Annotated in this window: 54 protein-coding genes, 1 pseudogene and 1 riboswitch (1 of these 56 running past the window's edge); of the genes and pseudogenes, 21 read left to right on the forward strand and 34 right to left on the reverse strand. The window is 72.6% G+C overall.

The window, feature by feature from the left end:
• Nucleotides 1-315: 315 nt before the first annotated feature.
• The 5 genes from ABZ478_RS32120 to ABZ478_RS32140 all read right to left on the reverse strand — a co-directional run bounded on the left by ABZ478_RS32120 (nt 316) and on the right by ABZ478_RS32140 (nt 5822).
• On the reverse strand, nt 316-456 hold the full coding sequence (locus ABZ478_RS32120; protein WP_359554929.1) for a hypothetical protein: 141 nt from the start codon (nt 454-456) through the stop codon (nt 316-318).
• A 618-nt stretch (nt 457-1074) separates the two neighbouring features.
• Nucleotides 1075-1422 carry a hypothetical protein gene (locus tag ABZ478_RS32125; RefSeq protein WP_359554931.1) on the reverse strand — a complete coding sequence of 116 codons (348 nt, stop codon included), beginning with the start codon at nt 1420-1422 and terminating at the stop codon, nt 1075-1077.
• A 178-nt stretch (nt 1423-1600) separates the two neighbouring features.
• A complete protein-coding gene (locus ABZ478_RS32130; RefSeq protein WP_359554934.1) occupies nt 1601-3034 on the reverse strand; it encodes a phage/plasmid primase, P4 family in 1434 nt (477 codons plus the stop codon).
• Entirely contained in the window at nt 3031-3363 is a 333-nt protein-coding gene (locus ABZ478_RS32135) for a hypothetical protein (protein ID WP_359554937.1), read from the reverse strand. The genes ABZ478_RS32130 and ABZ478_RS32135 overlap by 4 nt, the downstream gene beginning before the upstream one ends.
• Before the next feature lie 767 nt (nt 3364-4130).
• The gene (locus ABZ478_RS32140) at nt 4131-5822 is read right to left on the reverse strand and encodes a recombinase family protein (protein WP_359554939.1); all 1692 of its coding nucleotides are present in this window, start codon (nt 5820-5822) and stop codon (nt 4131-4133) included.
• 113 nt (nt 5823-5935) lie between these two features.
• Here ABZ478_RS32140 and ABZ478_RS32145 point away from each other — a divergent pair, with 113 nt between their 5' ends.
• On the forward strand, nt 5936-6643 hold the full coding sequence (locus tag ABZ478_RS32145; RefSeq protein ID WP_359554941.1) for a DsbA family oxidoreductase: 708 nt from the start codon (nt 5936-5938) through the stop codon (nt 6641-6643).
• Nucleotides 6644-6740: 97 nt separating this feature from the next.
• Entirely contained in the window at nt 6741-7802 is a 1062-nt protein-coding gene (locus ABZ478_RS32150; RefSeq protein ID WP_359554943.1) for an aminotransferase class V-fold PLP-dependent enzyme, read from the forward strand.
• A gap of 74 nt (nt 7803-7876) precedes the next feature.
• Here ABZ478_RS32150 and thpD read toward each other — a convergent pair whose 3' ends face one another.
• The 5 genes from thpD to ABZ478_RS32175 form a co-directional block, all read right to left on the reverse strand.
• Nucleotides 7877-8764: an ectoine hydroxylase gene (gene thpD / locus ABZ478_RS32155; RefSeq protein WP_359554946.1), complete on the reverse strand. Its 888-nt coding sequence runs from the start codon at nt 8762-8764 to the stop codon at nt 7877-7879.
• A 5-nt stretch (nt 8765-8769) separates the two neighbouring features.
• Nucleotides 8770-9174: an ectoine synthase gene (locus ABZ478_RS32160; protein ID WP_359554949.1), complete on the reverse strand. Its 405-nt coding sequence runs from the start codon at nt 9172-9174 to the stop codon at nt 8770-8772.
• A 66-nt stretch (nt 9175-9240) separates the two neighbouring features.
• Nucleotides 9241-10512 carry a diaminobutyrate--2-oxoglutarate transaminase gene (gene ectB / locus ABZ478_RS32165; protein WP_359554950.1) on the reverse strand — a complete coding sequence of 424 codons (1272 nt, stop codon included), beginning with the start codon at nt 10510-10512 and terminating at the stop codon, nt 9241-9243.
• Nucleotides 10513-10525: 13 nt separating this feature from the next.
• Nucleotides 10526-11044: a diaminobutyrate acetyltransferase gene (gene ectA / locus ABZ478_RS32170; RefSeq protein ID WP_359554952.1), complete on the reverse strand. Its 519-nt coding sequence runs from the start codon at nt 11042-11044 to the stop codon at nt 10526-10528.
• A 311-nt stretch (nt 11045-11355) separates the two neighbouring features.
• Nucleotides 11356-12456 (reverse strand): aminotransferase class V-fold PLP-dependent enzyme, encoded by a 1101-nt coding sequence (locus tag ABZ478_RS32175; protein ID WP_359554955.1) that lies wholly within the window; start codon nt 12454-12456, stop codon nt 11356-11358.
• 197 nt (nt 12457-12653) lie between these two features.
• On the opposite strand from ABZ478_RS32175, the gene ABZ478_RS32180 reads away from it, so the two are divergent.
• From ABZ478_RS32180 to ABZ478_RS32200, 5 genes are all read left to right on the forward strand, one after another.
• Nucleotides 12654-13496 (forward strand): transporter substrate-binding domain-containing protein, encoded by an 843-nt coding sequence (locus ABZ478_RS32180; protein WP_359554958.1) that lies wholly within the window; start codon nt 12654-12656, stop codon nt 13494-13496.
• Nucleotides 13493-14326, forward strand: a complete 834-nt coding sequence (locus tag ABZ478_RS32185) for an amino acid ABC transporter permease (RefSeq protein ID WP_359554959.1) — start codon at nt 13493-13495, stop codon at nt 14324-14326. Before ABZ478_RS32180 ends, ABZ478_RS32185 begins: the two co-directional genes overlap by 4 nt.
• The gene (locus ABZ478_RS32190) at nt 14323-15123 is read left to right on the forward strand and encodes an amino acid ABC transporter ATP-binding protein (RefSeq protein ID WP_359554961.1); all 801 of its coding nucleotides are present in this window, start codon (nt 14323-14325) and stop codon (nt 15121-15123) included. The genes ABZ478_RS32185 and ABZ478_RS32190 overlap by 4 nt, the downstream gene beginning before the upstream one ends.
• 43 nt (nt 15124-15166) lie before the next feature.
• Entirely contained in the window at nt 15167-16258 is a 1092-nt protein-coding gene (locus ABZ478_RS32195; RefSeq protein WP_359554963.1) for an amidohydrolase family protein, read from the forward strand.
• 188 nt (nt 16259-16446) lie between these two features.
• Nucleotides 16447-17355 (forward strand): SCO1860 family LAETG-anchored protein, encoded by a 909-nt coding sequence (locus tag ABZ478_RS32200; RefSeq protein WP_359554966.1) that lies wholly within the window; start codon nt 16447-16449, stop codon nt 17353-17355.
• A gap of 82 nt (nt 17356-17437) precedes the next feature.
• Here the strand turns inward: ABZ478_RS32200 and cobC are convergent, their stop codons facing one another.
• From cobC to cobM, 6 genes are read right to left on the reverse strand one after another with little or no spacing between them, the layout of a single operon-like run.
• Nucleotides 17438-18514, reverse strand: coding sequence for an Rv2231c family pyridoxal phosphate-dependent protein CobC (cobC, locus tag ABZ478_RS32205; RefSeq protein WP_359554968.1), 1077 nt, complete (start codon nt 18512-18514; stop codon nt 17438-17440).
• Nucleotides 18504-19430 (reverse strand): sirohydrochlorin chelatase, encoded by a 927-nt coding sequence (locus ABZ478_RS32210; RefSeq protein ID WP_359554970.1) that lies wholly within the window; start codon nt 19428-19430, stop codon nt 18504-18506. Before ABZ478_RS32210 ends, cobC begins: the two co-directional genes overlap by 11 nt.
• Nucleotides 19427-20014, reverse strand: a complete 588-nt coding sequence (locus ABZ478_RS32215) for a precorrin-8X methylmutase (protein WP_359554973.1) — start codon at nt 20012-20014, stop codon at nt 19427-19429. The genes ABZ478_RS32210 and ABZ478_RS32215 overlap by 4 nt, the downstream gene beginning before the upstream one ends.
• Complete coding sequence (cobJ, locus tag ABZ478_RS32220; protein WP_359554975.1) at nt 20011-21726, reverse strand: precorrin-3B C(17)-methyltransferase; 1716 nt, start codon at nt 21724-21726, stop codon at nt 20011-20013. The genes ABZ478_RS32215 and cobJ overlap by 4 nt, the downstream gene beginning before the upstream one ends.
• The gene (gene cbiE, locus ABZ478_RS32225) at nt 21723-22955 is read right to left on the reverse strand and encodes a precorrin-6y C5,15-methyltransferase (decarboxylating) subunit CbiE (protein WP_359554978.1); all 1233 of its coding nucleotides are present in this window, start codon (nt 22953-22955) and stop codon (nt 21723-21725) included. Before cbiE ends, cobJ begins: the two co-directional genes overlap by 4 nt.
• The gene (gene cobM / locus ABZ478_RS32230) at nt 22952-23770 is read right to left on the reverse strand and encodes a precorrin-4 C(11)-methyltransferase (RefSeq protein WP_359555108.1); all 819 of its coding nucleotides are present in this window, start codon (nt 23768-23770) and stop codon (nt 22952-22954) included. Before cobM ends, cbiE begins: the two co-directional genes overlap by 4 nt.
• A 126-nt stretch (nt 23771-23896) precedes the next feature.
• Here cobM and ABZ478_RS32235 point away from each other — a divergent pair, with 126 nt between their 5' ends.
• Entirely contained in the window at nt 23897-24628 is a 732-nt protein-coding gene (locus ABZ478_RS32235; protein WP_359554980.1) for a ZIP family metal transporter, read from the forward strand.
• A 14-nt stretch (nt 24629-24642) separates the two neighbouring features.
• Here the strand turns inward: ABZ478_RS32235 and cobI are convergent, their stop codons facing one another.
• The 10 genes and pseudogenes from cobI to ABZ478_RS32285 all read right to left on the reverse strand — a co-directional run bounded on the left by cobI (nt 24643) and on the right by ABZ478_RS32285 (nt 38358).
• Entirely contained in the window at nt 24643-25374 is a 732-nt protein-coding gene (cobI, locus tag ABZ478_RS32240) for a precorrin-2 C(20)-methyltransferase (RefSeq protein WP_359554982.1), read from the reverse strand.
• A complete protein-coding gene (locus ABZ478_RS32245; protein WP_359555109.1) occupies nt 25371-26741 on the reverse strand; it encodes a cobyrinate a,c-diamide synthase in 1371 nt (456 codons plus the stop codon). Before ABZ478_RS32245 ends, cobI begins: the two co-directional genes overlap by 4 nt.
• Nucleotides 26738-27337 carry a cob(I)yrinic acid a,c-diamide adenosyltransferase gene (gene cobO / locus ABZ478_RS32250; RefSeq protein ID WP_359554984.1) on the reverse strand — a complete coding sequence of 200 codons (600 nt, stop codon included), beginning with the start codon at nt 27335-27337 and terminating at the stop codon, nt 26738-26740. The genes ABZ478_RS32245 and cobO overlap by 4 nt, the downstream gene beginning before the upstream one ends.
• Complete coding sequence (locus tag ABZ478_RS32255; RefSeq protein ID WP_359554986.1) at nt 27337-29394, reverse strand: putative cobaltochelatase; 2058 nt, start codon at nt 29392-29394, stop codon at nt 27337-27339. The genes cobO and ABZ478_RS32255 overlap by 1 nt, the downstream gene beginning before the upstream one ends.
• Nucleotides 29391-33041: a cobaltochelatase subunit CobN gene (cobN, locus tag ABZ478_RS32260; RefSeq protein WP_359554988.1), complete on the reverse strand. Its 3651-nt coding sequence runs from the start codon at nt 33039-33041 to the stop codon at nt 29391-29393. The genes ABZ478_RS32255 and cobN overlap by 4 nt, the downstream gene beginning before the upstream one ends.
• Entirely contained in the window at nt 33038-34582 is a 1545-nt protein-coding gene (locus ABZ478_RS32265) for a cobyric acid synthase (RefSeq protein WP_359554990.1), read from the reverse strand. Before ABZ478_RS32265 ends, cobN begins: the two co-directional genes overlap by 4 nt.
• Nucleotides 34579-35523 carry a cobalamin biosynthesis protein gene (locus tag ABZ478_RS32270; RefSeq protein WP_359554992.1) on the reverse strand — a complete coding sequence of 315 codons (945 nt, stop codon included), beginning with the start codon at nt 35521-35523 and terminating at the stop codon, nt 34579-34581. The genes ABZ478_RS32265 and ABZ478_RS32270 overlap by 4 nt, the downstream gene beginning before the upstream one ends.
• Before the next feature lie 116 nt (nt 35524-35639).
• Nucleotides 35640-35781, reverse strand: a riboswitch (cobalamin riboswitch).
• Nucleotides 35782-35904: 123 nt separating this feature from the next.
• On the reverse strand, nt 35905-36132 hold the full coding sequence (locus ABZ478_RS32275; RefSeq protein ID WP_359554994.1) for a hypothetical protein: 228 nt from the start codon (nt 36130-36132) through the stop codon (nt 35905-35907).
• A gap of 147 nt (nt 36133-36279) precedes the next feature.
• Nucleotides 36280-37446: pseudogene (locus ABZ478_RS32280) on the reverse strand (inorganic phosphate transporter); the annotation flags it as partial.
• A 144-nt stretch (nt 37447-37590) separates the two neighbouring features.
• The gene (locus ABZ478_RS32285; RefSeq protein WP_359554996.1) at nt 37591-38358 is read right to left on the reverse strand and encodes a lysozyme; all 768 of its coding nucleotides are present in this window, start codon (nt 38356-38358) and stop codon (nt 37591-37593) included.
• 192 nt (nt 38359-38550) lie between these two features.
• Here ABZ478_RS32285 and ABZ478_RS32290 point away from each other — a divergent pair, with 192 nt between their 5' ends.
• From ABZ478_RS32290 to ABZ478_RS32300, 3 genes are all read left to right on the forward strand, one after another.
• Nucleotides 38551-39219 (forward strand): class II aldolase/adducin family protein, encoded by a 669-nt coding sequence (locus ABZ478_RS32290; protein ID WP_359554997.1) that lies wholly within the window; start codon nt 38551-38553, stop codon nt 39217-39219.
• Nucleotides 39220-39346: 127 nt separating this feature from the next.
• Nucleotides 39347-40474, forward strand: a complete 1128-nt coding sequence (locus ABZ478_RS32295) for an alpha/beta fold hydrolase (RefSeq protein ID WP_359554998.1) — start codon at nt 39347-39349, stop codon at nt 40472-40474.
• A 182-nt stretch (nt 40475-40656) separates the two neighbouring features.
• A complete protein-coding gene (locus ABZ478_RS32300; RefSeq protein WP_359555001.1) occupies nt 40657-42084 on the forward strand; it encodes a hypothetical protein in 1428 nt (475 codons plus the stop codon).
• 63 nt (nt 42085-42147) lie between these two features.
• On the opposite strand, the gene ABZ478_RS32305 is transcribed toward ABZ478_RS32300, so the two are convergent.
• Entirely contained in the window at nt 42148-42558 is a 411-nt protein-coding gene (locus ABZ478_RS32305) for a VOC family protein (protein ID WP_359555003.1), read from the reverse strand.
• 213 nt (nt 42559-42771) lie between these two features.
• Between ABZ478_RS32305 and abc-f the strand changes: the two genes are divergently transcribed.
• The 3 genes from abc-f (at nt 42772) to ABZ478_RS32320 (ending at nt 45859) form a co-directional block, all read left to right on the forward strand.
• Nucleotides 42772-44370, forward strand: a complete 1599-nt coding sequence (abc-f, locus tag ABZ478_RS32310) for a ribosomal protection-like ABC-F family protein (RefSeq protein ID WP_358931857.1) — start codon at nt 42772-42774, stop codon at nt 44368-44370.
• A 335-nt stretch (nt 44371-44705) separates the two neighbouring features.
• Nucleotides 44706-44927 carry a helix-turn-helix domain-containing protein gene (locus tag ABZ478_RS32315; RefSeq protein ID WP_010355597.1) on the forward strand — a complete coding sequence of 74 codons (222 nt, stop codon included), beginning with the start codon at nt 44706-44708 and terminating at the stop codon, nt 44925-44927.
• Nucleotides 44928-45055: 128 nt separating this feature from the next.
• Nucleotides 45056-45859 carry an enoyl-CoA hydratase/isomerase family protein gene (locus tag ABZ478_RS32320; RefSeq protein WP_359555005.1) on the forward strand — a complete coding sequence of 268 codons (804 nt, stop codon included), beginning with the start codon at nt 45056-45058 and terminating at the stop codon, nt 45857-45859.
• Between the two features lie 33 nt (nt 45860-45892).
• Here ABZ478_RS32320 and ABZ478_RS32325 read toward each other — a convergent pair whose 3' ends face one another.
• Nucleotides 45893-46618 (reverse strand): nucleopolyhedrovirus P10 family protein, encoded by a 726-nt coding sequence (locus tag ABZ478_RS32325; protein WP_359555007.1) that lies wholly within the window; start codon nt 46616-46618, stop codon nt 45893-45895.
• An 87-nt stretch (nt 46619-46705) separates the two neighbouring features.
• On the opposite strand from ABZ478_RS32325, the gene ABZ478_RS32330 reads away from it, so the two are divergent.
• The 5 genes from ABZ478_RS32330 (at nt 46706) to amaP (ending at nt 49072) form a co-directional block, all read left to right on the forward strand.
• A complete protein-coding gene (locus tag ABZ478_RS32330; RefSeq protein ID WP_359555008.1) occupies nt 46706-47179 on the forward strand; it encodes an Asp23/Gls24 family envelope stress response protein in 474 nt (157 codons plus the stop codon).
• Nucleotides 47180-47242: 63 nt separating this feature from the next.
• Complete coding sequence (locus ABZ478_RS32335; RefSeq protein ID WP_358931867.1) at nt 47243-47437, forward strand: hypothetical protein; 195 nt, start codon at nt 47243-47245, stop codon at nt 47435-47437.
• Nucleotides 47434-47853, forward strand: coding sequence for an Asp23/Gls24 family envelope stress response protein (locus ABZ478_RS32340; protein ID WP_359555111.1), 420 nt, complete (start codon nt 47434-47436; stop codon nt 47851-47853). Before ABZ478_RS32335 ends, ABZ478_RS32340 begins: the two co-directional genes overlap by 4 nt.
• Nucleotides 47850-48485: a DUF6286 domain-containing protein gene (locus tag ABZ478_RS32345; protein WP_359555011.1), complete on the forward strand. Its 636-nt coding sequence runs from the start codon at nt 47850-47852 to the stop codon at nt 48483-48485. Before ABZ478_RS32340 ends, ABZ478_RS32345 begins: the two co-directional genes overlap by 4 nt.
• A 5-nt stretch (nt 48486-48490) precedes the next feature.
• Nucleotides 48491-49072, forward strand: coding sequence for an alkaline shock response membrane anchor protein AmaP (amaP, locus tag ABZ478_RS32350; RefSeq protein WP_359555014.1), 582 nt, complete (start codon nt 48491-48493; stop codon nt 49070-49072).
• 19 nt (nt 49073-49091) lie between these two features.
• On the opposite strand, the gene ABZ478_RS32355 is transcribed toward amaP, so the two are convergent.
• From ABZ478_RS32355 to ABZ478_RS32375, 5 genes are all read right to left on the reverse strand, one after another.
• A complete protein-coding gene (locus ABZ478_RS32355) occupies nt 49092-49847 on the reverse strand; it encodes an SDR family oxidoreductase (protein ID WP_359555016.1) in 756 nt (251 codons plus the stop codon).
• Nucleotides 49848-49852: 5 nt separating this feature from the next.
• Nucleotides 49853-51637 carry a glycoside hydrolase family 15 protein gene (locus ABZ478_RS32360; RefSeq protein ID WP_359555018.1) on the reverse strand — a complete coding sequence of 595 codons (1785 nt, stop codon included), beginning with the start codon at nt 51635-51637 and terminating at the stop codon, nt 49853-49855.
• 82 nt (nt 51638-51719) lie between these two features.
• Nucleotides 51720-52532, reverse strand: a complete 813-nt coding sequence (locus tag ABZ478_RS32365; RefSeq protein WP_359555020.1) for an SURF1 family protein — start codon at nt 52530-52532, stop codon at nt 51720-51722.
• 34 nt (nt 52533-52566) lie between these two features.
• On the reverse strand, nt 52567-52800 hold the full coding sequence (locus ABZ478_RS32370; RefSeq protein WP_359555022.1) for a hypothetical protein: 234 nt from the start codon (nt 52798-52800) through the stop codon (nt 52567-52569).
• Between the two features lie 79 nt (nt 52801-52879).
• Nucleotides 52880-53866: a DEDDh family exonuclease gene (locus tag ABZ478_RS32375; RefSeq protein ID WP_359555025.1), complete on the reverse strand. Its 987-nt coding sequence runs from the start codon at nt 53864-53866 to the stop codon at nt 52880-52882.
• 240 nt (nt 53867-54106) lie between these two features.
• Between ABZ478_RS32375 and ABZ478_RS32380 the strand changes: the two genes are divergently transcribed.
• A complete protein-coding gene (locus ABZ478_RS32380; RefSeq protein WP_359555027.1) occupies nt 54107-54817 on the forward strand; it encodes a VIT family protein in 711 nt (236 codons plus the stop codon).
• 123 nt (nt 54818-54940) lie between these two features.
• Entirely contained in the window at nt 54941-55987 is a 1047-nt protein-coding gene (locus tag ABZ478_RS32385; protein ID WP_359555029.1) for a zinc-dependent alcohol dehydrogenase family protein, read from the forward strand.
• An 18-nt stretch (nt 55988-56005) separates the two neighbouring features.
• Here ABZ478_RS32385 and ABZ478_RS32390 read toward each other — a convergent pair whose 3' ends face one another.
• Nucleotides 56006-56093, reverse strand: partial view of a CopD family protein gene (locus ABZ478_RS32390; RefSeq protein WP_359555112.1) — the final stretch only. It continues 914 nt past the right edge of the window; the window shows 88 of its 1002 coding nt (coding positions 915-1002); its start codon lies off the right edge, out of view; it ends in the stop codon at nt 56006-56008.

The raw sequence follows: 56093 nt of genomic DNA on the forward strand, positions 1-56093 counted from the left end.
GCCCCGCCGCCCCCCCCCCCCCGCCCGCCCCCCCCCCCCCCCCCCGGTGTGCTTTCCTCGGCCCGCATCGCGCGGTAATGCCGTGGCACAGCGGAAGGCTTCGCGCCAAGTGCTGTGCCGTAGCAGTGGAAAACACGGAGGGGCCACTATTCGGGCTGCGGTCCCTCTACAGGGGGCGTCAAGTCAATGAGGTAATCCCACCGCTCAACGTAAGAGCGGTAGAACGATCGCCGCTTGACGCCTGTCGGCATGTACGTGCCCTCGCCGGGCTTGGGCCAGTACGGGTAATCGCCGTCCGGGCCGGGGTCGAATGCATCAACTGCCATTCGCGGCCTTGTCGTCCAGGTAATAGGCCAGCGCTAGACGTGCGTCCTGGTCGACCTTGGCGAATAGGGCCGGGTCGCCGGTACGCAGCGCGGCCAGACGCTCCATTACGGGGTCAATCTCGAAGTTCATTGATACCTCGCGGGGTTGAGTGGAAATGAAAAATGCCCCGAGCTAGTACGACCACACAGCGGCAACCTGTGATCGAACTAGTTCGGGGCGATACGGCCGAGCAGCACCTAGGAACGTTCCTAGGTGGTCGACCGGAGCATAAGAGCGCGTCTGGTTGCCATAGACGCTAGGGAATCGCGGAAGGGGAGGAGGTGCCCCGACGGTGACCAGCCGCCGGGGGCTTTCCTCCTAAGAAAGGTAGCCAAGGCTACTCACCTTCCCGCGAGGGAAGAATTTGGGAGGCACCTCGGAACGTTCTTAGGTGGTGATGAGGACCGGCCAGGGGAGGTTTCCTGCCCGGTCATCACCCGCCGCCCCGGAGAACGTGAGGCACCGCAGAAGCGGACAGCGTTTTGCCGTCCACTGTTTAGAGAGTGAGTTGGTAAAGCGCCGGGGACGGAAAAGAGCAATAACCCGACCGACGAGCTGAAACCGTTATACTTCTGTGACGTGAACCGTAATTCGCTGTCCACTCTCTACGAGGTGTGTGAGTTAAGTCTGAGGCCCGAAAAAGGGTCAGAAGCCGGCTTGGGGCCTCTACTTGTTATGAGGCCGATATGCGACCACCTAGGAACGTTCCTAGCTGGTCCAATCTCCGTCGTCTTCCAACTCGGAAAGCAGAACCGTAATAGGGCTTAGGTCGTCCTCTACCGGCAGGAAGTAGTCAGCGCCGTGGGCGAGCACTTGCATGAGTTCCACAGCGGCGTACGGCCGTTCCCCGGTATAGCTGGTGAGGGCCGACCAATACGCCTCCAGGGCCCCGTCACAAGCGCCGAGCTGTCGAAGGCGGTACAACAGCGCCACGGTCCCCGGAATGCGGTCAGGGTTGAACGTCCAGCCGTCTTGCAGGTCCCTTACGGTGTCGTCGGCAAAGTCACCTTCTAGGGCTACGACGTAGCGAATGAACGGATCAGCGAGAGCAGGCATGCGAAAACCTTTCGTTATCTGTGCTGGAGATCCGAAACAGCGGGAAAGGCGCGCAACCGCGAGGGGCGGTCACAGATTTCTTGTTACCTGTACCTAGCTCCTATATACGTATGGGAAGAAGGTACAGGTAACAACTTTTCTGTGACCGCCGCCTACGCTAAAGCGGCCTTTCTCGCTGTCAGCCCTGCGACTGGCCGAGGATTCCCGGTCCGTCGATGTGCGCCGGTACGTCAGACAGCAGGTAGATGCCTCGGAACATCCAGCCCTTGCCCTTGCGCTGTACCTCGGTCACGCCGTTCGTCTTTAGGTGGTTCTTCACGTTGCTCGGAGAGAACTTGGCCGACTTATCGCCGTTGTCCTCGCGCCACTGCTTCAACTCGCGGTTGAAGTCGGAACGCTTGACCTCGCTGTCTTCGTTGTACTCGAATACCTCGCCGACGAGAGGCTTTAGCGGGTCTACCTCATCCTTGTGATGCTCGGTCGCCGTAATGACGCTCAGCGGGTCGCGTAGCCCCTCGCTGTAATAGCGCACAGCACCGCGCACAACCCACGCGGCCACACCCTCTCGCTCGGGCCCCTGAATGGTCGGCTCTAGGTCCGGGTCTCGCCGGTCGGCAAAGGAGACACCGAACAGCATCGCCTTAGTGCGGGCCCACAGCGCGGCACCGCCCGAACCGAATTCCGGGAGGTAGTTGGTTGCCAGAACGATGGTGAAAGTCGGCTCAAACGAGAACACCTTGCCCTGTAGGTGTCGCGTGTTGATTCGGTCTCCGCCGCTGAGGTTCTTTAGGAGTGCCGTATTCATGGGCACACCCTGGTTTCCCTCCTGCGCGACGACGAGCCGCTTACCGCGTAGCGCTGCAATCTGCTCGGTGTGGACCGCCTGCCCGCGCACGTTCTCAAAGATGGTGAAAGGCACCTCATGCACAATGTCGTGACCGAACACCTTCTGCATGGTGCGAATGGTGGTTCCCTTGCCGTTCCGGCCGTGCTCGCCGTACCAAACGCCTAGCGCGTGCTCGCGTACCTCGCCGGTAATCGCCATACCTAGGAAGGTCTGGTAATACCGCTGTAGTTCGGGGTCGTTGGGAAACACCTCGTCTACGAATCGGAGCCAGCGCGGGCACTCAGCGTCCGGCACGTAATCGACTAGCGCGCACTGGGTAAGCATGTCGGCTGGATCGTGCGGCTTTAGTTCGCCGGTGCGGAGATCCACGGTGCCATTCTTGAATGTGAGTAGGTGCCGGTGGTTGTCGAGATCATCGACGGTTGCGCGGAACTGCGGCAGGACGGCCATCTCGGCAACGATTGCGCGGCGCTGGAAATTTACGAGCATCTTGTTAGCAGCGGCGGCGGACCAGTTCATGTCCGAGGCATTCTCGGCACCGTGACGCATGAGCACGCGGGCAGCGTCGGTGATCGCCTGCATGGCCGCGCCGTCGTCGCCGGTTGCTTCCCACACTCGGCCATTCCAGCGGTGCCACCCGACGTGCTGGACGTGGCGCAGCTCATGCCCGCACTGGTCGGCAACGAACCGCGCGAAATTCACGTGCCGTACTTCGGGGTCGATGGCTAGTAGTTCGCGCTGTAGGGCCCAGTAGGTGTCGTTCACTTTTCGTTCTCCAGGAAGGCTAGTGCTGCTGCGGCGTTTCGGTCGGCTCGCTTAGTGCGCGGCTTGCGCTCGGCCGTCGGGAAGGGGTCGGGGAATCCGAGTTGATCTGCGGTAAGCGAACCGCGCCCGTTGTAGTTGAGTTCCCAAATCATTTCCTCGGCCCAAGTAATGAGCGCGTCTACGCGGGCGCGCTGTCGGGCCTCCTCGGTCATCTTGCGTCCAGCGGCCTCGGTTTCAGCCTTACGGCGGGCCGCCTCCTGCTCTCGCTGTCGTGCGGCCTGCGCGAATACCTCGTCATCGGGCAAGCGCATGTAATGGGGCGTGGTCATTCTGCGTTCTCCTCGGTGAGCACCTAGGAACGTTCCTAGGTGGTTAGCGGGTAGTGCCGTAGGTCTTGCGCTGGTAGTAGGCGCGGTAACGGCATGAGCGGCTGCACCACTTAGGGCGCTGTCCGCGTCCGCAGTACGGCTTGAGCGGCTGTCCGCATTCGCACTTAGCGTGCATGGCGTCCTCTCATATGCATATGAATTAGGGCCGAAAAAAAGCACCCTCGGCGGGTGCCTCAATCTGTACGAGGTGTGCCGGTTAAGTGCTGTGCACTGCCCTCGGGGTACAGAGAGTGAGTCGGTCAAGCGCGTAAGTGGCGTAGGGGGGATATCGGGCACCGCTGTTATCGAGCCGTAATGCCGTTTCTGAAAAACCGTCAGAATCAGGCCGGCGAGGGGCCCTCTATCACGCTGTGTAATTGCTTGGCTACAGGTGCCGAAGTGCTGTTTTCGAGAGGTGATCCGAACAGGACATGGAGATTTCCCAGTGACTCCGGAAAACGGGGTTCGCAATCGGCACTCGACACGGCGCTACCGCTGTAAGCCGCTGTGCGCCTCTCTGACGGCCTCTCGCGGAACGCTGCGAGGAACGGGCCCCCGAGACAGCGAGAGGGCCGCAGGCGGGCATGTGCGGCTTCCTGTCGGCAAGCGCGGCTAGCCCCTCGGCGCTGGCACCGGCGAGAGGGCCCCTGTACGGCCGTCTGCGGGCATGAGAAAGGCCCGGCGGGAGTGTGTCCCACCGGGCCCCTCAGAGCGCTCTACGCGACTTTCTAGCTGTCCTGCTCCCGCGTCCTGTCCGCGAGCGTCACGCCCGCCTCAAACGCCGCATCCCATGCCGGGTCGCTGGCCTCTCGCCAGTGGAACACCAGCCGGTCATGCGCAGGCACTTTGTACCCCCGACCCTGGGACGGCGTAAGGACAACTCCCTTATCCGTCAGAGCGGCCCGAAGCAATGCGCGCTGCCCGGAGATACCGGCCCCGTTCCACAGCGCTGCAAGCGCCTCGGGGTCCATCAGCGGGGAAAGGTCGGCCTCTCGCGTCAGTTCGGCCAACTCGGCCTTTAGCGCCTTGATCTGCTCGCCCACCTGAACGCGCAGACTGTCAAACATGTCCTCGGTCATGCGGCCGAGAACGAAAAACTCCTTGTTGAGTTTCATCTCTCGCCCCACCGCCGATTCCAGCGCAGCCGTTACCTGCGCCTTACGCGCTTCCTTTTCCGGGTCCTTGTAGGCGAGCCATTCGCGGGCGATTTCGTGGAGCGTGGCGGAGTCGGGGGAGAGGCTGAGAATGTGCGCGAACCACGATTGCGTTACGGCGTCCTCGGCGCGCTGCCGGTCGATGGATACGCCGGTGCAGATGTGCGCGCCCTCATTGGTCCGGGCGTAGCACCGGTAAGCGGGACCGCTGCTCACTTCCGCCGCTCCACATCGCCCACAGCGCATGATGCCCGCGAGGAGATTGGAAATCTCACGCTTCCCGCGCGCTCGGTTTCCTACGGGGCCGTTTTTCTGCGCACGGCTCGCGAGGATTTCTTTGATCTTGACGTGTTCCGCGAACGTGATCACGCCCTCGCCGCAGGAAACCGGATTGCCGCTCTTGTCGAACAGCGGGGTTCCGCCTCGGTGGTACTTCCCCGTCCACCGGCCGTTCGCGTCCAACATCCTGTCCCGCTGTGCGACCAATCCCGCCCAAGTCACGGCGTGCACAAGGGCGATGATTCCCGTTGCCTGCCAGTTCCGGCCGTGACGCGTCTTCAATCCCTCCTCGTTCAGCGTGCGAGCGATCCAAGTCGGGGTTTTGCGGTCCAACAGGTATTCGGCGATGCGGCGAGCCGTCGGGTACTCCTCGGGGTTCCGCTCAAGTCGGCCTTTCCCCTTCACAGCGCGCAGGCCGTAGGGCGTGACGCCACCGGTCCACTTACCGTCTGCCTTGTGCGCGTCCATGCCGAGTTTCACGAACTGCCCGAGGTCCGCCGCCTGTTCGCGTGCCTGCTCGCTGAGAATCGCCAGAACCATGCGGCTACGCGTGCTGTCGATGTTCTCGGCCACGACGTAGATACGCGCTGCCTGCTCCTCGAACTTGTCGAGCAGCAAGCCAACCTGTCCCATGCCTCGGCGGGAAAGCCGCGAGGTCTTGAACACGTACAGAGTCTTGGAGAGGCCGTTGTCAGCGATGGCCGCTGTAGCGCTCTCGAATTCCTCGCGGCGGACGTACGCCTTAGACGCGCTGCGCTGCTCGAACCACACGTGCCGGATTTGCTTTCCCTCGCTGGCAGCGTGGGCGCACATACGGCGGACCTGCTCCCGCAGGCTTGAAAGGGTGTCCTTTTTCTTGGAGCGGCGGACGTACATTTCCGCGAGTTCAGCGGGGGAGCCTACGGCCGGAGTCCACAGCCCGAGGTCTTTGAGTTCGTCGTCCTCGAACCCGAGCGCGCTGAGAGCGGGGTAGTCGTCGCGATGCATTGTCTTGGTCCAATCTCGAAGTCGGACCGTCCGGCGCTGCGGTCTCTCCCAGCTCGGCGGAATCCTTCAAGATTCACGAGTGAGTTGGTAAAGAACCGCAGGTCAGAGCGGTTATGGCTTCGTTGGTCCAAGCCTGTCCCTGGTGCTATGTCGGAAAGGCCCGCTTCGAGAAGGCGCTCGCGGCCTTCCCGCACCGCGACGACGTCGAGGTGGTGCACCGCTCCTTCGAGCTGGACCCCGGCCGTGCCAAGGGAGACGTCCAGCCGGTGCTCACCATGCTCACCCGGAAGTACGGCATGAGCGAGGCGCAGGCCCAGGCGGGCGAGGACAACCTGGGCGCCCAGGCCGCCGCCGAGGGACTGGACTACCGCACCCGGGGCCGCGACCACGGCAGCACCTTCGACATGCACCGCCTGCTGCACTTCGCCAAGGGCCGGGGGAAGCAGGACGAGCTGCTGCAGATCCTCTACCGGGCCAACTTCGCCGAGGAGCGGTCGGTGTACACCGAGGGCGACGAGCGGCTGGTGGAGCTGGCCGCCGAGGCCGGCCTGGACGCCGAGGCGGCCCGGGCGGTCCTCGCCGACCCCGCCGCCCACGCCGACGAGGTCCGCGCCGACGAGCGCGAGGCCGCCGAGCTGGGCGCCACCGGCGTGCCCTTCTTCGTCCTCGACCGCGCGTACGGCGTCTCCGGCGCCCAGCCCGCCGAGGTCTTCACCCAGGCGCTGACGCAGGCCTGGGGCGAGCGCTCCCCGCTGAAGCCGGTCGGCCAGGGCGCCGCCGAGGCCTGTGGCCCGGACGGGTGCGCGGTGCCCCAGCACTGAGAAACCACAGGTCGGCGCGGACGTATAAGGGTCGCTGAGAGGATCCGCGTAGAAATACGCGATGGACTGGCACTTCATCGGGCCGCAGAGTGGACCCATGGAGACCACGGAGACGTTCGAGAGCCTCGTCCGCGCCGAGTTCGCCCCCAGGACCAGCTACCTCAACACGGCCAGCAACGGCCTGCTGCCCGCCCGTACCGTCACCGCACTGCACGAGGCGGCGCTGCTGCGGGCCGAGGGCCGGCCGCTGCTGCCGCTGTACGAGGACGTCGAGGCCTGCCGGGCCGCCTACGCCCGGCTCGCCGGCGTTCCGGCCGCCCGTGTCGCGGCCGGCGTCTCGGTCGCCGCACACACCGGGGTGATCGCCGCCTCGCTCCCCGCGGGCGCCGAAGTCCTCACCGTCGAGGACGACTTCACCTCCGTGGTGAACCCCTTCCACGTCCGCGGCGACCTCAAGGTCCGCGCGGTCCCGCTGGAGCGGATCGCCGAGTCCGTCCGCCCGGGCACCGCGCTCGTCGCGCTCAGCGCGGTCCAGTCCGCCGACGGACGGATCGCCGACCTGGCCGCCGTGCGCGAGGCCGCCCGCGAGCACCGCGCGCGCACCTACGTCGACCACTCCCAGTCCGCCGGCTGGCTCCCGGTGGACGCGGATGCCTTCGACTTCAGCGCCGCGGTCTCCTTCAAGTGGCTGCTCGGCCCGCACGGCGCGGCGTTCCTGGTGGTCCCGGAGGACTTCGGCGGGCTGAGCCCGGTGCTGGCGGGCTGGGTCGCGGGGGAGCGGCCGTGGGACAGCTGCTACGGCCCGGTCGGGGAACTCGCGCACTCCGCACGGCAGTTCGACCTCAGCCATGCCCTGTTCACCTACGCCGGGCTGCGCCGCTCCCTCGAGCTGATCGAGGAGATCGGGCTGCCCGCCGTGCACGCGCACGCCGTGGGGCTCGCCGACCGGTTCCGGGCCGGACTCGCCGGCCTCGGCCACGAGCCGGTGCCCGCGCCCGGCTCGGCCATCGTCTCGGTGCCGGGGCTCGGTGACCGCCAGCCCGGGCTGGGCGAGGCGGGCATCGTGGTGTCCGACCGCGCGGGCCGTCTGCGCGCGGCCTTCCACCTCTACAACACGCCGGCGGACGTGGACCGTCTGCTGGACGCGCTGTCCGGCTGACGGCACGACCGGGCCGGGGCCTCCCGTCCCACACGAGGAGGCCCCGGCCCGGTGGTCGGGGGTGCTGCCTGCGCCTACTTCACCGGAGTGAAGTCCCGCGCCCCGATGAATTCCGGCCTGCGCACCGGTGCCGCGAACGGCTCCACCGCCTTGTTCTCCACGCTGTTGAAGACGATGAAGACGTTGCTGCGCGGGAACGGCGTGATGTTGTCGCCGGAGCCGTGCATGCAGTTGCAGTCGAACCAGGTAGCCGAGCCGGCCTTGCCGGTGAACAGCCGGATGCCGTGCTCGGCGGCCAGCTTCGTCAGCGCCTCGTCGGACGGGGTGCCCGCGTCCTGCATCTGCAGCGACTTCTTGTAGTTGTCCTCGGGCGTGGCCCCCGCGCAGCCCAGGAACGTGCGGTGCGAGCCCGGCATGATCATGAGCCCGCCGTTGGTGTCGTGATTCTCGGTCAGCGCGATCGAGACGGACACCGTGCGCATGTTCGGCAGGCCGTCCTCGGCGTGCCAGGTCTCGAAGTCCGAGTGCCAGTAGAAGCCGCTCGCGCCGAAGCCCGGCTTGACGTTGATCCGCGACTGGTGGACGTACACGTCCGAACCGAGGATCTGCCGGGCCCGGCCGACCACCCGCTCGTCGCGCACGAGCCTCGCGAACACCTCGCTGATCCGGTGCACTTCGAAGACCGAGCGGATCTCCTTCGACTGCGGCTCGACGATCGAGCGCTCGTCGGCCCGGATCGCCGGGTCGGCGACCAGCCGGTCCAGCTCGTTCCGGTAGACCTCGACCTCGTCCGGGGTGATCAGCTGGTCGACCGCGAGGAAGCCGTCGCGCTCGAACGCCTGCAGATCGGCCGTCGGGATCGGGCCGGGTGTGTCGGGGGAGCCCCAGACCACCGGGTCCTGACGGGGCACGGCCACCTCACTGGTGCCGCGGCTGGGATACAGGTCGGTGACAGCGGTCATGGGTGTCACACCTCCTCGGGCTCGGTGAGCAGCGGGTATACGCCGTTCTCGTCGTGGTCCTCCCGTCCGGTCACGGGCGGGTTGAACACGCAGACGCAGTGGAAGTCCTCCTTGACACGCAGCGTGTGCCGCTCGTGTCCGTTCAGGAGGTACATGGTGCCGGGAGTGATGGTGTACGTCTTCCCGGTCTCGCGGTCGGTGAGCTCGGCCTCACCCTTGGTGCAGACGACGGCCTCGATGTGGTTGGCGTACCACATGTGCGTCTCGGTGCCGGCGTACAGGATGGTCTCGTGCACGGAGAAGCCGACCCGCTCCTTGGCGAGGACGATCCGCTTGCTCTCCCACGTGCCGGACGCGGACTTGATGTGCCGGTCGGTGCCTTCGAGGTCCTTGAACGATCGGACGATCACGGTGCTGAACTTCCTCCTGGTCGTACGGTGTGCTGTGCGTGCGGCCGGTGGGCCGTACGGAGCGGGTCAGGCGGTCTCGCGGACCGAGCGGGAGAGGATGCTGAGACCCTCGTCCAGCTCCTCGGGGGTGATGGTGAGCGCGGGCAGCAGTTTGACGACCTCGCCCTCCGGCCCCGACGTCTCGATGAGCAGTCCCAGTTCGAAGGCGCGCCGGGCGACCCGCGAGGCGCGCTCCTTGTCGCGGAACTCCAGGCCCCACACCAGGCCGCGGCCGCGGTACTCCTTCACGTCGGCGAGGTTCTCCTCGGTGATGGAGATCAGCGCCTGCTCGACCTGCTCGCCGCGGGTGCGGGTCTGCTTCTCCATGGCGGAGCCGTCGGTCCAGTACGTCTCGAGGGCCGCGGTGGCGGTGACGAACGCGGGGTTGTTGCCGCGGAAGGTGCCGTTGTGCTCGCCCGGCTCCCAGACGTCCAGCTCGGGCTTGAACAGGCACAGCGACATCGGCAGGCCGTAGCCGCTGATCGACTTCGACACGGTGACGATGTCGGGCGTGACCCCCGCCTCCTCGAAGGAGAAGAAGGCGCCCGTACGGCCGCAGCCCATCTGGATGTCGTCGACGATGAGCAGCATGTCCTGGCGCTCGCACAGCTCGGCCAGCGCGCGCAGCCACTCCGGGCGCGCGACGTTGATGCCGCCTTCGCCCTGGACCGTCTCCACGATCACGGCGGCCGGCTTGTTGAGGCCGGACCCCTGGTCCTCGAGCAGCCGCTCGAACCACAGGAAGTCGGGGACCTGGCCGTCGAAGTAGTTGTCGAACGGCATGGGGGTGCCGTGCACCAGCGGGATGCCCGCGCCGGCCCGCTTGAAGGCGTTGCCGGTGACCGCGAGGGACCCCAGGGACATGCCGTGGAAGGCGTTCGTGAAGGACACGATCGCCTCCCGGCCCTTCACCTTGCGGGCGAGCTTCAGCGCCGACTCGACGGCGTTGGTGCCCGTCGGGCCCGGGAACATGACCTTGTACGGCAGGTCGCGCGGGCGCAGCACCAGGTTCTCGAAGGTCTGCAGGAAGTTCCGCTTGGCGGTGGTCGACATGTCCAGGCCGTGGGTGACGCCGTCCCGGGACAGGTAGTCGATGAGCGCCCGTTTGAGTACCGGGTTGTTGTGCCCGTAGTTGAGTGAGCCGGCCCCGGCGAAGAAGTCGAGATACGCGTGGCCGTCCTCGTCGTACATCCGGCTGCCCTGCGCACGGTCGAACACGGTGGGCCAGCCGCGGCAGTAGCTGCGAACCTCGGACTCGAGGGTCTCGAAGACGCTCAGGTCGGGCTGGGTGATCGTCACGGTGAATCGCTCCTCAGTGCGCGGTGGTGGGGGTCAGAGGGCCGATGCGGTACAGGACTTCGGGGTCGTGCGGGCCGTCCGGGAAAAGGCCGGCCTGGAACAGCACCTCGCGGGTCACGTCCGCGCCGTGCCGGGCCGCGAACGAGGTGAACAGCCGCTCGGAGGCGGTGTTCCCCGGGGTGATGGTGGTCTCGATGCCGGTGATCCCGCGCTCTTCGGCGAGCCGGGCGGTCAGCCCGTCGAGCAGCGCGGCGGCGATGCCGTGGCCGCGGTAGGCGGAGTCCACGGCCACCTGCCAGACGAGCAGGGTGCGGGGGTCGTCCGGCCGCACGTACCCGGTGACGAAACCGACGGGCTCGCCGTCCGCGTCGCGGGCCACCGCCGAGGTGGCCGCGAAGTCCCGGCACCACAGCAGATAGCTGTACGAGGAGTTCAGGTCGAGGGTTTTCGATTCCTTGGCGAGGCGCCAGAGCGAGGCTCCGTCGGTCACCGCCGGTCGGTCGATCAGCAGGTCTGCTGGTGCGGCAGTCATGCGGAAGGAATTTAGCGAGACAAATTGAAGAATGCACGGGCGGGGGAGCCGGGAGCCATGCCCAGGGTAGTCATATGTCAGGTTTGACCCACATCAAACTGGGACAAAAGGCCTCGCTTGTGGAGTGTGTCACATGCATGAAACTTGCCGGAAAACCGCCCCGTTTAGCTTCGCAAAAAGCGGGCAGAAGAAGACGGGAAGCTATCGGCAGGTGAATTCGCGGGAATTGTGAAAGAGATTTGAATTCCCACTCGGGCAATGAAAACGGCCCGCACGGTGTGTGCGGGCCGTCGATTCGCGGACTTCTGGAGTCACCGCCAGGCTTCGTCGGCCGCCCGGCGGGCCGCCGTCACGTCCACCGTCGTCCCGTGCTCGGCGAGCGCCGCGCCCAGCGCCGCGAGACAGGCGTGCACGGCGTCCGGCGTGGCGTCCGGCCCGTAGTGGTTCACCCGGATCATCTCCTTGGCCAGGGCGCCCCCGCCGGCGGCCAGCGGCAGTCCCGCATCGTTCCCCAGCGCGTGCGCCACCATCTCCGACGGCACCGTCCCGGACGGCACCCGCAGGGTGGTGGCCACCGGCGCCGCGTCCTTCGCCTCGTACACGTACGGCTCCAGGCCGCCGCCCAGGGCCACCGCGCCCGCCCGGGTGGCCCGCGCGGCCGCGGCGTGCCGCGCCATCACCGCGTCCAGGCCCGCCGACTCGATCCGTTCCAGACACGCCTCCAGCGCCAGCATCTCCAACTGGGCGGGGGCGTGCAGCAGCGCCTTGCGGCCGCCGTCGATCCAGCGGTCCTTCCAGTCCAGCAGGGAGAGGTACGAGCGGCGCGGGGCGTCCGGGTTGGCCGCCATGCGCGCCCACGCCCGCTCGCTCACCGAGATCGCCGACACCCCGGCCGGTCCGCCCATCGCCTTCTGGGCCCCGATCACGCACAGGTCCACACCCCACGCGTCCGGCAGCACCGGCTCCGCGCCGACCGAGGCGACCGCGTCCAGGTAGAACAGCGCGCCGTGCTCGCGCACCACCTCGCCGATCTCCGCGACCGGGTTGGTGTTGCCCGTCGCCGCCTCCGCGTGGACCAGCGACACGAAGTCGATCTCCGGATGCCGGGCGAACGCCTCCCGGATCCCCCCGGCCGTCACCGCCGTGTGGAAGGGCACCTCGACGTCGTGCACCGTGGCCCCGCAGTCCCGCAGCCAGTCGCCGAACGTCTGCCCGTACGGACCCGTGATCACGTTCAGCGCCGTCGTACCGGGCCCGGCCGCCCCGCGGATCGCGCCCTCCAGCGGCAGCAGCGCCTCGCCCTGGGTGATCAGCACGTCCTGCCGGGTGTCCAGCAGCCGGGCCACCCGGTCCTCGATGGCGGCGAACCGTTCGGCGCTCAGCGGGGGCAGATCGAGGAGGGGGTGGGTCACGGCGCTGCTCTCTTCGCTCACGAGGGTCCAGGAGGCCGGCCGGAGGCCGACGGGAACGAGGGTAACGCTCGCCCTCCGCCGCCCCGGCGACCGGCGAGTTCTCAGGCCGGACGGCCCTTCGGCCATCGGTTTGATTTGAGAGGCCCAAACCTCTCCTTATAATCGGAACCCACGATTCCCCCCACTGGAGATCCCCCATGAATACGCTCCTCCGGCGCCGGACCCGCCTTCTGGCCGCCACCACCGCCACGGCCGGGCTCGTGCTCGTGGCCGGCTGCTCCTCGGGCGACGGGGGGAAAGGCGCCACGGTCAAGGGGGTCCACCTCGTCAAGGCCGGGCAGCTCACCACCTGCACCCACCTGCCGTACCCGCCGTTCCAGTCGGAGGTGAACGGCAAGGTGCAGGGCTTCGACGTCTCCCTCGTCGACCTCGTCGCCAAGAACCTCGGCGTCAAGCAGCAGATCCTGGACACGCCGTTCGAGAACTTCAAGACCGGCGCGTTCCTCAACTCCGGGCAGTGCGACCTGGCCGCGGCCGGCATGACCATCACCGCCGAACGCAAGAAGAACGTCGACTTCTCCGACCCGTACTTCGAGGCGACCCAGGCGGTCCTCGTCGACAGGAGCAGCGGGATCAACTCCCTGGAGGACGTCAAGGCCAAGGGGAAGAAGCTCGGCGCCCAGGCGCAGACGACCGGCGAGGACTACGTCAAGGGCAAGGGCTACGACCCGATCTCCTTCGAGTCCTCCGACGCGGTCCTCAACGGCCTGCGCACCGGCCAGGTCCAGGCCGTCGTCATCGACTACCCGGTCGTCCAGGGCTGGCTGAAGGACAAGGCCAACGCGGACAAGTTCAAGGTCGTCGGCAACCTCAAGACCGGTGAGCAGTACGGCTTCACCGTCAAGAAGGGCAACACCAAGCTGCGCGAAGCCCTGAACAAGGCGATCGCCGACGCGAAGGCCGACGGCACGTACAAGAAGCTGTACGAGAAGTGGATCGGCCCGTACGACGCGTCCGCCGCCTCTCCCTCGGCCTCATGACCGACACCGGCGTACGACTCCGGCCGAAGAAGAAGGGCCTGACCCGGCGGCAGCGGCGCGGCCTGTCCCGGGCCGTGCAGTACGTGGTGTTCGCCGCCGCCGTGATCGCGTTCGCGGTCGCGGCGGACTGGGGCCGGCTGAAGAACCAGTTCGCCCAGGGCGGCATCGCCAAGCAGATGTTCCCCGAGGTCATCACGCTGGCGCTGAAGAACACCGTGCTCTACACGCTGTCCGGCTTCGTCGTCGGACTCGTCCTCGGCATGGTCATCGCGTTGATGCGGCTGTCCTCCGTGGGCCCGTACCGCTGGGTGGCGGGCATCTACATCGAGATCTTCCGCGGTCTGCCGGCCCTGCTGATCTTCATCTTCGTCGGTGTGGCCGTGCCGCTGGCCTTCCCGGGCACGGAGATCCCGGGCGGCACCTACGGCAAGGTCGCCATCGCGCTCGGCCTGGTCTCGGCCGCGTACATGGCGGAGACGATCCGCGCCGGCATCCAGGCGGTGCCCAAGGGGCAGATGGAGGCCGCCCGTTCGCTCGGCTTCTCACCCACCCGGGCCATGGTCTCGATCATCGTCCCGCAGGCCTTCCGGATCATCCTGCCGCCGCTCACCAACGAACTCGTCCTGCTCTTCAAGGACTCCTCGCTGGTGCTGTTCCTCGGCGTCACCCTGGAGGAGCGCGAACTGTCCAAGTACGGCCGCGATCTGGCCAGTACCACCGCCAACTCCACGCCGATCCTGGTCGCGGGCCTGTGCTACCTGCTGGTGACCATCCCGCTCGGCTACGTCGTCCGCCGCATGGAGTCCAGGTCCCAGGAGGCGATCCGATGAGCAGCGCGGAGATCCAGGTCCGGGACCTGCACAAGTCCTTCGGCGACAACCATGTGCTGCGCGGCATCGACCTGGAGATCGGCCAGGGCGAGGTCGTCTGCGTCATCGGACCCTCCGGCTCCGGCAAGTCCACGCTGCTGCGCTGCGTGAACCTGCTCGAGGAGCCCACCAAGGGCCAGGTCTTCGTCGGCGGCACCGAACTGACCGACCCCGACGTCGACATCGACGCCGTACGCCGCCGTATCGGCATGGTCTTCCAGCAGTTCAACCTCTTCCCGCACCTGAACGTCACCGACAACCTCACGCTGCCGCAGCGCCGGGTCCTCGGCCGGGACAAGGCGACGGCCGCCCGGATCGCCGCCGAGAACCTGGACCGCGTCGGCCTGGCCGAGAAGGCGCGGGCCTACCCGTCCTCCCTCTCCGGCGGTCAGCAGCAGCGGGTGGCCATCGCCCGCGCGCTCGCCATGGGCCCCGAGGTGATGCTGTTCGACGAGCCGACCTCCGCGCTCGACCCCGAACTGGTCGGGGACGTCCTCGCGGTGATGCGCCGGCTCGCCGAGGAGGGCATGACCATGATGGTCGTCACCCACGAGATGACCTTCGCGCGCGAGGTCGCCGACCGGGTCGTCTTCATGGACGGCGGCCTGATCGTCGAGGAGGGCCGCCCCGGCCAGGTCATCGGCGCCCCGCGGCACGAGCGCACCCGCCACTTCCTCTCCCGCCTGCTGGACCCGGCGATGGCCGAGGTCGAGGAGGAGACCTCGGACCAGGTGGGCGGGCCCGGAGCCGAGCGGTAGACCGGTGGGTGGGCCCGGCCCCCGGCTGGCTAGGGTGCCGGGTATGAGCGATGACGCGGTGCTGCATGTGAGGGGGCGGGTCCTGGCCGGGCCCGAGGACGTCCGCGACGAGCTGTGGGTGGTCGGGGGCCGCGTCTCCTACGACCGCCCCGCCGGGGCGCGTGACATCACCACCGTCGAGGGCTGGGCGCTGCCCGGCCTGGTCGACGCGCACTGCCACGTCGGGCTCGGCACCGACGGCCCGGTGGACGCGGACACCGCCGAGAAGCAGGCGCTGACCGACCGGGAGCGGGGCACGCTGCTGATCCGGGACGCCGGCTCACCCTCCGACACCCGCTGGATCGACGACCGCGAGGACCTCCCGAAGATCATCCGCGCGGGCCGGCACATCGCCCGCACCCGCCGCTACATCCGCAACTACGCGTGGGAGGTCGAGCCGGAGGACCTGGTCGCCTACGTCGCCCGTGAGGCGGAGCGCGGCGACGGCTGGGTGAAACTGGTCGGCGACTGGATCGACCGCGACCTCGGCGACCTCTCCGCCTGCTGGCCGCGGGAGGCGGCCGAGGCCGCCATCGCCGAGGCCCACCGGCTGGGCGCCCGCGTCACCGCGCACTGCTTCGCCGAGAGCTCGCTGCGCGACCTGGTCGAGGCCGGCATCGACTGCGTCGAGCACGCCACGGGCCTGACGGACGACCTGATCCCGCTCTTCGCCGAGCGGGGCGTGGCGATCGTCCCGACCCTCGTCAACATCGCCACCTTCCCGCGGCTCGCCGCGGGCGGCGAACGCAGGTACCCGCGCTGGTCGGCCCATATGCGCCGGCTCCATGAGCGCCGCTACGACACCGTGCGCGGCGCCCACGACGCCGGCATCCCGGTCTACGTAGGCACGGACGCAGGCGGCTCACTGGCCCACGGCCTGGTCGCGGCCGAGGTCGCGGAACTGGTCACCGCGGGCATCCCGCCCGTCCAGGCGGTGGCGGCGGCGAGCTGGAGCGCCCGCGCCTGGCTCGGCCGTCCCGGCCTGGAGGAGGGCGCACCGGCCGACCTCGTGGTGTACGAGGCCGACCCGCGGGCGGACGTCCGGGTACTGGCGGCCCCGCGCCGGGTGGTGCTGAACGGGCGCGTGGTGGAGTAGGGCCGGCGAGGCCGGCGAGCGGGGTGACGGAGCCCGGGCGGGGCAGGGGCACGCGCGTGCCCGGTGATTCGAAGAGATGTGCTGAAACTCCACGATGGAGTGAAGTAACGCAGGATCGCTGACCGTTCACCCACAGTGCGTAAAGGTTGACGGGTCCCAAGCAAGTTTCCTCTGGGGGTCCCACCGCCTTGAACAGCAACAACTTCCGCATGCCCGCACGCAGGCTCGCCACGGTGGCGACGGTCACCGCGCTCGCGGCGGCGCCCGCGCTGCTGGGCGCGAGCGCCGCGCACGCCACCACCGGTCACGGTCGCGCCTCCGCCGTCGTGCTCCGCACCGGCCTCGACGTGTCCCTGCTCAACAAGACCGTGAACGTCCCGCTCGCGGTCAGCCTCAACGAGGTCCAGGCGCCGCGCAGCGCGGACAGGACGACCCTGACGGCCCGGCTCGACGGCGTGAACGGCGGCCGGCCGTTCACGGTCCTCGCCGCGCGGGCCGCCTCGGCCAGGGCGACGGCGAACGGCCGGCTCGCCGAGGGCTCGGTCCGTCTCGCCCACGCCAGGCTGCATGTCCCGGGCCTGCCGCTGCTGTCCGTGGTGGAGGTCGGCACGGTCACCGCCGAGGCGACCTGTGCCGCCGGGAAGAAGCCGGTCGCCTCCGCGAACGTCCTCGGCGCCGTCACGGTCCTCGGCAAGCGGATCACGCTGACCGCCGGCGGCCCGACCGAGGTGAAGGTGCCCGGCGTCGGCGAGGTCCGCCTCGACCTCTCCCAGCGCCGGACCACGTCCCGCACGGCGGCCGCCGCGGCGCTCGAACTCAAGGTCTCCGTCAACCCGCTGAAACTGAACGTGGCGGAGGTCAACGGCACGGTCACCCTCGCCAAGGCCACCTGCGAGACCCCGGTACCCGCCCGGCACGTGACCCCGACCCACGCCGGCACCGCCCCCGAGGTGAAGCCCCAGGGTGCCCCGGGCACCGAGGCCGACCTCGCGGAAACCGGCGGCAGCTCCTCCACCCCGTACATCGCGGGCGGCGCACTGGCACTGCTGCTGCTCGGCGGAGGAGCGGTCACGATGGCCCGCCGCCGCAGGAGCTGACGACGGCTGGGGGGGCACGGCGCCTTCGCGGCCCGCGGACGGGCGGGCCGGTGGGAAACGGGGCCCGGGGGCGGCGCCCCGGCTACGGCAGCGCGGCCGACAGCGCCGTCAGGAACCCGCGCACCGTCCCCCGGTCCCGCACCGCCACCCGCACCCACGCGTCCCCGTCCAGCCCGGGAAACGTGTCCCCCCGCCGCACCGCGTACCCCAGCTCACGCAACCGCCGCCGCACGGCACCCGCCCCCGGCACCCGCACCAGCACGAACGGCCCCTCCGCGGGCGACACCACCCGCACCCCGCGGGACGCGAGCGCGGCGAGCCCCGCCACCAGATGGCCGCGGTCCGCCGCGATCCGGTGGGCCGCGTGCGCCGCCTCCGCCAGCGCCCGGGGCGCCACACACGCCTCGGCCGCGGCGAGCGCCGGCGTCGACACCGGCCACAGCGGCTGGGCCCGCTCCAGCTCGGCGATCGTCTCCGGCGCGGCCAGCACGTACCCGATGCGGAGTCCGGCCAGCCCCCAGGTCTTGGTCAGGCTGCGCAGCACGACGAGACCGGGCACGTCCGTCCGCCCGGCCAGCGCCTCCCGCTCACCCGGCACCGCGTCCATGAACGCCTCGTCGACCACCAGCACTCGGCCGGGCCGGGCGAGTGCGGCGATCACACCGCCCGGATGCAGCACCGACGTCGGATTCGTCGGATTGCCGATCACCACCAGGTCCGCGTCCTCGGGCACCGCCGCCGGATCGAGCCGGAACCCGTCCGCCTCCCGCAGCAGCACCCGGCCCACGGTGTGCCCCGCGTCCCGCAGCGCCGCCTCCGGCTCGGTGAACTGCGGATGCACCACGACCGGCCGGCGCACCTTCAGCGCCCGCGCCAGCAGCACGAACGCCTCCGCCGCCCCCGCCGTCAGCAGCACCCGCTCCACCGGCAGCCCGTGCCGCGCCGCGACCGCCGCCCGCGCGGCCCGCCCGTCCGGGTAGGCAGCGAGGGACGGCAGCGAGGCGGCGATCTCCTCCCGCAGCCACGGCGGAGGCGTGTCCGCGCGGACGTTGACGGCGAGATCGACCAGCCCGGCGCCGTCGTCGCGCATCTCGGCGTCGCCGTGATGACGCAGATCGTGCCCGGGGCCCGGGGCGCCCCCGGTCTCCTCAGTGCGCATGGCTGTGTGAGTGCTCCCCGTGATGGTGATGCCCGTGCCCGTGGTGGTGGCCGTCGTCGTCCGGGTGGAAGTGCGGCTGCTGCGGCAGCCCCACCTTGTCCTCGAAGCCCGGCAGCGCGATCCGGTACACACAGGAGTCACAGTTCATCCGCAGATCACCCTTGACGGCCTCCGCGTACCGCTCCATCACCAGGTCCAGCAGCTCCGGCTCGGGCCCGATGACGTCCGCCGAGCGCACCTCCAGCTCCGGACGAGCGGCCGCCCACTCCTCGGTCTGCCGGCGCACCCGGTCCGGCAGGATGCCGGTGAACAGGAAGTAGGGCAGCACGACGATCCGCCGCGCCCCCAGCTTCGCGCACCGGTCGAGGCCGCTCGGCACGTCCGGCGCCGCCAGCGACACGAACGCCGGCTCGACGCCCGCGTAGCCGCGCCCCTCCCACAGCAGCCGGGCCGCCTTGTGCACCTCGGCGTTGGCGTCCGGGTCGGTCGACCCGCGCCCCACCAGCAGCACGGTCACGTCGGACCGCTCGGCGGACGTACCGGCCAGCGCCTCCTCCAGCCGCCGCTCCAGCACGTTCAGCAGCGCCGGGTGCGGGCCGAGCGGGCGCCCGTAGGTGTACGAGATGCCCGGGTGCCGTTCCTTCTCCCGGGACAGCGCCGCCGGGATGTCGCCCTTGGCGTGCCCGGCGGACACCAGCATCAGCGGGACGGCCGCGAACCGCCGTACGCCCCGCTCCACCAGCTCGGCGACCGCCTCGCCCAGCGGGGGCGGGGACAGCTCGATGAAGCCGCCGGCGACGGGCAGTTCGGGGTGGCGGCGGCCCAGCTCCCTCACGAAGTCGCGGAACGCCTCGGCTCCGGCCTCGTCCCGGGTGCCGTGGCCGGCGATGAGCAGGGCGGGCGGCGGGGTGGTCACGGGGTCTCCTCCGGGGAAATCGTTTGGTACAACAGGGCGTTGAGCGCGGCGGCGGCGACCGCCGACCCGCCCTTCTCGGACACGTTGCTCACGGCGGGCAGCCCGCTCGCGCGCAACGCCTCCTTGGACTCGGCCGCGCCGACGAAGCCGACGGGCAGGCCGATGACGAGCGCCGGGGAGGCGTCCAGGGTCAGCAGCTCCTCCAGGGCGGTCGGCGCGCAGCCGATCACCCACAGGGCGCCCGGACCGACCTGCTCGTAGGCGAGCCGGACCGCGTGCGCCGAACGGGTCAGCCCCGGACCGGCCACGGCGTCCTTCAGCCGGCAGACGGTCTCCCGCCGGGTGATGCCGGCCGCGACCATCTCGACGTCCACCACGACGGGCGCCCCGGCGTGCAGCGCGGCGTGCGCCCTCACCAGATCGCCCTCGTCGGTGACGAGGTCGGTCGCGTACTCCAGGTCGGCGGCGGAGTGGATGACCCGCTCCACCACCGCCCTGGTCAGCGGCGGGAAGTGCGAGGTGTCCAGGCGGGCGCGCAGCCGCCGGAAGGACTCCTGCTCGATGGGGTGGACGACACGGTTCACTGGGCGCCCTCCCGCGGGCCGGTCTGGGTGCTCTCCTGCCAGCGGTAGCCGCGCGGGGTCACCATGCGGCCGGCGATGTTCCGGGTCGCGGTGTTGCCCACGGTGACGACCGTCATCATGTCGACCGTCGCCGGGTCGAGTTCGCCGAGCGCGGTCAGCCTGCTCGACTCGTCCGGCCGGGAGGCGTTGCGCACCACACCGACCGGCGTCGCCGGGTCCCGGTGCCCGGCGAGGATCGCGAGCGCCTTGGGCAGCTGCCAGTCGCGGCCCCGGGACCGCGGGTTGTAGAAGGTGACCACGATGTCCGCCTCGGCCGCCGCCCGCACCCGCCGCTCGATGACCTCCCACGGCGTGTGCAGGTCGGACAGGCTGATGGACACGTGGTCGTGGCCCAGCGGCGCGCCCAGGATCGCCCCCGCGGCCAGCGCGGCCGTCACGCCCGGCACACCGACCACGTCGATGTCGTCGGACGCCTCGGCGAGCGCCGGGGAGGCCATGGCGTACACGCCCGCGTCCCCGCTGCCGATCAGCGCCACCGCGTGCCCGCGCCGGGCCTCCGCCACGGCCGTACGGGCCCGCTCCTCCTCCGCGCCGAGCCCCGACTCCAGCACCCGGGTGCCGGGCCGCAGCAGGTCGCGGATCTGGTCGACGTACTGGTCGAGGCCGACCAGCACCGAGGCCCGCCGCAGTTCGGCCGTCGCGCGCGGGGTGAGCAGGTCCCGGGCGCCCGGCCCGAGCCCGACCACGGCGAGCCGTCCGCGTCCCGGACGCCGCACCACCGCGCAGGTCGCCATCGACGGCCGGCCGTCGGCGCGCACCGACTTCCGCTTGGGTACGAGGAGTTCACCACCGCGCGCCAGCGCCGCCGCCTCCGCGACCGACGGCGTGCCGACGGCCGCGAGCGGTGCGCCGGACGGGTTGGGCACCGCCACGTCCGCCAGTTCCTCCGCCGGGTAGGTCACCAGGGCCACCCCCAGCCGCCCGGCGGCGGCCACGATGCCCGGCTCCTCCGACTTGGCGTCCACGGTGGCGAGTTCGGCGACCGACCGCGGGGACAGGCCCGCCTCCCGCAGCGCCTCCTCGACCAGGGCCAGCACCTCGTCCGCCGGCGCGCCCCGGGAGGCGCCCACGCCGACCACCAGGGACGGCGGCCTGAGCAGCACCTCCCGCTCGCCCGGCGCGACGGCCCGGTCGGTGAGCCGTACGGTGTACGCGCCCCGCGGCGAGGTGGGCAGCGCGGGCAGCGGCCACGGCACCTCGGCCTCCAGGGCGACCGGTTCGCCGTCCAGGAGCGCCCGCGACACCGCGGCCACCGCCCCCTCGAACGGGAACCCGAGGGTGTCGAGACCCGGCAGCCCCACCGCGTCCGTCGCGGTCGTCACCACCGGTTCGGCGCCCAGCAACCCGCCGACCTCGCGGGCGAGTTCGTTCGCGCCGCCGCCGTGCCCGCCGAGCAGCGACACCGCGAAGCGGCCGCCCTCGTCCACGCACACCACGCCCGGGTCGGCCGCCTTGTCGGCGAGCAGCGGCGCGAGCAGCCGTACCACCGCGCCCGTCGCCAGGAAGCAGACCAGCTGCTCGCACTCGGCGAACGCGGCCCGCACGGCCTCCCCGGCGCCACCGTCGTACACCCGCGTACGGTCCGGCCAGGCCGCGGCCAGCCGGTCCCGCGCCGCCGCGCCCGCCGCGGTGGCGGAAATGAGGCCGATCACTTCGCTACTCCTTCACTGGATGCCGGGGGGCGGACGCCCCACAGCAGGAAAACCGGATTGGCCGCCGCCAGCCGGGTCACGTCCCCGGGCAGCGGCGCCAGCCGGGACGACTGCAGCAGCACGCCGTCGCAGTGGAGCCCCGCGCCCGTCAGCGCCGCGCGCGCGGCCGGCACCCGGTCCAGGGCGGCCATGGTGACGACGACGGTCCGCCGGGCCCGCCGCGCGCACGCGCCGACGATGGCCGGCAGCTCGCGCCCTCCGCCGCCGACGAACACGGCGTCGGGGTCGTCGAGCCCGTCCAGCGCGTCCGGCGCCGCACCGTGCACCACGTCCACGTCGACTCCGTGGGCGGCGGCGTTGGCCCGGATCCGCTCGACCCCGTCCGCGGTCCGCTCCACGGCGACGGCGGCCGCGCCGAGCCGCGCGCACTCCACGGCCACCGACCCCGAGCCGGCCCCGACGTCCCACACCAGGTCGCCCAGGCGCGGCCCCAGCCGGGCGAGGGCGAGCGCCCGCACCTCGAACTTGGTGATCATCGAGTCGCGGTGCGCGAACTCGCCCTCGTCCAGGGCCCATCCGGCGGGCGGCGCCCCCGCCCCGGCGACCGTCCGCACGGCGCCCAGCGTCCGTGCCTCGTCCAGGCACAGCACCACGCTCACCGCCGTGCCCCAGTCCCGGGCGGCGGCCTCGGCGGGCGTCACCCGCTCCACGCGCTCGTGCTCCGGATCGCCCAGCGCGCTCGCCACGACCAGCAGCCGGCCGCCGCCGAGCGCGGCTCCCAGCTCGGCCGGCCCGGCGCCGGGCCCGGTCAGAACGGCCACCTTCGGATGCGCCCGGCACGCGTTGACGGCCGTCCGCAGATCACGCCCGTGCGCGCTGACCACGACCGCGTCGTCCCACGGCAGCCCCAGCCGCGCGAACGCGGTGGCCACCGAGGACACCCCCGGCCGCACGTCCAGCCGCCCCGCCCCGAACCGCTCGGCAAGCGCCCGTACGATCCCGAAGAACCCCGGGTCCCCGGAGGCCAGCACGACCACCGGCAGCCCCCGGTCCGCGTACTCCCCGATCGCGTCCAGGGCGGGCGCCAGCGGCCCGAGCACGATCCGCCCGGCCCCCTCGGGCAGGCGCACGGCGTCCAGGTGCCGCCGCCCGCCCACGACGAGGGCGGCGCCGGCGAGCACCTCGTCCGCGACCGGCGCGCCCGTCCCCGTACCGACGACCGTGATCAACTCTTCGCCCTCTGCTCGCGCAGCGCCCGCCGTGCCTCCGGGTCGGCCTTGCGGTACCCGTGGAAGTGGCCGGGGTGGTACAGGTGCGAGCGGGTCCCGTGGGCGTCCAGCGCCGCGCCGACCAGGAAGAGCGTGTGCTTCCAGAGCTTGTGCTCCTTGACCGTCTCCTCCAGCGTGCCGATCGTGCACCTGACCACCAGCTCCTCCGGCCAGGTCGCCTGGTACGCGACGACCACGGGGGTGTCCGTGGGATAGCCGCCCTCCAGCAGCTCCCGCACCAGCTGGCCGCTGCGCGCCGCCGACAGGAACACCGCCATCGTGGTGCCGTGCCGGGCGAACTCGCGCACCTCCTCACCGGGCGGCATCGGCGTCTTGCCGCCGCCGAGCCGGGTCAGGACGACCGACTGGGCCACCTCGGGGATGGTCAGCTCCCGCTGGGCGAGGGCGGCCACGGCGGAGAACGAGGACACTCCCGGCACGACCTCCGTCGCGATGCCGATCTCCGCGCACCGGTCGAGCTGCTCCTGCGTGCCGCCCCACAGCGCCGGATCCCCGGAGTGGATCCGCGCGACCCTCAGCCCCTCGGCGTGGGCCCGCCGGTAGACGCCGACCACGTCCTCCAGCGACATCGCAGCCGAGTCCAGGATCTCCGCGTCGTCCCGCGCGTGCTCCAGGACCTCGGCCTGCACCAGGCTCGCCGCCCAGATCACCACGTCGGCGGCCGCGATCGCGCGCGCGGCCCGGAACGTCAGCAGGTCGGCGGCGCCGGGGCCGGCACCGACGAACGTCACCTTGCCGGCGGGGGCATCGGCCATGGCCATGGGAAGGGGTCCTCTCGTAGGAAAGACGCGGGTCTGTTCTGGGATGAAACGTCAGGGTCTGGGGGAGTGCGGAAGGCGCCGGATGTGCGCGAAGGCACCTTCATCGGATAGCAAGGGCCCATGGCGGTCTTCGTCGCGCTCGGCGCGTTCCTGATGACGCTGGCCGGCGGCTGGACGGCACAGCGTGTGACCGACCGTCGCCATCTCGTCCTGGGTCTGGCCGGCGGCCTGATGCTGGGCGTGGTCGGCCTCGACCTGCTGCCGGAGGCGCTGCACGCGGCGGACCGCGAGATCTTCGGCGTACCCGCGGCCCTGCTGCTGTTCGTGGCCGGCTTCCTGCTGGCCCATCTGGTGGAGCGCACCCTGGCCGCGCGCCAGGCGGCGCACGGGGGCGCCGAGCACCAGCACCGCGCGCCCGAGGTGGGCCTGACGGCGGCGGCCGCGATGGTCGGCCACAGCGCCATGGACGGCGTGGCGATCGGCGCGGCCTTCCAGGTGGGCGGCGGCATGGGCGCGTCCGTCGCCCTCGCCGTGATCGCGCACGACTTCGCCGACGGCTTCAACACCTTCACCATCACGAGCCTGTACGGCAACGCCCGCCGCCGGGCGGTGGGCATGCTGGTGGCCGACGCCTGCGCCCCCCTGGTGGGCGCGCTGTCGACGGTGTTCTTCCACATCCCCGAGCAGGTGCTCGGCGGCTATCTCGGCCTCTTCGGCGGCGTACTGCTCTACCTCGCCGCCGCCGAGATCCTCCCCGAGGCCCACCACGAGCACCCCGCCCGCTCCACCCTGTTGTGCACGGTCGCGGGCGCGGCCTTCATCTGGCTGGTGGTCGGCGTCTCCGGCGGCTGACCGCACGGGCCGCGTCACAGCTTCCCGCCCCGCCCGCCGTCGCGCCGCGGCGGGGCGATCAGCGTGGAGAGGTACGGCAACGGCGCCCCGTCCAGTTCGGCGGCCGGCCGCACCGACTCCGCCGGCAGTCCGAGCGCCGAACCCCACACCGCGTCCCCGATCCGCCCGGTCTCCCGCAGCGCCTCGGCGACCTCGGTGGCCTGCCGCCCGAACTTGTACGCCACGACGGTGCCCGGCCCCGCCAGCGCCTCCTTGAGCGCCGCCGCGCCCGCCGTCACCGGCACCAGCGTCAGCGGCTCGGTCCCCTCCGTCAGCACCGCGCCCGACCGCGCCGCCAGATCCTGCATGGCGGTGATCCCGGGCACGGTCTCCACCACGACACCCGGCACCAGTTCCGTGATCGTCTGCGCGAGATACGTGAACGTCGAGTACACGTTCGGATCGCCGATGGTGGCGAAGGCGACCGACCCGTGCCGCTCCAGCAGCCCGGCGACCCGCTCGCCCGCCGCGTCCCAGGCGGCCTCCCGGCGCGCCCGGTCGGACCGCTCGTTCAGCGCGAACACCACCCGGACGACCTTCTCCCGGGGCACGTAGTGCACCACGGTCGCCTCGGCCCGGCCCTGCTCACCGGTGTCCATCACGGGAACGACGACGATCTCGGCGGCGCGCAGCGCGTTGACCCCCTTGACGGTCACCAGCTCCGGGTCCCCGGGACCGACCCCGACTCCGACCAGCCTGCTGCTCATGACGTCCGGCACCTCTCCACGAACCGACGGGCCGCGCCGGGCCCGGCGGCCCAGTGCGTGTGCAGATAACTCGCGTGCACGCCCTGCTGTACGAAACCCTCGACCCGCCGGACCGGGGTGGTCAGACCCCAGGCGGGAGCGGCACCGGCGCCGGGATCGACGGCCGTGCGGTGGAACTCGTGCCCGCGCGTCCGCGTCCCCGCGGCGGCCAGCACACTGTCGCCGACGGCCACGGCGTCCCGGTAGCCGAGAGTGAGCCGTTCGCCCATGCGGGCGCCGGCGTCCAGCACCCCGCACATGGGCCGCCCGTCCAGCTCCCGGCACAGATAGAGCAGCCCGGCACACTCCGCGGCCACCGGAGCACCGCTCAGGGCGAGTTGGGCGACCGCCTTGCGCAGCGGCTCGTTCGCGGACAGCTCGGCCGCGTACACCTCGGGGAACCCGCCCCCGACGACCAGCCCGGCGGTGCCCTCCGGCAGTTCCTCGTCCCGCAGCGGATCGAACGTGACGACCTCGGCACCGGCGGCGGCGAGCAGCTCGGCGTGCTCCGCGTAGGAGAATGTGAACGCCCGACCGCCGGCGACGGCGACCACCGGCCCCCGCTTCCCGGCCGGCCGGGCAGGCGAAGCCAGGGCCTCGGCCGCGTCCCAGGCCGCGCCCGGTATCGCGCCCGCACCGCGCGCCAGCGTCATCAGCGCGTCCAGATCGCACCCGGCCGAGACCTGTGCCGCCATCGCCGCGACCGCGTCCACCGCCGCGTCCCGCCGCTCGGCGACCGGCACCAGCCCCAGATGCCGCGACGGCGTGTCCACCTGCGGCACCCGCCGCAGCACCCCCAGCACCGGCACCCCGGAGGCGTCCAGCGCCTCCCGCAGCAGCGCCTCGTGCCGGTCGGACGCCACCTTGTTCAGGATCACGCCCCCGACCCGCACCTCCGGATCCCAGGACGCGAACCCGTGCACCAGCGCCGCCACCGACCGCGACTGCGACGAGGCGTCCACGACCAGCACCACCGGCGCCCGCAGCAGCTTGGCGACATGAGCGGTGGACGCCAGCTCGCCCTGGCCCGCGGCCCCGTCGTACAGCCCCATCACGCCCTCGACGACGGCGAGATCGCACCCCCGCGCCCCGTGCAGGAACAGCGGGGCGATCAGCTCCGGCCCGCACAGGTACGCGTCCAGGTTGCGTCCCACCCGCCCCGTGGCGAGCGCGTGGTACCCGGGGTCGATGTAGTCCGGCCCGACCTTGTGCGGGGACACGGCGAGCCCCCGCGCGGCGAACGCGGCCATCAGCCCCGTGGCGACGGTGGTCTTGCCGCTGCCCGAGGCGGGCGCGGCGACGACCAGCCGAGGCACCGGCGTCATCACCACTCGATGCCCATCTGGCCCTTCTGCCCCACGTCCATGGGGTGCTTGACCTTGGACATGTCGGTGACCAGATCGGCGAGGTCCACCAGCTTCTCCGGCGCGTTCCGCCCCGTGATCACCACGTGCTGGGTGCCGGGCCGGTTCCGCAGCACGTCCACGACCTCGTCGGTGTCCACCCAGCCCCAGTGCATCGGGTAGGCGAACTCGTCCAGCACGTACAGCCGGTACGTCTCGGCCGCCAGGTCCCGCTTGACCTGCTCCCAGCCCTCGCGGGCCTTCTCCTCGTTGTCCATCTGCGCGTCGCGCTGCACCCAGGACCAGCCCTCGCCCATCTTGTGCCAGTCGACGCTGCCGCCCTCACCGCAGGCGCCGAGCACGCGCAGCGCGTTCTCCTCGCCGACCTTCCACTTGGCGGACTTGACGAACTGGAACACCCCGATCGGCCAGCCCTGGTTCCAGGCCCGCAGCGCCAGCCCGAACGCGGCGGTGGACTTGCCCTTGCCGACGCCCGTGTGCACCACGACCAGCGGCCGGTTACGGCGCTGACGGGTCGTCAGTCCGTCGTCCGGCACGACACTCGGCTGCCCCTGCGGCATTACGCGGCCCTCCTCGAAGTCCCCTGCACATCCCTGACCAGCCCGGCGATCGAGTCGGCCCGCAGCTCGTCCAGCGACACCGCCGTACCGCCCAGACCGTCCGCGAGCTGCCCGGCGAGCCCGAGCCGTACCGGCCCCGATTCGCAGTCCACGACCACCGAGGCGACGCCCTCGGCCGCGAACAGCCGCGCCGCCCGCCCGGCCAGCGCCACCGGCTCCGTCCCGCCCGTCGCCCGACCACCGCCCCGGCCGGAGACGCTTCGCGCCGCCCCTCCGTCTGTGGCCCGTCCGTCCGTCACCACCACGACCAGCGCCCGCCGCGCCGGGTCCCGCAGCCGCTCCACCCGCAGCACCTCGTGCGCCTTCAGCAGCCCGGCCGCCAGCGGCGTACGGCCGCCGGTCGGCAGCGACTCCAGCCGGACCGCCGCCGCGTCCACCGACGAGGTCGGCGGCAGCGCCACGTCCGCCGCGGACCCCCGGAAGGTCACCAGACCCACCTTGTCCCGCCGCTGGTAGGCGTCGAGGAGCAGCGACAGCACCGCGCCCTTCACGGCGCTCATCCGCTGCCGCGCCGCCATCGACCCGGAGGCGTCCACCACGAACAGCACGAGGTTGCCCTCCCGCCCCTCCCGGGTCGCCTGCCGCAGATCGTCCCGGCGCACCACGAGACCCGGACCGGACCGCCCCCGCGCCCGCTGGTGCGGGGCCGCGGCCCGCACCGTCGCCGCCAGGTGCAGCTTGGTCAGCGCGCCCCGGGGCCGCCGGGCCCCGGTGGTCCGCCCGTGCTCGGTACGCGCTCGGGAGCGCCGGCCCGCGGCGCCCTCGCCGAGGCCGGGCACGGTCAGCACCTTCGCGCGGAACGGCTCGGCCGCCCGTGCGGCCGGCTGCTCCTGCCCGCCCGACGACTGCGGCTGCCCGCCCTCCCCGGCCTCGGGCTCCGCGGCCGCGCCGCCGTCGCCCTGCGGACCGCTGTCCGGCGCCGGCTGCCCGCCGCCGCCTCCGGGGCCGTCGGGGCCGGGGTCGTCGTCGTCCTCACCCTCGCCCTCGCCGGAGAACTGCTCCAGCGTCTCGTCCAGCTTGTCCTCGTCCAGACCGGGCGCGTCGAACGGGTTGCGCCGCCGCCGGTGCGGCAGCGCGAGCAGCGCGGCCCGCCGGACGTCCTCGGCGAGCACATCGGTCCGCCCGGCCCACGCGGCCAGCGCGGTCGCCGTACGCGCCATCACGATGTCGGCGCGCATCCCGTCCACCTCGAAGGCCGCGCAGGTCGCCGCGATCTGCCGCAGCGCACCGTCGCCCAGCCGCACCCCCGGCAGCAGCTTCCGGGCCGCGACGATCCGTTGCCGGACCGCGGCCTCCTCCTCGGCCCAGCGCGCGGCGAAGGCGCCGGGATCGTCGTCGTACGCCAGCCGGCGCCGCACGACCTCCACCCGCTCGTCCGGTTCCCGCGAGGCGGCGACCTCCACGGTCAGCCCGAACCGGTCGAGCAACTGCGGCCGCAGCTCGCCCTCCTCGGGGTTCATGGTGCCGACGAGCAGGAACCGGGCGGCGTGCCGCACCGAGACACCCTCGCGCTCGACGTACGAGGCGCCCATCGCGGCGGCGTCCAGCAGCAGGTCGACGAGATGGTCGTGCAGGAGGTTGACCTCGTCCACGTACAGGATCCCGCGGTGGGCGTCGGCCAGCAGGCCCGGCTCGAACGCCTTCACGCCCTCGGCGAGCGCCCGCTCGATGTCCAGCGCGCCGACCAGCCGGTCCTCGGAGGCACCCACGGGCAACTCGACCATCCGGGCCGGCCGTCCGTCCCCGGCGCCCGGCTCGTGCGGTCCGTCCGGGCAGGACGGGTCCGGGGCCGCCGGATCGCAGGAGAACCGGCATCCGGGGACGACGGCCACCTCCGGCAGCAGCGCGGAGAGGGCGCGTACGGCCGTGCTCTTCGCGGTGCCCTTCTCGCCGCGCACCAGCACACCGCCGACCGCCGGCGACACGGCGTTCAGCAGCAGCGCGAGCCGCAGATCGTCCTGGCCGACCACGGCCGTGAACGGGAACGGGGTTGTCACTGGTCGCCCTCCAAGTCGCCTTCCAGCTCCAGATAGGTGGCGCGCAGCCGCTCCAGCGTGTCCGCGTCCGGCTCCGCCCACAGCCCGCGGTCCGCCGCCTCCAGCAGCCGCTCGGTGATGCCGCGCAGCGCCCACGGGTTGGACTTCCGCATGAAGTCCCGGTTCTCCGGGTCGAAGACGTACTCCGCGCTGAGCTTCTCGTACATCCAGTCGTCGACCACGCCCGCCGTGGCGTCGTAGCCGAACAGGTAGTCCACGGTCGCCGCCATCTCGAAGGCGCCCTTGTAGCCGTGCCGGCGCATCGCCGCCATCCAGCGCGGGTTGACCACCCGCGCCCGGAAGACGCGGTGCGTCTCCTCGCCCAGCGTGCGCGTCCTCACCTGGTCCGGCACGGCCGAGTCGCCCACGTAGGCCTCGGGGTTGGCGCCGGTCAGGTGCCGCACCATGGCGACCATGCCACCGTGGTACTGGAAGTAGTCGTCGGCGTCGACCAGGTCGTGCTCACGGGTGTCGACGTTCTTCGCCGCCACCGCGATCCGCCGGAACGCGGTCTCCATGTCCCCGCGCGCCGCCCGCCCGTCGAGGCCGCGCCCGTACGCGTAACCGCCCCACACCGCGTACACCTCGGCGAGGTCGGCGTCGGAGCGCCAGTTCCGGGCGTCGATCAGCGGCAGCAGACCGGCGCCGTACGCGCCCGGCTTCGAGCCGAAGATCCGGGCCGTCGCCCGCCGGCGGTCGCCGTGCTCCGCCGCGTCCTCGTCCACGTGCGCCCGCACGTAGTTGACCTCGGCCGGCTCGTCCAGCTCGGCCACCGCCCGCACCGCGTCGTCGATCAGCCCGACCACGTGCGGGAACGCGTCCCGGAAGAAGCCCGAGATACGGACCGTGACGTCCACGCGCGGCCGGCCCAGCTCCTGCGGGCCGATCACCTCGAACCCCGTCACCCGGCGCGAGGCGTCGTCCCAGACCGGACGGCAGCCCAGCAGTGCCAGGATCTCGGCGATGTCGTCGCCCTGGGTGCGCATCGCGGAGGTGCCCCACACCGTGAGGCCGACCGACCTCGGGTACTCCCCGGTGTCCTGGAGGTACCGCTGGACCAGCGAGTCCGCGAGCGACTGGCCGACCTCCCAGCTCAGCCTGGAGGGGATGGCCTTCGGGTCGACGGAGTAGAAGTTGCGGCCGGTCGGCAGCACGTTGACCAGACCGCGGGTCGGCGAACCCGACGGTCCGGCCGGCACATATCCGCCGTCCAGCGCCCGCAGGATGTGCCCGATCTCGTCGGTGGTCCGGGCCAGCCGCGGTACGACCTCGTCGCAGGCGAACTCCAGCACGGCCGCGGCGTCCGCGAGTTCGGCGCCGAGCACGCCGTCCAGCACGGCGGGGACGGCCGCCCGGTCCCACGCCCGGGACTCCATGTCCTCCGCGATCCGCCGGCAGAGCCGCTCCAGCAGGTCGATCGCGTCGGCCGCCGTCCGGGACGGGCTGTCGACCCGGTCCGTCAGCTCCACCGGCACCTTGACCGGCGCGCCCGGCTCGGCCAGCAGCTCCTTCTCCACCAGCCCGTAGTGCAGGGCCAGCGACGCCCGCAGCCCCGGCAGCGCGTTCGCCTGCCCGCCCCACACCTGGGAGGCGCGCAGCACGGCGAGGACCAGGTTCACCCGCGGTTCGGCCTCCGGGCCGCCCCCGAGGATGTGCAGTCCGTCGCGGATCTGGACGTCCTTGATCTCGCACAGGTAGCCGTCGATGTGCATGACGAACTCGTCGAACTCGTCGTCGTCCGGCTGCTCGTCCACATGCAGGTCGTGGTGCAGCTCGGCGGTCTTGACCAGCGTCCAGATCTGGGCGCGCACCGCCGGTGCCTTCGCCGGGTCCAGGTCGGAGACGAGCGCGTACTCGTCCAGCAGCTGCTCCAGCTTGGCGAGGTCGCCGTAGGTGTCCGCGCGCGCCATCGGCGGCACCAGGTGGTCGACCACGGTGGCGTGCCCGCGCCGCTTGGCCTGGGTGCCCTCGCCGGGGTCGTTGACGATGAACGGGTAGATCAGCGGGAGGTCGCCGAGCACGGCGTCCGGGGCGCAGCCGCCGCTCAGGCCCAGGCCCTTGCCCGGCAGCCACTCCATCGTGCCGTGCTTGCCCATGTGCACGATCGCGTCGGCGCCGAAGCTCCTGTCGAGCCAGCGGTAGGCCGCCATGTAGTGGTGGGAGGGCGGCATGTCGGGGTCGTGGTAGATGGCGATCGGGTTCTCGCCGAAGCCGCGCGGCGGCTGGATCATCACGACGACGTTCCCGAACCGCAGGGAGGCGAGCACGATGTCGTCGCCGTCCACGTACAGGCCGCCCGGCGGCTCGCCCCACGCCCCCAGCATCGCGTCCCGCAGCTCGGCGTCGAGCCCGTCGAACCACTCCCGGTAGTCGGCGAGCGGCACCCGGGCGGGCGCGGCGGCCAGTTGCTCCTCCGTCAGCCACTCGACGTCGTGGCCGCCGGCCGCGATCAGCCGGTGGATCAGCTCGTCGCCGTTGTCCGGGTACCCCTCGGCCACGTAGCCGGCGTCCCGCAGCGCGTCCAGTACCCGGACCGCCGAGGCGGGCGTGTCCAGGCCGACCGCGTTGCCGACCCGGGAGTGCTTGGTCGGGTAGGCGGTGAAGACCAGCGCGATCCGCTTCTCCGCGTTCGGCTTGTGGGCCAGCTCGGCGTGGCGCACGGCGATTCCGGCGACCCGGGCGGCCCGCTCGGGGTCGGCGACGTACACCGGTACCTCGTCCGGACCCTGCTCCTTGAAGGAGAACGGCACGGTGACGAGCCGTCCGTCGAACTCCGGGATGGCCACCTGCATCGCCGCGTCCATCGGGGACAGGGCGGCGTCCGACTCCGCCCAGGCGGCCCGCGAGGAGGTGAGGCAGAGCCCCTGCAGCACGGGCACGTTCAGATCGGCGAGCGCCCCGACGTCCCAGGACTCCTCGTCCCCGCCGGCGGACGCCTGCGAGGCGTGCGTACCGCCGGCCGCCAGCACGGTGGCGACCAGCGCGTCGGCCCGGCCCAGCAGCTCGTACAGCCCGGCGTCCGCGCCGCGCAGCGAACCGCAGTACACGGGAAGGGCGTTGGCGCCCCGCGCCTCGATCGCCTCGCACAGTGTGTCCACGAAGGCGGTGTTGCCGCTCAGTTCGTGCGCCCGGTAGAACAGCACACCCACCGTCGGACGGCCGTCCCGGACCGGGTACGAGCCGTGGACGCCGAACTCCGGCATCTTCCGCGGCTCCTCGAAGCCCTCACCGGTGAGCAGCACCGTGTCGGAGAGGAACCGGGCCAGTTCGGCCAGGTTGTCCGGGCCGCCCTCGACGAGGTACTTCAGCGCCTCGGCCACCACGCCCGCCGGCACGGACGACTCGGCCATCAGCTCGGCGTCCGGCACGGCCTCGCCGCCCAGCAGCACGGCCGGGACGCCGGACGCCTTCAGCGCGGCCAGCCCGTCCTCCCAGGCCCGCTTGCCGCCGAGCAGCCGTACGACCGCGAGGTCCGCGCCCTCGAGCAGCCCCGGCAGTTCCCCGGCCACGTCCACCCGGGTCGGATTGCCGATCCGGTACCCGGCGCCGGAGGCCCGGGCCGCCAGCAGATCGGTGTCGGCGGTCGACAACAACAACACTGTGCTCATGCGGGCGCTCCCGGTGGAATGAAAGGCAGTCCTTGCGGCGCGCCCGACTCGATGAGCCGCCACAGCGCGTCCGTGTCCGCGTGCTGTTCGATCAGGTCGCCGAGCCGGTCGAGTTGCTCCTCGCGCAGCGCGGCGAACGAGGTGCCGGGGGCCGGCACGAAGCGGCGTCCCGCGGCGGCCGCCACTTCGCGCAGGAAGGCCCGCCGGAAGCCGTCCGACTCCAGCGAGCCGTGCCAGTGCGTGCCCCAGGTCTGTCCGGCCCGGCAGCCGTCCAGGAAGGGTTCGCCCCCGCCGACGGCCGCCACCCCGTGGTGGATCTCGTATCCCTCGACCGGTTCGCCCAGGGCTTCGCCGACCGGCCGGGTCAGCGTCTTCTCGCGGGCGAACCGCACCCGCACCGGCAGCAGTCCGAGCCCCGGGACCTCCCCGGCGCGCGACTCGACCTCGTCCTCGATGTGCTCGCCAAGGATCTGGAAGCCACCGCAGATGCCGAGGACGGGCCGGTGTTCGGCGGCCCGGCGCACGAGGGCGTCGGCGAGGCCGCGCTCGCGCAGCCATGCGAGCGCCCGGACCGTGCCCCGGGTCCCCGGGACCACGACCAGGTCCGCGTCCGCCAGTTCCTCCGGCCGGTCCACGAACCGCACCACGACACCGGGTTCGGCGGCGAGTGCGTCCACGTCGGTGAAGTTGGACATCAGTGGGATCGCGCACACGGCGACCCGCAGCACGTCCTCACCGACCGGGGGAGCCACCGTGGACTCCCGCACGGTGCCGCGCAGCGACACCCTCCCCCACGCTCGGCTTCGCTCGCGCGGGGGGACCCCCATCCCGTCCTCCTCGTCGATGCCGAGCCCGTGCCGGAACGGCAGCACGCCGTACGTCCGCCGTCCGGTGAGGCCGTGGAGCATGTCGAGGCCGGGCTCCAGCAGGGAGACGTCGCCCCGGAACTTGTTCACCAGGAAACCGGCGACCAGTTCCTGGTCCTCGGGCGACAGCAGGGCGACGGTGCCGAAGAAGGAGGCGAAGACGCCGCCGCGGTCGATGTCGCCGACCACGAGCACGGGCAGCCGCGCGCCCCGCGCGATCCCCATGTTGACGATGTCCGTCCGCCGCAGATTGATCTCCGCGGGCGAACCGGCCCCCTCACAGATCACCGCGTCATACGTGCCCCGCAACTCGGCCAGGCAGTCCAGCACCGTGCCCAGGAGCCGCTGCTGGCGCCCGCCGTGGTAGCCGCGCGCGCTCATCTCGCCCACCGGCCTGCCCAGCAGCACCACCTGGCTGCTCTGTTCACCGCCGGGCTTGAGCAGCACGGGGTTCATCAGCGCGGTCGGCTCCACCCGGCAGGCCTGCGCCTGCATCGCCTGTGCCCGCCCGATCTCGGCGCCCTCGCGCGTGACGAAGGAGTTGAGGGACATGTTCTGCGCCTTGAACGGCGCGACCTTCACGCCCTGGCGCACCAGCCAGCGGCAGATCCCGGCCGTCACGACGCTCTTGCCGGCGTCGGAGGTGGTGCCGGCGACGAGGAGACCACCGTTCACTTGCCACGTCCCTTCGCGAGGAGGCGCGCACCGGCGGTGACACCGAGCGCGAGCAGGCCGACGCGGCGGGAGAGCGTCACGGCCCGGTCGATGTCGGCGACCCGGACGGCCCGCCCGGTGCCGCCGCCCAGTACGGGCCGGTGTTCCACCCGCCCGGCGTAGGAGAGCGTCCCGCCGAGCCGTACGCCCAGGGCGCCCGCGAACGAGGCCTCGACGGGACCGGCGTTGGGGCTCGGGTGCTTGGCCGCGTCCGCCCGCCAGGCCCGTACGGCACCCCGCGGGTCCGGTCCGGCCAGCGCGGCGAGCACGGCCGTCAGCCGGGCCCCCGGCCACCCGGCGAGGTCGTCGAGCCGGGCGGAGGCCCAGCCGAAGCGGCGCAGGCGCGGAGACTTGTGACCGACCATCGCGTCCAGGGTGTTGACGGCGCGGAACCCGAGCAGCCCCGGCACCCCGCCCACGGCACCCCACACCAGCGCGCCCACGACGGCGTCGGAGGTGTTCTCGGCGACGGACTCGACCACGGCCCGGGCGATCCCGTCGGCGTCCAGCGCCTGCGGGTCCCGGCCGCACAGATGGGGCAGCCGCGCGCGGGCCGCCGGCACGTCCCCGGCCTCCAGCGCGCGCCCGATGGCCCGGGCCTCGCGGGCCAGCGAGGTGCCCCCGACGACGGCCCAGGTGGCCACGCCGGTCAGCGCGGCGGAGGCGACGGGGGAGCGGCGCACGGCCCGTTGGGCGACGAGCCCGGCGGCCACGGCGCCGCCGGCGCAGACGGCGGTGTGCAGCGCGCCCCAGCCGCGGTGGTCGTGCCACAGCACGCGTTCCACGGCAGCGGCCGACCGCCCGAACGCGGCGACCGGATGCCCGCGGCGCGGATCGCCGAGGAGCAGGTCACCGAGAAGGCCGGCGGCGGCGCCGTACGCGTAAGCGCGATCGGCACCCATCGGCTCAGCCGGCCGTGGGCGCGGGGGCGGGACTCTCGTGACAGGCCCTGGTACGGGTCCTCGATCTGCGGCCGAGCATGGCGATATGTGTCCTCACTCAGGGTGTCCGCGCCCTGGTTCGACGAAGCCGGCGGTGAGAGTTCCTGGCTCCCGGGGATCACTCCCCGGTCACAGTGGCGGGACCGCGCCGGATTCGCACCGGCTTCCTCTCCTGCCGCCGTACATGGCCCGGGCAGTCCACCACGCGCCCCGAAGGGCCGTCAACTTGCCTTTGACCTGCGAGGGGAGAGTGTGCTGAGCCCCACACCGGCGAGATCCGGACATGGAAAAGGCTCCCTGCCGGAACACACCGGCGGGGAGCCTCTTCGAGGGTGGCTCGGGTCAGGGCTTGGCCACGATCAGGTAGATGCCGTAGGCCACGGCCGCCGCGCACGCCGCGAAGCACACGTACGCGCCCGTCACGGCGAGCGCCGCGGACCCGCCCTGCGCCGCCGCCCTCTCCCGCCGGGACAGGCCGTTGACGCCGAGGGTGAACAGGGCCACCAGGCCCACCGTGAAGGCCAGGCTGACGCCGAAGACGGAGCCGATGGACGCCCAGTCGATCTTCATGTTGCTTTTCCTTCGGTAACCGGGTCAGACGGTGGCGGCCGGGGGCACGGCCGCAGCGGCCGGTGCCGTGACTTCGGCGACGGCCGGGGCCGGGCCGCCGGACTGCGTCGGGAAGCTGATGGCCGGCCCCTCGGTGAGGGTGAGGGTGCCGGCCGGCGGCGGGGTCACCGCGGCGATCGCGGTGGTCACCACACCGGCGGGCTCGGCGGCCTCGTCGGTGCCGTTGACGTTGGTGTGGTCGACGACCTCGCGGCGGGAGAGCTTCCAGATGGCGGCGCTGGAGCCGACCAGGAAGACCGCGACGACGGCGGTGCCCCAGTCGCCCAGGTCCGTGACGGACTCGGCGAGCGCGCCGACCAGGGCGGCGGCCGGCAGGGTGAGGACCCAGGCGACGGCCATGCGGGTCGCGGTGGACCAGCGGACCACGCCGCCCTTGCGGCCCAGACCCGCGCCCATCACCGAACCGGAGACGACATGGGTGGTGGACAGCGAGAAGCCGAGGTGCGACGAGGCCAGGATGGCCGTGGCGGCGCTGGTCTGGGCGGCGAAGCCCTGGCGCGACTCCAGCTCGGTCAGGCCCGTGCCCATGGTGCGGATGATGCGCCAGCCGCCGATGTAGGTGCCGAGCGCGATGGCCATGCCGGCGGAGAGGATCACCCAGGTGGGAGGGTTGGAGCCCGGGGCGATGGCACCGCCCGCGATCAGCGCCAGGGTGATGATGCCCATCGTCTTCTGGGCGTCGTTGGTGCCGTGCGCGAGGGAGACCAGTCCGGCGGAGGCGATCTGGCCGGCGCGGTAGCCCTTGCGGGTGGCGTCGCCCTCGTGCTTGCCGCCGATCCCGTAGGAGAAGCGGGTGGCGAGCATGGCGGCCAGTCCGGCCACGACCGGGGCGGCGACCGCCGGCAGCAGCACCTTGGTGACCAGGACGTCGCCGTGGACGGCGCCGAAGCCCGCCGAGGCGACGGTGGCGCCGATCAGACCGCCCATCAGGGCGTGGGAGGAGCTGGAGGGCAGTCCCACCAGCCAGGTCAGCAGGTTCCAGAGGATCGCGCCGACCAGGGCGGCGAAGATGACCTCGGGACGGATGCCGTTCTCATCGACGAGACCCTTGGAGATCGTGTTGGCGACCTCCACGGAGAGGAAAGCGCCCACAAGGTTGAGCGCGGCGGACATGGCCACCGCGACCTTGGGCTTCAGAGCGCCGGTCGAGATGGTGGTGGCCATCGCGTTGGCGGTGTCGTGGAAACCGTTCGTGAAATCGAACGCGAGTGCGGTTACCACCACAATCGCGAGGATCAGCGAGAAGCTTTCCATTTACCCAGGCAATCGTTCGAGCGTCATTGGCGGGTCGAACGTAGGCAACCTGGGTGAACGGAAGATGAACTGGGTCGGGCGTGGGGGTGTCGGTAACGGGGGTTCGGGATTCCGCCCCGGCCGGCCGGCCGGGGCGCCCCTTGGCTACCGGCCCCGCGCGAAGGCCCGCAGCCGGCTCGGCGGCCCGTGAAAGAGATTCTGGTCACCCGGCAGACCGCCCTCGGTGCCGTACTGCCAGAAGGTCCAGGACGACCATCCGCCGGGCAGCGATCCGGGCCCTGACGTGCCGTGACGGGCGATCCACAGCGGGTGGTCGGAGGCGAAGGCGCGGCTGCCGCCGGTGCAGGCGGCCCACCACTGGGCGGTCGTGTAGATCACCGGGCGGCGGCCGGTGAGCCGGTCCAGTTCGTCGCTGAAGGAGCGGATCCAGCCGACCATCCGGCGGTGGCCGAGCCCGTAGCAGAGGTGCCTGCTGTCGTACGGGTCGTATTCGATGTCGAGGGCCGGCGGCAGGGTCCAGCCGTCCGCCCGCCAGCCGCCGCCGTGCCGCACGAAGTACGCGGCCTGCGCGGCTCCGGAGGACTGGTCGGGGCGGGCGAAGTGGTACGCGCCGCGGATCAGGTGCGCCTGGCGTGCGCCCGCGTACTGCCGGGCGAAGTAGGGGTTGCGATAGGTCGTGGACTCGGTCGCCTTGATGTAGGTGAACCGCGCGCCGTCCGACCGGGCGGCGGGCCAGTCGACGTGTCTCTGGTGCGAGGACACGTCGTGCCCCCGGGGGAGACCGGCCGCCTCCGCCGCCGAGGGCCCGGCGGCGGAGGCGCACGGGGTGCCCGCGAGGGCGAGTGCCGCCCCGGCGGCCGCGACGGCGGCCACGCGACGGCGGAGGCGGGAGGGCGAGCGGTCACGGGCCATACGTCCCCCTGGTGCGGCGGTGAGGCGTCGGGCGGCTGCGGGCGTTAATGATCATTAGATGCCTGGCTCTGGTCCGATCAAGTGCATTTATTGGGTGTTGCGCGCGGGCGTCCACTCGTCCGGCGGCACCGGTTCCGGCCGGAACTCCGCCGCCGGCCCGCCCCGCACCGGACGGGCTGGCAGGATCGCCGCATGGTCGAACAGTGGCGGGACGCGCGGGAGCAGCAGGAGCGGAGCTGGGCGGCGCTGGTCGGGACGGCCCGCCGGACCGTGGCCGACGGGCTGGTCGTCGGCACCTCCGGCAACGTCTCCGCCCGCGTGGGGGACCTGGTGCTGGTCACCCCGTCGGGCGTGCCCTACGACCGGCTCACCCCGGCCGACATCACCGGCGTCGACCTGGACGGCCGGCAGGTGCTCGGCACCCTCGTGCCGACCAGCGAGCTGCCCATGCACCTCGCCGTCTACCGCACCACCGACGCCCTCGCCGTCGTCCACACCCACGCCGTGCACGCCACGGCCGTCTCCACCCTCGTCACCGAACTGCCCCCGATCCACTACATGACCGCCGCCCTCGGCGGCTCCGTGCGGGTCGCCCCCTACGCGGCCTACGGCACCGACGAACTGGCCCGGAACATGCTCGCGGCGCTGGCCGGCCGCTCCGGCTGCCTGCTGCGCAACCACGGCGCGATCACCTACGGCGCCACCCTCGACCAGGCCTACGACCGCACCGCCCAGCTGGAATGGATGTGCCGGCTGTGGCTGACGGCGTCCTCCGTGCCGGGCCTCACGCCCGCTCTGCTGACGGAGGCACACATCGCCGAGGCCGGGGCACGCTTGAAGGGATACGGCCAACGGAGGTGACCCCTTGTCGTCGCACAGCCACCCGCTCCGTCCGCCCGCCGCCCGGCCGCCCTTCGGCCGCCGCCCCGGGCCGTCCGGCCCGCTCCTCCGGCTGGCCGGTTCCGGCGCCCCCCACGACACTGGAGCCGTGCGCACCGTCAGAGCGACCGCCGCCGCCCTCGGCGCCGTCCTGGCCGCCGGGGCGGCATCCGTCGCCGCCGGCCGGCTGGCCAGCGACGCCGCGCTGAAGGCGTCCCCGGGCCGGCCGCTGCCCACCGAACCCCGGCTCACCGTGCACGGCACCGCGCCCGGCCGGATCGCCCTCACCCGCGACCTGGCCTCCCTGCGCCCCGGCACCTACGGTCTGGCCGGCGACGGCTCGCACGCGGTCGTCGGGCCCCTGCTGGACTCGGCCGAGCACACCGCCGACAGCGTCGTCAGGCGCCTGGAACGCGTCACCCACGGCACCTTCGCCCCCGGCGATCCCGTGTGGCTCACCCCGAACGTGTACGTCGGCAACCCGGGCACCGCCCTCGGCCTCGACCACGCCGACATCGACATCCCCGGAGAACTCGGCGCCCTGCCCGCCTGGTTCGTGCCCGGCCACCGGGACACCTGGGTGATCGCGGTGCACGGCCTCGGCACCACCCGCGAGCAGGCCCTGAACGTCATGGCGTACCTGCACCGCCGCCGCGTCCCCGTCCTCGCGCTCGCCTACCGCGGCGACCTGGGCGCCCCGCGCTCCCCGGACGGCCTGAACCACCTCGGCGAGACGGAGTGGCGCGACGTGGACGCGGCGATCCGCTACGCCGTCCGCTACGGCGCCCGCCGGGTCGTCCTCCTCGGCTGGTCCACCGGCGCCACCATGGCCCTGCGCGCCGCGGAGCACTCCGCCGTGCGCGAGCGCGTCGCCGGGCTGGTCCTCGACTCCCCGGTGCTGAGCTGGCAGGCCACCCTGCGCGCCCTCGCCCAGGCCCGCCACACCCCCGACGCCCTGCTGCCGCTCGCGGTACGCGCCGCGCAGGGCCGGGCCGGACTGCACGCCGACCGCGGCGCCGAGACCGCCGACCCCGACCGGCTCGCCGTGCCCACGCTGATCATCCACGGCCCCGACGACGTGGTGGCCCCCTGGGAGCACTCCCGCCGTCTCGCCGCCCGCCGCGCCGACCTCGTCGCGCTGCACACCGTGCCGCGGGCCCCGCACGCGGCCATGTGGAACGCCGACCCGCACGAGTACGAGGAGCGGCTGCGCCGCTTCCTGACCCCGCTGATGTGACCGGCCCGCGGCGCCCTCCGGTACGGGCCGGCCGGCCGCGGCCGGCCGTTTCCGTATAAGGCCGTACCACTGGCCTGATCCCGTCTCCCGGCCCGCCCCCGGGCCGGGTGCGTTGGCCAGCCCCGTAGCCCCCCGTGACATTCCGTTTGGGTTTTCGGACCGTCAACCGGAAGACTGCACCCGTGACGTCCCGTATCCCGCGCGACTCCAGGCTTCGACTCGTCCGACCGCGACCCCTGGCCGCCGCCCCCAGAGCTGTGAACCAGCGGCGCCCGCGCCGCCCCGCACCCCGGCCGCCGGAGGGCACCCCCGCCCCGGCCGAACTGGCCAGAATGGCGCGCACCGGCCTGGCCGGCGCGGTGCGGGTCGCCCGCTGGGCCGACTCCGCCCTCGGGCCCGGCAGCGACTCCGTCACCGCCGACGGCAAGGCCACCCTCTCCGACGCGACCGCCGAGCGCGCCGCCGCCGGCCTCGGCCTGGACGCCGACCGGATCCGCGCCGACTGGGACACCGCCCGGCTCGCCGGACTCATCGAGGTGCACGGGGACAGCGCGCGCCCCGGCTGGCGCCTGCGCGCCTGGGACCGCGACGACAGCGCCGTGCTGCGCGGCTGGGTCGCCCTGTTCGACGCCTGGTCGCTCGCCAGCCCGGAGCCCGCGGAGTTCGAGCCGGCCGCCGTCGCCGAGGTCGTCTCCGCCATGCCCCAGGTGCTCTCCTTCCTCCAGCTCTCCGCCGGCCCCGTGCCCGTCGAGCAGCTCCTGGACCTCCTCCAGCAGCGGGTCACCGAACTGCGCACCGAGCGCTGCGAGGTCCCCTACGAGCCAGGCGCCGACGGCTCCCCGGCCCCCGCCGGGACCCCCGCCCCCCCGGAGCCCGGGCCCGCCGCGGACACCCCGCTCGCCCCGCTCCTGGAGTGGGCCCTCACGGCCCTCGCCTCCGTGGGCGCCCTGACCTACGGCGACGGCCAGGCCACGCTCACCCCGCTGGGCAACTGGGCGGTCTGGGTCAAGCTGGAGCAGATCTGCGTGGCCGCGCAGAGCCCCGCCGGCCACATCGAGCAGGCCGCCGAGGACATGCTCCGCGGCTGCGCCCAGCTCCGCCCCAACGCCGCCCGCGCCGAGTACCGCGCCTGGCTCGCCGCCCGCCCCGTCGGCAGCGCCGTCACCGAGCTGCTCGCCGCCGCCCGGGGCGACGACGCCCTGCTGCGCGGCCTGGCCTTCGAGGCGCTGCGCATCGTCGGCGCCCCCGCCGAACCCGAGGTGCACGCGGTACTGGACGATTCCGCCCTGCGGCCCTACGCGCTGCTGTGGCTGGCCGAGCACGACGGCGTCGACCCGGAGGACGCCCACGAGGTCCTCACCCGCGAGGAGGCAACCTGGCTGTGGGTCGACACCGCCGCCGCCGTCGCCGACCACGGCGAGACGTCGATGCTGGTACGGCACCTGGAGGCCGCGGTGCAGCCGACCGTCCCCCTGTTGCTGGACGAGGTCCGCGCCGTCGGCCACCCGCGCACCGTGCAGGTCCTGGTGGCCCTCGCCGCCGCCCACCCCGACCCGGCCCTCGCCAAGGCCGTGCGCCGGGCCGCCTTCCAGGTGCACACCGGCGGCTGATCCGGTGCGCCGGGCGGCCCGCCGGGGAGCGCCCTGCGCACCGGGCCCGGCGCACCGGGCCGGTCAGCCGCCGATCTCGGGCGCGTAGGTGCCGAAGCTCCAGACGTTGCCCTCCGCGTCCCGCGCCATGTAGTCCCGCGAGCCGTAGTCCTGGTCCGTCGGGGGCATCAGGATCTCCGCGCCGTGCGCCACGGCCCGCTGGTGGTGGGCGTCGACGTCGTCCACGACGACGTACACCCCGGCGGGCCCGGCGCCCCGCATGGCCGTGTCGAAGAGGCCGCCGCGGCCCTTGGAACCGAGCATCACCGCGCCCCCGCCCTGGACCAGCTCGGCGTGCATCACCGTGCCGTCCTCCGTCTCGTACACCGACAGCTCGGTGAAGCCGAAGGCCTCGGTGAGCTGCCTGATCGCCGCTTTCGCGTCCGTGTACAGCAGCGTCGGAAAGACGCTCGGCCGTCCGCCCGTGCCCGCCATGCCGATCACTCCCTCGTGCGCCGGTCACCGCCCCCGTCCCCGAGTCTGGCAGCTCCCACCGGCACCCACCCTCCGGCTCGAACGCGCGGACGCAGAAAAAGCGCTTGCACGGTCCCGTTAGACTTGGCCCATGGCCATTCTCCTCGCGCATTAGACGGCGGGAACGTCCTCAGCCGCCCACCGCCAATCCTCAGTACGCCCTGGAGTCTGTCCGTGATCTCCGCTTCCGGAATCGAGCTGCGCGCCGGTGCGCGCGTCCTCATCGAGAACGCCACCTTCCGTGTCGCCAAGGGCGACCGCATCGGCCTCGTCGGCCGCAACGGCGCGGGAAAGACCACCCTCACCAAGTGCCTGGCCGGCGAGGGCATCCCGGCCGGCGGCCAGATCGCCCGCTCCGGCGAGGTCGGCTACCTGCCGCAGGACCCCCGCACCGGCGACCTCGACGTCCTCGCCCGGGACCGCGTCCTCTCCGCGCGCGGCCTCGACGTGCTGCTGCGCAAGATGCGCGAGAACGAGCAGCGCATCGCCAACGGCCAGGGCGCCACCCGCGAGAAGGCCCTGAAGCAGTACGAGCGCCAGGAGACCGAGTTCCTCACCAAGGGCGGTTACGCGGCCGAGGCCGAGGCCGCCACCATCGCCGCGGCGCTCAACCTGCCCGACCGGGTCCTCGGCCAGCCGCTCCACACGCTCTCCGGCGGTCAGCGCCGGCGCATCGAGCTGGCCCGCATCCTGTTCTCCGACGCGGACACCCTGCTGCTGGACGAGCCGACCAACCACCTCGACGCCGACTCGATCATCTGGCTGCGCGACTACCTGAAGACCTACCGCGGCGGCTTCATCGTGATCTCCCACGACGTCGACCTGGTCGAGACGGTCGTCAACAAGGTGTTCTACCTGGACGCCAACCGCGCCCAGATCGACGTCTACAACATGGGCTGGAAGCTCTACCAGCAGCAGCGCGAGGCCGACGAGAAGCGCCGCAAGCGCGAGCGCGCCAACGCCGAGAAGAAGGCCGCCGCCCTGCACTCGCAGGCCGACAAGATGCGCGCCAAGGCCACCAAGACGGTCGCCGCGCAGAACATGGCCCGCCGCGCCGACAAGCTGCTCTCCGGTCTTGAGGCGGTCCGCCAGTCCGACAAGGTCGCCAAGCTCCGCTTCCCCGAGCCCGCGGCCTGCGGCAAGACCCCGCTGATGGCCGAGGGGCTGTCCAAGTCGTACGGCTCCCTGGAGATCTTCACCGACGTCGACCTGGCCATCGACAAGGGCTCGCGGGTCGTCATCCTCGGCCTCAACGGCGCCGGCAAGACCACGCTGCTGCGCCTCCTCGGCGGAGTCGAGCAGCCCGACACCGGCGAGGTCGTCCCCGGCCACGGCCTCAAGCTCGGCTACTACGCCCAGGAGCACGAGACCCTGGACCCCGACCGCACGGTCCTGGAGAACATGCGCTCGGCCGCGCCCGACATGGACCTGGTCGAGGTCCGCAAGGTGCTCGGCTCGTTCCTGTTCTCCGGCGACGACGTCGACAAGCCCGCCGGGGTGCTCTCCGGCGGCGAGAAGACCCGGCTCGCCCTCGCCACGCTGGTCGTCTCCGCCGCCAACGTCCTGCTGCTGGACGAGCCGACCAACAACCTGGACCCGGCCAGCCGCGAGGAGATCCTCGGCGCCCTGCGCACCTACAAGGGCGCGGTCGTCCTGGTCACCCACGACGAGGGCGCGGTCGAGGCCCTGCAGCCGGAGCGCATCATCCTGCTGCCGGACGGCGTCGAGGACCTGTGGGGCGCCGACTACGCGGATCTCGTCGCCCTGGCTTGATCGAAAGTCTGATCCACGGCGTATGGATCATTCGGCCGAGCCGTGATCCATCATCTGTGTGAGATCTCCTCGTACCGACGTGTGTCGTACACCGATTTCGCGGCCGATCCCTTGAGCGCCAAGGGGTCGGCCGCCTCGCGTCCCTGACCTGGCACTTCACGGAACCACCCGTTCGGCCGTGTGTCCGCGAAACCGCGGAATCACTCATTCCGTATGTGGGGATGCGCTCCTGTCGTCACGTCGATGTCTCACGGACCTTGCCGAATGGGTGGCCATCACGCCCCGGAGGGGTGATCATGAGGAGACCAGAGCGCACTTCCCATGAGGAGGCACGGGTGGCCGAGACTCTGAAGAAGGGCAGCCGGGTGACCGGCGCCGCGCGCGACAAGCTCGCGGCAGACCTGAAGAAGAAGTACGACTCCGGTGCGAGCATCCGGGCGCTGGCCGAGGAGACCGGCCGCTCGTATGGCTTCGTGCACCGGATGCTCAGCGAGTCGGGCGTCACGCTCCGTGGGCGTGGCGGAGCGACCCGGGGCAAGAAGGCCGCTACGTCCTGACTCCGGGCGGCCCATCGGCTTCGATGGTGGCCACCCGGTCGGCAGTCTCAGCGGCCGGGTGGTTACTGTGCAGTCACTTAGCATGCCGTACGGCAATGTGTGATGACCGCACTCATCGGAGGCGCCCCATGGCTTCGCCCGACCAGGACCTTGCTCCTGTACTCGACAAGGACGGCGTACGGCTCACCGTCGACGACGCGCTCGCCACGGTGACGCTGGCCAATCCGGCCAAGCGCAACGCGCAGAGCCCCGCCATGTGGCGGACGCTCACCGAGGCGGGCCGGCTGCTGCCGGGCTCCGTCCGGGTCGTGGTGCTGCGTGGTGAGGGCCAGTCCTTCTCCGCCGGGCTGGACCGCCGGATGTTCACGCCGGAGGGAATCCCGGGCGAGCCGAACTTCGTCGAACTCGCGCGTCGTGACGACGCCGGGCTCGACGCGACCATCGCCGAATACCAGGAGGCGTTCACCTGGTGGCGGCGCAACGACATCGTGTCCATCGCCGCTGTTCAGGGCCATGCCATCGGTGCCGGGTTCCAGCTCGCTCTCGCCTGCGACCTGCGGGTGGTGGCGGACGACGTGCAGTTCGCCATGCGCGAGACCTCGCTCGGCCTCGTTCCCGACCTGACCGGCACGCATCCGCTGGTCGGTCTGGTCGGGTACGCCCGCGCGCTGGAGATCTGCGCGACGGGCCGGTTCGTCGGGGCCGGTGAGGCGGTGGCCTCCGGGCTGGCCAACCTCGCGGTGCCGGCGGCCGAACTCGACGGCGCGGTACAGGACCTGGCCGCGGCGATGCTGGCCGCCCCGCGCGACGCGGTGGTGGAGACCAAGGCACTGCTGCGGGATGCACCGGAACGCGACTACGACTCCCAGCGCGCCGCAGAGCGGGCCGCCCAGGCCCGGCGACTGCGGGATCTGGCCGGCGTGGGCGAATGAGCCCGCGGGGCGCCGCGCGCTCCGGCCGGCCGGTCAGGCCACGCTCGTGACCAGCACCGCCACCGTCGGATGATCGTCCAGCGCGTCCCGCACCGCCTCGCGCACCCGCCGGGCCACCTCAACGGCCCGGTGGCCCGCGCCCGTCGCCAGCTCCACACGGACGTGCCGGTGCGGCAGCGCGGTGTCCCCGGCACGCTCCTCGATGTGCACGGCCCGGCCGAGACCGCCGAGTGATCCGGTCAGCCGCGCGACCCCGGGGACGGACAGCGCGGCCGCCGCCGCGCGGGACTCGTCGGGGTCCGTGGCGTCCCGGGCGGCCGGCGGCCGCGGCGCCTCCACCGGCGTGCCCTGACCGTCCGCCGTATCCAGCAGCTCCGTCACCCGCAGATCCACCTCCGTGACCGCGAGGCCCAGGGTGTCCGTCGCGGCCGCCAGCAGGGCGAGCCGCAGCCGGGACGCCGTCGCCGGCAGCGGCTCGGCGGCCGGGGCCGCGAAGTCCGCCGTCACCCGCAGGGCACCCGGAGGCAGCGCGCCCGGCGGCCGCGGTACGACCGGTTCGCCGATGTCGTCCGGATCGGCGAGCGCGATCCGCGGCGTGCCGAGGCGCACGCCCGGCACCCCGTTCGCCGCGCGCTCCAGTACCGCCCGGGCCGCACCCTCGGCGATCCACGCGCCGTCGCGCGGGCCGCCGAGCGGCAGCAGTCTGCCCAGGGCCGGCCGATGCTGCCCCGACACCCGCGTCCACCGATCCGCCGTCATTCCTCCAGCCTGCCGTATCCCCGGCGCGCAACCGCGCAACCCCGCTTACGGTGGTCGGAGAACGACGACCGAAAGGGACGTACGGCGATGACCGACATGACGACGACCCAAGACGGTGACAACGAACCACAGCTCTCGACCCGCAAGGCCACCAGACGCGGCGGCGGAGACCCGGCGACCCGTGGGCGGACGACCATCGCCGACGGTGTCGTGGAGAAGATCGCCGGGCTGGCCGCCCGCGACGTGGTCGGGGTGAACGCCCTGGGCAGCGGTCTTGCCCGGACGTTCGGCGCGGTGCGCGACCGGGTGCCGGGCGGCTCGAAGTCCGTGACCCGGGGAGTGAAGGCCGAGGTCGGCGAGGTGCAGACCGCGATCGACCTGGAGATCGTCGTGGACTACGGCGTGTCCATCTCCGAGGTCGCCCGCTCGGTGCGGGAGAACGTGGTCGCCGCCGTGGAGCGGATGGCCGGACTCGAGGTCGTCGAGGTCAACATCGCGGTGAGCGACGTCAAGCTGCCCGACGAGGAGGAGGAGGAACCCGAGCCGCCCCGGATCCAGTGACGCCCCGCCCGCCCGGGGCGACGCGCCCGGGACCGCACCGCCGACGGACTGAAGGAGTGCTGCATGAGCATGGCCATGGTCGGCATGATCGCCGGGATGGCGCTGGGGTTCGCCGGGTACTTCGGCGGCTTCGGAGCCTTCCTGCTGGTGGCGGCGCTGGGCGCCGTCGGGTTCGTCGCCGGCCGGTACCTGGAGGGCGACCTGCAACCCGGTGACCTCTTCCGCGGCCGCGGCGACCGGCGCGACCGGCGGGGCTGACCGCCGTGAGCACGGAGACCGGCACGGCCCGCCCGCGCCCGGCCGCGGTGCCGGCCGGTGAGCGCGGCGCCCTCCGGATCGCGGACCGGGTCGTGGCGAAGATCGCCTCGCGTGCCGCCCGCGAGGCCCTCGGCCCGCTGCCCGCGGACGCCGCCGCCCCGCACGCCGCAGTCGTCGTCCACCCCCACCCCCGGGCCGGTTCGGGCCGGGGCAGCCCGGTGGGAACGGCCCGCGTCCGCATCGAGGTGGAACTCGCCCACCCCGTCGACATCGGTGCCCGCTGCGCCGCGGTGCGTCGGCGAGTGACCGAGCGGGTGAGCGAGTTGGTGAGCATGGAGGTGCTGGAGGTCGCCGTCCGGGTGGAGCGGCTGCATCTGGCACCGCTAGCCGGCGCGCACCGCGGGAGGACGCGATGAACGAACCCCGGCCGTCCGAGGACACCCGGCGCATGCCCGTCCTCGACCTCGGCAAGAGCCCCGACGCGTCACCGCCCCTGCTCGACCGGGGCAGCGGCCGCTTCTGGTCGCCGCGCCGGGTCCCCGCCGGCGTCGTCGCCCTGCTCCTGCTGGCCGGCGCGGGCGTCCTGCTGTACGACGTCGTCGCCGTACGCGCCCACCGCCCGGCGATGCAGTGGCGGCGCGCGCTGGCTCGGCAGCTCGCCGAGCGCCCCCTGGACGACGTCTGGGTGCTGGCCGGCGCCGGTGTGGCCGCCGTCCTCGGCCTGTGGCTGATCGTGCTCGCCGTCACGCCAGGTCTGCGCGCCCTGCTGCCCATGCGGCGCCCGCACCCCGACGTCCGCGCCGGACTGCGCCGCGAGGCGGCCGCCCTGGTGCTGCGTGACCGGGCCCTGGAGGTCTCGGGTGTGCGGGAGGCGCGGGTGCGGATGCGCCGCCGCCGGGCCCGCGTCCGGGCGCTGGCGCACTTCCGCGACCTGGACGAGGTACGGGCCGACCTGGACGACGTGCTTACCGACGCGGTGCGGGGGCTCGGGCTGAGCCGGCCGCCCGCGCTGTCGGTTTCCGTCCGGCGGCCCGGACGGAAGAGGTGAGGACGATGCGCACCGGACGAGTGAACCGCGCACTGCTCTGTCTGGTGGGGCTCCTGCTGCTCGTCGTGGGCGGCTCGGTGCTGGCCGTGGGCCTGGGCGCCCCGGTGCCGCGCCGCTGGCCCCACTCCGGCCCGCACGACGTCCTGCTCAGCACCGCCGAGCGCACCCGGTGGCGGGACGCGGGCTGGTGGTGGCCCGCGGTCATCGGGGGCCTCGCCGTCCTCGTCCTGCTGGCCCTGTGGTGGCTCGCCGCGGTCCTGCGCCGGCGCCGCCCGGCCGGGATCGTGGTCGACACCGGGGACGGCGAGGGCGCCCTGCTGCGCGGGCCGGCCCTGGAGTCCGCGCTCGCCGAGGACGCGGCCCGGCAGCCGGGCGTGGCCGACGCCGAGGTCCTGCTGGCCGGCCGCCGTACCAGGCCCGCGGTACGGGCCGGGCTCCGGCTGGAGCCGGCCGTGGACCCCGCCGCCGCCCTGAGCGAGTTCACCGCTCGGCCGCTGACCCGCGCGCGCGAGTCGGCGGGTCTGGCGACGCTCCCGGCGGAGGTGCGGCTGCGGGCGGTCGGACACCGTGCGGAGCGGGTCTCCTGACCCCTCCGCCGAGCGGGCCTCAGAATCCGTGCCGCATCCCGCCGTCCACCGGCACCATGATCCCGGTCAGGTAGGAGGCCGCCGGGGACAGCAGGAACGCCGCTACCCTGCCGAACTCCTCCGGCGCCCCGTACCGGCGCAGCGGGATCCGGGACTCGCTCGCCGCCCGGGTCGCCTCGGGATCGGCGGACAGCGCGTCCAGCTCACGCACCCGGTCGGTGTCGATCCGGCCCGGCAGCAGACCCACCACGCGGATCCCGCGCGGCCCCAGCTCGTCCGAGAGGGACTTGGCGAATCCGGCGAGCCCCGGCCGCAGCCCGTTGGAGATGGTCAGCCCCGCGATGGGCTCGTACACCGACCCGGACAGCACGAAGCCGATGACGCCGCCCGGCTCCAGTTCGGCCGCCGCGGTGCGGGCGAGCCGCACCGCGCCGAGGAACACCGACTCGAACGCGTCCCGCCACTGCTCGTCCGTGTTGTCGGCGACGAACCCCGGCGCCGGCCCGCCGACGCTGACCAGAACGCCGTGGCAGCCGCCGAAGTGCTCCCGGGCGGCCGCGATCAGCCGCTCGGCGGCCTCCGGGTCGGCGTTGCCGACGGCCACGCCCACCGCGTTCGGGCCCAGTTCGGCCGCCGCGTCGGCGGCCCGCTTCTCGTCGCGGCCGGTGACGACCACCTTCGCCCCGTCGGCGACCAGCTCCCGCGCGGCGGCGTTGCCCAGCCCCCGCGTCGCGCCGGTGACGACGTACACCCGGTCCTTCAGTCCAAGATCCATGGCACCTATCCTGCCTCCTCGCCGCCGAACAGGGCGAGGGCGGTGTTCACCAGCGCGATGTGGCTGAACGCCTGCGGGAAGTTGCCGAGCTGGCGGCCCAGTTGCTGGTCGTACTCCTCCGCGAGCAGCCCCACGTCGTTGACGAGCCCCACCAGCCTCTCGAACAGCTCCCGTGCCTCCTTCGTGCGGCCCGTCATGTGCAGGGCCTGGGCCAGCCAGAACGAGCAGGCCAGGAAGGCGCCCTCGCCGCCCGGCATGCCGTCGACGCCGATCGCGTCGGTGTCGTAGCGGCGGACCAGCCCACCGTGGTCCAGGTCGTCGCGGATCGCGTCGACCGTGCCGATCACCCGCGGGTCGTCGGGCGGCAGGAAGCCGTAGTAGGGGATCAGCAGCAGGGCGGCGTCCAGTTCGCGCGAGCCGTAGTACTGGGTGAAGGTGTTGCGCTCGGGGTCGTACCCCTTCTCGCACACCTCCCGGTGCACCTCGTCGCGCATCGCGCGCCAGCCTTCGAGGTCACCGGGCAGCTCCGGGTACCGCTCCAGGGTCCGTACGGCGCGGTCGGCGGCCACCCACACCATCACCTTCGAGTGCACGAAGTGGCGCCGGCCGCCGCGCACCTCCCACAGGCCCTCGTCGGGCTGCCGCCACGCCGACCGCAGGAACGTCATCAGCGCGCACTGCAGCGACCACATGTGCGGCTTGGTGGACAGGCCCGAGGCGCGGGCCAGGAACAGCGAGTCCATGACCTCGCCGTACACGTCGAGCTGGAGCTGGTCGACGGCGCCGTTGCCGACCCGTACCGGCGCGGAGTCGGCGAAGCCGGGCAGCCAGGGCAGCTCCCACTCCGGCAGCCGCCGCTCGCCCGCCACGCCGTACATGATCTGAAGGTCGGCCGGGTCGCCCGCGACCGCCCGCAGCAGCCAGTCGCGCCAGGCCTCGGCCTCGCCGTGGTAGCCGGCGGCCAGCAGGGCGCCCAGGGTGAGGGTGGAGTCACGCAGCCAGCAGTACCGGTAGTCCCAGTTGCGCACCCCGCCCGGTTCCTCGGGCAGGGAGGTGGTGGCCGCGGCGACGATCCCGCCGGTCGGGGCGTAGGTGAGCGCCTTGAGGGTGATCAGGGACCGTACGACGGCGTCCCGGTGCGGCCCGTCGTAGCGGCAGCGGGCCGCCCAGCGCCGCCAGTCCCGCACGCTGGCGCTCAGCGCCGCGTAGGGGTCGACGAGCGCGGGACGCGGTTCGTGCGAGGGGTGCCAGGTCAGCACGAACGCCACCCGCTCGCCCTCGGCGAGGGTGAACTCCGCGTGGGTGCAGAAGTCCTCGCCCCACATCCGCACATGGGGCTCGGCGCGCAGCCACACCGAGTCCGGTCCGGCGATGGCCACCCGGTGGCCGTCGGAGCGGCGCATCCACGGGATGATCGAGCCGTAGTCGAAGCGCAGGCGCAGCATGCTGCGTACGGTGACCCGCCCGCTGACGCCCTCCACGATCCGTACGACGTCGGGGGCGCGGTCGCGCTGCGGCATCAGGTCGGTCACCCGCACGGTGCCCTCGGCGGTGTCCCACTCGGTGTCGAGGACCAGGGTGTCGGGCCGGTAGGCGCGGCGGGTGCACATGCCCGCGCCCTTCGGCGCGATCCGCCAGTGGCCGTTCTCCTCGTCGCCGAGGAGCCTGGCGAAGCAGGCGCCGGAGTCGAAGCGGGGCAGACACAGCCAGTCGATCGAGCCGTCCCGGCCGACCAGGGCCGCGGTCTGCTCGTCCCCGATGACGGCGTAGTCCTCGATGCGCTCGTTCACAGCATGCGGTTTCCCGGGGGCTCGCGCGGCCAATCAGGTGGTGCGCCGGGGGAGTGACGGCCGTCCCGCAGGACCGGTGCCGTCACACGGTGGCCGGTTCGCTCTCCTCCGGCGCCGGCTCGGCGGCCGCCTCTTCCCGGTCCCGGATCTCGCGCCGGACCAGGAACCACCAGCCCACCGGGACGCCCGCGGCGAACAGCCACCACTGGAGCATGTACGCGTAGTTCAGCGGGGCGTCCTCGCTGCCCGGGTCGGAGATCTGCTCCGGGGTGCCGCCCCTGGCCGCGGGCGCCGTCTGCTCGACGTAGCCGCCGAGCACCTTCGCGCCGAGCCGCCGCGCCTCCTCGGCGCTGCTGATCAGCATGATCTGCCGGTCCGGCAGTCCCTTGATGTTCTTGATGCCGCTCGCCGAGGTCGTCTCGTCGGCCTCCAGCCGCCCGGTGACGGTGAGCCGGCCCGCGGGCGGCGCGGGGATCTCGGGGAAGTCGGTCTGCACGCCGTTCGCCGGGATCCAGCCCCGGTTGACCAGCAGCACCCGGCCGTCGGTCAGGACGAACGGGGTCAGGACGTGGAAGCCGACCTCGCCGTCGGAGTTCGTCCGGCGCCGGACCACCACCTCCCGGGAGGTGTCGAAGGCGCCGGTCGCGGTGACCGTGCGGTACTTCTCGGCACGGGTCACGGAGTGACCCGGGGAAGTGAGCCGTTCCACCGGGACGGGCTCGGCGTGCAGGGCCCGGGAGACGAGGTCGTTGCGTGCGGTGCGCTCCTGGTACCGGTGCTGCTGCCAGAAGCCCAGCTTGATCATCGTCGGGATCAGCGCGATCGCGATGATGGTGAGGATCACCCACTGGCGGGTCAGCAGGAAACGGTAGCGGTGCACCCCACGACGGTACATCCGGGCCGTGGGGTGCATTCGGGCGGGTACCGGGTCACACCCGGTCCACCACCCCCGTCTTCCCCTCCGCCCGGGCGCAGTGCGCGCCGCAGAACCAGCGGCCCTCGACCTCCACGCCCTGCCCGATGATCTGCACCCGGCAGTGCTCGCAGATCGGGGCCATGCGGTGGATCGCGCAGGAGAAACAGTCGAACACGTGCACGGCACCCTGTGCGTGCACCTCGAAGGTCATTCCGTAGTTGTTGCCGCAGACTTCACATGTCGCCATGGGGCACAGCGTGAGCCGTGGCCGGTCCCCGGGCGAGCGGGCGCGGGGCGAGTCGCGCGCCAATCACCCGTCCGTACGGTCATCCGTCGGCGGGCTCGACGTCCCGCAGCAGCTGTCCGAACGCTGCCTCGTCGACCACCGGCGTCCCGAACTGCCGCGCCTTGACCACCTTCGAGGTGCCCGAGCCCGGGTCGTTGGTGACCAGCAGGCTGGTCAGCCGGGACAGGCTCGTCGCCACGTGCAGCCCGGCCTCGGTCGCCCGGTCCTCCAGCAGCTCCCGCTCGGTGGAGGTGTCCCCGGAGAACGCCACCCGCATGCCCTGTTTGAGGCGTCTGCCCGCTTCGTAGCGGCCGGGGTTGGGGTGGGGGCAGGCGGGCCGCTTCCGGGACGGGCGCCAACCGCCGTAGCCCTGGCCGCCGTAGCCACCGCCCGCCTGCCGGCCGATCCTGGGGGTGTCCGACCACTCCGTCAGCGGACGGCACTCCAGCAGCGGAAGCCGTACGTCACCCGCCGCCGCGGCCCGCAGACTGGGCCGGAACGCCTCGGCGAGCACCCGAGCGTCGTCCAGCGCGTGGTGCGCCCGCTGCTGGACCACCCCGAAGTGCGCGGCCAGCGACTCCAGCTTGAAGTTGGGCAGCGGCAGCCCCAGCTCCTTCGACAGCGCGATGGTGCACAGCCGCTGACGCACCGGGGCCTCGCGCCGCGCGCGTGCGTACTCGCGCGCGATCATCTGCCAGTCGAAGACCGCGTTGTGCGCGACGAGCACCCGGCCGTCGAGGCGGGCCGCGAACTCCTCCGCCACCTCCCCGAACAGCGGCGCCCCCTCGAGCACCTCGCTCGTCAGGCCGTGTATCCAGACCGGTCCCGGATCGCGCTCCGGGTTGACCAGCGTGTACCAGTGGTCCTCGACCTCGCCGCGCGCGTCCAGCCGGTACACGGCCGCGGAGATGATCCGGTCGTCCCGGGCCAGGCCGGTGGTCTCCACGTCAACGACCGCGTATCCCTTCGGATACGCGGCCGGCCACGGCGTGGCGGAGGACACTGCGGTCGCACGGTCTTCGAGCATGGTCAATGAGGATACGGGCCACGACCGACAGCGCCGTCCCCCAGGTCCGGCGGCGGCGTCCCGGGCCCGTCCTCCTGCTCGGCGGCCGCACACGCGTGCGTGCGCGAACCCGTGCCGGACGTGCGGCAGTTCCCGCGGCCGTGCCCGAACTCGGCGCGCCGGCCCCGCAGTCCGCCGGAGCGCGGCGGCACGCTCACGGCGGGACGCCGGCGCGGGCGCGGCTGTGCGATTCTCCCTGCTGTGACGGAACCAACCCATGACGAGACGCACGGCGGCGCGCTGGGTTCGCGCCTGAACTGGCTGCGGGCGGCCGTCCTCGGCGCGAACGACGGCATCGTGTCCACCGCCGGACTCGTCGTCGGCGTGGCCGGCGCGACCGACTCCCGGGCCGCCCTGCTCACCGCGGGCCTGGCCGGCCTGCTCGCCGGGTCCATGTCGATGGCGGCCGGGGAGTACGTGTCGGTGTCCACCCAGCGGGACTCGGAGAAGGCCGCGCTGGCCCAGGAACGGCGGGAGCTGCGCGAGCGGCCGGCCGCGGAACTGGATGAGCTGACCCGGATGCTCGAGGAGCGCGGGCTGTCCCGCGAGGTCGCCCGGGAGGCCGCCGGGCAGCTCACCGAGCGGGACGCACTGAGGGCGCACGCGCGCGTGGAACTGGGCATCGACCCGGACGAACTCACCAACCCCTGGCACGCGGCCTGGGCGAGCTTCCTGGCCTTCACCGTGGGCGCCCTGCTGCCGCTGCTGGCGATCGTCCTGCCGCCGGCCGGCCGGCGGCTCCCGGTCACCGTGCTCTCCGTGCTGGCCGCGCTCGTGCTCACCGGCTGGAGCAGCGCCCGGCTCGGCGCCGCCGCGCCCGGCCGCGCGGTGCTGCGCAACGCGGCGGGCGGCGCCCTCGCGATGGGGGTGACGTACCTGGCCGGGACGCTGCTGGGCGCGGCGGGGGCGTAGCCGGCCGGCGAGCGGACCCGGGGCCCGCCCGCGCGGCCCGCCGCCGCCAGGACGTACCGTGAGGTGCGCTCGACCACCCCCCGGGCGCACCGCACGACATCCCGCACGAGAAGGACCCTCGCCATGCGCGCCACCACCATCCACGCCCCGTACGACATGCGCGTGGAGGACGTCCCCGAACCCGTGGTGCAGCTGCCCACCGACGCCGTGGTGCGGGTGCTGCGCGCCTGTATCTGCGGCAGCGACCTGTGGGCCTACCGCGGCGAGGCGGCCCGGCAGTCGGGGCAGCGCATCGGCCACGAGTTCCTCGGCGTCGTCGAGGAGACCGGCTCCGAGGTGTCCGCCGTCCGGCGCGGCGACCTGGTGGTCGCCCCCTTCATGTGGTCCGACGGCGTCTGCGACTACTGCCGCGAGGGCCTGACGACCTCCTGCGAGCACGGCGGCTTCTGGGGCTCCGTCGGTTACGACGGCGGCCAGGGCGAGGCCGTGCGCGTGCCGTTCGCCGACGGCACCCTCGTGCGGCTGCCCAAGGAAGCCGCCTCCGACGAGCATCTGCTGTCCGCCCTGCTGACCCTCTCCGACGTGCTCGGCACCGGCCACCACGCGGCCCTCGGCGCGGGCGCCCGCCCGGGCGCCACGGTCGCCGTGGTCGGCGACGGCGCCGTCGGCCTGTGCGCCGTGCTGGCCGCCAAGCGGCTCGGTGCCGAGCGGATCATCGCGCTCGGCCGGCACGAGGTCCGCACCGACATCGCCCGCCGCTTCGGCGCCACCGACGTCGTCGCCGAGCGCGGCGACGCGGCCGTGGAAGCCGTGCGCGAGCTGACCCGGGGCCGGGGCGCGCACGCCGTGGTCGAGGCGGTCGGCACCGAGCAGTCCATGCGGACGGCCGTGAACATCACCCGCGACGGCGGCGCCATCGGCTTCGTCGGCGTGCCGCACGGCAGCGGCACCGGACTGGACCTCGGCGTCATGTTCGACCGGAACATCGCCCTGCGCGGCGGAGTCGCCCCGGTCCGCGCCTACATCCCCGACCTGCTGCCCGACGTCCTCGACGGCACCATCGACCCCTCCCCGGTGTTCGACCTGACCGTCGGCATCGAGGGCGTCCCGGACGGCTACAAGGCGATGGACGAGCGCACCGCCCTCAAGGTGCTCGTCACCAACGGCTAGCGCCCGGCCGGAAGCCGGCTACGACCAGCGGATCGGCAGCGGCAGAGCCGTGAGCAGACCCGAGACCACGACCACGGCGCCCAGGGCGGTCACCTCGGCCCGCGCC

It is taken from the genome of Streptomyces sp. NPDC005706 (assembly GCF_040631045.1).
Lineage (GTDB): Bacteria > Actinomycetota > Actinomycetes > Streptomycetales > Streptomycetaceae > Streptomyces.

Excerpts from the sequence above, each read along its gene's own strand:
- ABZ478_RS32385 (WP_359555029.1), top strand. The coding sequence starts at position 54,941 with ATGCGCGCCACCACCATCCACGCCCCGTACGACATGCGCGTGGAGGAC.
- ABZ478_RS32285 (WP_359554996.1), bottom strand. The coding sequence starts at position 38,358 with ATGGCCCGTGACCGCTCGCCCTCCCGCCTCCGCCGTCGCGTGGCCGCC.
- ABZ478_RS32365 (WP_359555020.1), bottom strand. The coding sequence starts at position 52,532 with ATGTACCGTCGTGGGGTGCACCGCTACCGTTTCCTGCTGACCCGCCAG.
- ABZ478_RS32355 (WP_359555016.1), bottom strand. The coding sequence starts at position 49,847 with ATGGATCTTGGACTGAAGGACCGGGTGTACGTCGTCACCGGCGCGACG.
- ABZ478_RS32195 (WP_359554963.1), top strand. The coding sequence starts at position 15,167 with ATGAGCGATGACGCGGTGCTGCATGTGAGGGGGCGGGTCCTGGCCGGG.
- ABZ478_RS32325 (WP_359555007.1), bottom strand. The coding sequence starts at position 46,618 with ATGACGGCGGATCGGTGGACGCGGGTGTCGGGGCAGCATCGGCCGGCC.
- cobO (WP_359554984.1), bottom strand. The coding sequence starts at position 27,337 with ATGCCGCAGGGGCAGCCGAGTGTCGTGCCGGACGACGGACTGACGACC.
- ABZ478_RS32185 (WP_359554959.1), top strand. The coding sequence starts at position 13,493 with ATGACCGACACCGGCGTACGACTCCGGCCGAAGAAGAAGGGCCTGACC.
- ABZ478_RS32320 (WP_359555005.1), top strand. The coding sequence starts at position 45,056 with ATGGCTTCGCCCGACCAGGACCTTGCTCCTGTACTCGACAAGGACGGC.
- ABZ478_RS32290 (WP_359554997.1), top strand. The coding sequence starts at position 38,551 with ATGGTCGAACAGTGGCGGGACGCGCGGGAGCAGCAGGAGCGGAGCTGG.
- ABZ478_RS32305 (WP_359555003.1), bottom strand. The coding sequence starts at position 42,558 with ATGGCGGGCACGGGCGGACGGCCGAGCGTCTTTCCGACGCTGCTGTAC.
- ABZ478_RS32235 (WP_359554980.1), top strand. The coding sequence starts at position 23,897 with ATGGCGGTCTTCGTCGCGCTCGGCGCGTTCCTGATGACGCTGGCCGGC.
- ABZ478_RS32125 (WP_359554931.1), bottom strand. The coding sequence starts at position 1,422 with ATGCCTGCTCTCGCTGATCCGTTCATTCGCTACGTCGTAGCCCTAGAA.
- ABZ478_RS32145 (WP_359554941.1), top strand. The coding sequence starts at position 5,936 with ATGGCTTCGTTGGTCCAAGCCTGTCCCTGGTGCTATGTCGGAAAGGCC.
- ABZ478_RS32370 (WP_359555022.1), bottom strand. The coding sequence starts at position 52,800 with ATGGCGACATGTGAAGTCTGCGGCAACAACTACGGAATGACCTTCGAG.
- thpD (WP_359554946.1), bottom strand. The coding sequence starts at position 8,764 with ATGACCGCTGTCACCGACCTGTATCCCAGCCGCGGCACCAGTGAGGTG.
- ABZ478_RS32270 (WP_359554992.1), bottom strand. The coding sequence starts at position 35,523 with ATGGGTGCCGATCGCGCTTACGCGTACGGCGCCGCCGCCGGCCTTCTC.
- ABZ478_RS32375 (WP_359555025.1), bottom strand. The coding sequence starts at position 53,866 with ATGCTCGAAGACCGTGCGACCGCAGTGTCCTCCGCCACGCCGTGGCCG.
- ABZ478_RS32135 (WP_359554937.1), bottom strand. The coding sequence starts at position 3,363 with ATGACCACGCCCCATTACATGCGCTTGCCCGATGACGAGGTATTCGCG.
- ectA (WP_359554952.1), bottom strand. The coding sequence starts at position 11,044 with ATGACTGCCGCACCAGCAGACCTGCTGATCGACCGACCGGCGGTGACC.
- cobM (WP_359555108.1), bottom strand. The coding sequence starts at position 23,770 with ATGGCCGATGCCCCCGCCGGCAAGGTGACGTTCGTCGGTGCCGGCCCC.
- ABZ478_RS32275 (WP_359554994.1), bottom strand. The coding sequence starts at position 36,132 with ATGAAGATCGACTGGGCGTCCATCGGCTCCGTCTTCGGCGTCAGCCTG.
- ABZ478_RS32190 (WP_359554961.1), top strand. The coding sequence starts at position 14,323 with ATGAGCAGCGCGGAGATCCAGGTCCGGGACCTGCACAAGTCCTTCGGC.
- amaP (WP_359555014.1), top strand. The coding sequence starts at position 48,491 with ATGCGCACCGGACGAGTGAACCGCGCACTGCTCTGTCTGGTGGGGCTC.
- cobC (WP_359554968.1), bottom strand. The coding sequence starts at position 18,514 with ATGCGCACTGAGGAGACCGGGGGCGCCCCGGGCCCCGGGCACGATCTG.
- cobN (WP_359554988.1), bottom strand. The coding sequence starts at position 33,041 with ATGAGCACAGTGTTGTTGTTGTCGACCGCCGACACCGATCTGCTGGCG.
- ABZ478_RS32335 (WP_358931867.1), top strand. The coding sequence starts at position 47,243 with ATGAGCATGGCCATGGTCGGCATGATCGCCGGGATGGCGCTGGGGTTC.
- ABZ478_RS32345 (WP_359555011.1), top strand. The coding sequence starts at position 47,850 with ATGAACGAACCCCGGCCGTCCGAGGACACCCGGCGCATGCCCGTCCTC.
- ABZ478_RS32150 (WP_359554943.1), top strand. The coding sequence starts at position 6,741 with ATGGAGACCACGGAGACGTTCGAGAGCCTCGTCCGCGCCGAGTTCGCC.
- ABZ478_RS32140 (WP_359554939.1), bottom strand. The coding sequence starts at position 5,822 with ATGCATCGCGACGACTACCCCGCTCTCAGCGCGCTCGGGTTCGAGGAC.
- cobI (WP_359554982.1), bottom strand. The coding sequence starts at position 25,374 with ATGAGCAGCAGGCTGGTCGGAGTCGGGGTCGGTCCCGGGGACCCGGAG.
- ABZ478_RS32120 (WP_359554929.1), bottom strand. The coding sequence starts at position 456 with ATGAACTTCGAGATTGACCCCGTAATGGAGCGTCTGGCCGCGCTGCGT.
- ABZ478_RS32180 (WP_359554958.1), top strand. The coding sequence starts at position 12,654 with ATGAATACGCTCCTCCGGCGCCGGACCCGCCTTCTGGCCGCCACCACC.
- ABZ478_RS32330 (WP_359555008.1), top strand. The coding sequence starts at position 46,706 with ATGACCGACATGACGACGACCCAAGACGGTGACAACGAACCACAGCTC.